Here is a 57671-nt window from a genome sequence, read left to right on the forward strand (position 1 = left end):
CCACTGCAAAGAAGCAGATGAAGAATACCACGATACCAACCATGTCATGCACAGTGTAGTAAGGGTGGAAAGGTACTCCGTCTAGAGGTACGCCATTTTTATCTTTTAGTTTCTTGATGTCGATGCCGTCTGGGTTGTTAGAACCAACGTGGTGCAGTGCAACCAAGTGCATGAATACCAAACCTACTAGGATCAATGGAATTGCAACAACGTGTAGAGCGAAGAAGCGGTTTAGTGTGATGCCGGAGATTAGGTAATCACCTTTAACCCATTCAGCAAGACCGTCACCAATCACAGGAATGGCAGCAGGTAGGTTAAGAATAACCTGAGCACCCCAGAATGACATGTTACCCCAAGGTAGCAAGTAACCAAAAAAGCCTTCAGCCATCAAGCATAGGTAGATCGCCATGCCGATCAGCCATACCAGCTCACGCGGTTTTTGATATGAACCATATAGCAGACCACGGAACATGTGCAGATAGACAACAATGAAGAACGCTGAAGCACCAGTTGAGTGCATGTAGCGGATTAACCAGCCGCCTTTAACATCACGCATGATGTATTCAAGCGAGGCAAATGCACCTTCAGCGCTAGGGTTAAACATCATGGTTAGCCAGATACCAGTAACTAACTGGTTAACCAACACAACCATTGACAACACGCCAAAGAAGTACCAAAAGTTAAAGTTTTTTGGTGCGTAGTACTTTGACATGTGGTATTCGTAAGTTTCGGTCGCAGGGTAGCGTGCATCTACCCAGCCCATAAATTTCTTAGCGATACTCATCATTACGCCTCCCCAACGGTCAAGATGCTGCCATCAATGCTGTATTCTGGAATAGGTAGGTTGGTAGGGGCAGGTACGCCACTATAAACACGTCCAGATAGGTCATACAAAGAACCGTGGCAAGGACAGAAGAAACCACCAAACCAATCAGCACCACCTAAGTCAGCCGCACCCACTTCAGGACGGAAGGTCGGTGCACAGCCAAGATGCGTACAAACACCCTCAACCACCAATATCTCAGGTTGAATTGAGCGAGTTTCGTTTCTGCAGTATTCAGGCTGAATTGAAGCTTCTGAATCAGGATCGCTTAGTTTTGGGGTAACTTTGCTAAGGTTTGCCACCATTTCTTCGGTGCGTTTAACGACAAAGATTGGTTTGCCACGATATTTTACAGTGATCATTTGACCATTTTCGATGCCGCTGATGTCGGTAATAACAGCAGCGCCCGCGGCTTCCGCTTTGGCGCTTGGATACCAAGAACGCACAAATGGGGTGGCTATCGCGCCCATACCAACTGCACCGATGGCAGCTGTGGTTGCGATTAAGACTCTACGGCGTTTAATATTCACGCCTTCGGCATGGCTCATTAAAACTTCCTCCAGAATAAAGAATGGGAATCTATCCCATACTGGGTGTGTGGACATGATAAAACAGTTTTATCACAAATCCACATTTGCTGTGCCTGTTTTACTAGTTTACTAAACATGACTATTTTAAGCTATTTTCGTCATAAAATAAATTGTTCTATTGCGCTAATGTGAAAAAAAGTCGCAAAATTTTTAATGAATTGACAAAAAAGTGCAGTTTTTTGTAAAAACCCTGCAATATCCAAGTAGAGCGGTGGGAATTGGTAAGGGTATTAAATTAATAAAAATTAACATTTAATTTATTTTTACTAAAAAATAAATTGGCCGTTTTTTATTAATTTAGATCAATATTTTGAGCAATTATTACCACTTGATAATTGTTAATTTATTAAGAATTTATCCTTTGGACAAATTATTTTAATCGTGATTAGCAGGTATAAAAAAACTCTCGCAAAACGAGAGTTTTTTGTAAATTCGCAATCGTAAGAATTAACGTTTTGAGAATTGTGGACGACGACGTGCTTTGCGTAGACCCAATTTTTTACGTTCAACTTCACGAGCATCACGAGTAACGAAGCCAGCTGCTTTTAGAGCAGGTTTTAGGCTTTCGTCAGATTCGATAAGCGCACGAGTGATACCGTGACGGATTGCACCTGCTTGACCGCTTGCGCCACCACCAGTAACGGTGATGTATAGGTCATAGCTGGTAGCTACGTCTAGTAGTTCTAGTGGCTGACGAACGACCATACGAGAAGTCTCACGACCAAAGTATTCGTCTAGTGATTTACCGTTGATTACGATGTTGCCAGTGCCTTTAGACAAGAAAACACGGGCAGTAGAAGTCTTACGGCGACCTGTACCATAATTGCGTTCCATGTTTATCTCCTTAGATGTCTAAAACTTGTGGCTGCTGTGCTGCGTGTGGGTGTTCAGTACCCGCATACAGTTTTAGCTTTTTGATCATCGCATAGCCCAAAGGACCTTTTGGTAGCATACCTTTAACGGCTTTGTGCAATACGTCTTCTGGCTTGTGAGCAAGAAGCTTAGTGAAGTTAGTCTCTTTGATACCGCCCGGGTAGCCAGTGTGACGATAATACTTCTTGTCTTCTGCTTTTTTGCCAGTAACGGCGATTTTGTCAGCATTAATAACAACGATATAATCGCCAGTATCAACGTGTGGAGTGTACGATGGCTTGTGCTTGCCACGTAGACGAGAAGCAATCTCAGAAGCTAGACGACCTAGCGTTTTGCCTTCAGCGTCCACGACATACCAGTCATGTACAACTTCAGCGGGTTTGGCACTGATAGTAGTAGTCATATAAAACCTATTTAGTTGAGTTTGAGAGTTTACAAATAAAAAAATCAGCCAAAAGGCTTAATTTTACTTGCTTTAAGAGTTGGGAAACGAAGGGCTCTCAAAAAACAGTTTCGGATTATACCAAATGATATCCAATCTGGCAAGTATTTTTGATAAAAACTGCTGTGATTGCTTTTGGAGTTTTGAAGGGGGAAATGCACTGTTAATCTGCTTTATATTATAAGGTATTTAATTGAAAAATTCCTGCAAAAACTTGCCCGACTTTGGCGGATTTTACCCAATGAACATCGAAGCTGTTTAATAACGGTTCCAGTGCCTGATCGCTTTCCACATAAAACAGTGTATCAACATGATATAACTTGTGTGTGATGATGGTATTAATAATATCATGCCATAGGTTCAGCGCGTACGGCGGATCGATAAATATGATGTCGTAAGATGAATCAAGGGTGGGTAGGGCGTTTTGGGCGGTGTTATTGATAATCTGAACATCGGACTTGGTGAGCTTTAGGGTGTCGGCTGAATATTTTAATTGGCTAGCCTGTGCGGCATTTGTCTCAATCAATGTCGCAAAAGACGCGCCACGAGACAGGCATTCAAATGCCAGCGCGCCCGAACCTGCGCAAACATCCAAGACTCGAGCATCCTGAAGCTCACCCATGAGCCAATTAAAAATCGTCTCGCGTAGGCGGTCAGGGGTAGGGCGAAGACCGTCAGCGTCGATAAAGCAGATGTTACGACGCTTGAACTGCCCGCCGATGATACGAACTTGATTGGTGGATGTATTGGATTTATTTGATTTGTTATTCTTTAGGGTTCTTGCGCTACGATTCATACTTGATATGATGGTGATTAAGATGATGCTTATTATAGCATTTATTCGATTGTGATGATGGAAAAATGGGCAAGTCTTTATATAAAATCCGTACAAGTCTGTAACGCTTGTGGGTTGGTTTATCTTATCAGAATGTGCTGATTTATCAATCAGGAAAATCTGACAGTTCGATGAAATTGTGATAAAATACCAAACGCTTTTATTTGGTTTTACTGATATGTTTACGTCCATTTGGCAAGCTCTCGCCGAACATCCTGAATTTATAGCAATGTTAACCATTCCTCCCGTCACGGCATTCGTGACTTGGGCGCATGTTTGGATGGCGCTAGAGATGCTGTTTCGCCCGATTAAGTTTTGGGGTATTCCCATTGATGGCATGCCTTTTGGCTTAAAGGGCTTGGGCTGGCAGGGCATCGTACCGGCTAAGGCTGGCAAAATCTCAGGTGTGATTGTCGATCAGACTTTGTCGAAGCTGGGCAAACTTGATGAATTTTTTCAGGCGATGGAGCCTGAAGAGATGGCGGATTTTATCACCAGTACGGTTGATAAAAATCTTGAGCAGCTGATTGATGAGATTATGCTAGAGCGCTATCAGGGAATCTGGAATAACATGCCGTATGCGATTCGCCGCCGCATCTATGCGCATGCACATAAAGAGCTTGCGACGGTGATGAAATCCTTAGTGCTGGATTTGACTTATAATGTCGAGAGACTGGTGGACATGCGTCAGATGATCGTCCGCAAGATGGAAAGCGATCGCAAGCTGATGGTTGATATGTTCTTAAGGGTGGGCAAAAAAGAAATTAACTTTATCTGGAAAATCAGTGCCTTGATTGGTTTTGGGTTTGGTATTATTCAGATGGGGATTTTTTATTTTGTACCGCAGCATTGGACAGTGCCATTTTTTGCGGCGATCTGGGGTGCGTTGACGAATTGGATTGCCATTTGGATGGTGTTTAATCCTGTTGAACCGCGCTATATTTCCTTTATTCGCATATTCCGCCGTGATGAAGAGGGTGTGCATCTGATGCTGCCGCACATTCATCGTTATTCTTGGCAGGGGGGCTTTATGAAGCGCCAAGATGAAGTATCCAGTGTGTTCGCTGAGATTGTGGTAAATGAGCTGGTCACGCTAGAAAATATCATGCATGAGATGATGTATGGCGCCAAGGCAGATGAAACTCGCACCCTGATGAAAAAGCACCTGTATGATCTGCTGGAATCACCTGTGGTTGCCACAACCCTAAAAATGGGCATGACAAGCCGTGAGCTTGATGAATTTAAAGATACAATCATTGATAAATCAATCGATGCGACCATGGTGCCAATTCGCAGTCCTGAATTGAACACATCGCGAGCAAGCAAGATATTTGGATTGTTTGAGAGTCGTATTCGTGCGCTGTCACCCCAAGAATTTCAGAATTTATTAAGACCTGCCTTTAAAGAAGACGAGATGACGCTTGTCGTACTGGGCGCGATCACGGGTCTGTTGGCAGGATGGCTGCATTTGGTGGCAGTGTTTTTCTAGAGCGCATTTTGATTTAAAGGTGTGCAACCGGGCTATGGCTTGGTTTTTATTTGATTTTATGAATAACTATAACAAGGCTGTTGGTGATGAGATTTCATTGGCTGATGGCTTTGTTTTTTGTGTTAATTTTGAAAAAAAGCCAGCATTTGCAAGCTCGTTGTTATTAATACCAAAAAGAAGGTATGTACTATGTTAATCACAGAATTGGGCTACTTTGCGCTGATTTTGGCGTTGGTGCTTGCGTTATTGCAAGCAATTTTGCCCACCGTTGGGGTCATAAAAAACCAAGTGCAGTGGCAGCGCCTTGCGCCAAGCCTCTCGGTGGCGCAGTTCTTGACTATGATGATTTCGTTTTGTGCGCTCGTAGCAGGTTTTATTTATAATGATTTTAGCCTGGTGTATGTGGCCAGTCATTCTAATAGCTTGCTGCCTTGGTATTATAAGATATCAGCGACTTGGGGTGGTCATGAGGGCTCACTGCTGCTGTGGCTGACTATTCTTGCGACTTGGTGCATGCTAGTGGCGGTATTTAGTCGTGCCTTACCTTTGGATATGCGTGCTCGCGTGCTGTCTGTATTGGCGATGGTACAGGTGATGATGCTGCTTATGCTGATTTTTACCTCAAATCCATTTGATCGTACATTACCAAATATTCCTGTGGACGGTACAGATTTAAATCCACTACTTCAAGACCTTGGGTTGATTTTCCATCCGCCGATGCTGTATATGGGCTATGTAGGTCTAGCGGTGCCATTTGCCTTCTGTATGGCGGCGCTGTGGGCAGGGCGACTAGATGCAGTATGGACGCGTTGGTCTCGCCCATGGACAGTGGCTGCTTGGGGCTTTTTGACATTGGGCATCGCGATCGGTTCTTGGTGGGCATATTATGAGCTTGGCTGGGGTGGCTGGTGGTTCTGGGACCCTGTGGAGAATGCTTCCTTTATGCCTTGGCTTGCGGTAACGGCTCTCATGCACTCCTTGGCAGTGACTGAGAAGCGTGGCGTGTTCAAGGCATGGACGATGATGTTGGCGATTTTCTCGTTTGCATTATCGCTTCTAGGTACTTTCTTGGTGCGTTCGGGTGCGATTACTTCAGTGCATTCCTTCGCGGCAGACCCTACACGTGGTCTTGCGATTCTGGCAATTTTGGGCATGGTGATCGGTGTGGGTCTGTTGATGTTTGCTTTACGCGGATGGCGATTGACGGTTGAGAGCACTTACCAGCTCAAATCTCGTGAGACGGTATTGGTGATTAATAACATCATCCTGCTCGTGGCGACGCTTGTGGTGCTGTTAGGTACGCTCTATCCGATGCTGGCAGATGTCTTTAAATGGGGTCAGGTGTCGGTGGGCCCTCCGTATTTTAATGCGTTATTTGTACCATTGACGTGGATTTTGCTTGCCTTTATGGGTGTTGGCTCAAACCTACGCTATAAATACGACAGCCGTCCACTATTAATGACCGTCATGACCTGCGCAGTGAGCGCACTTGTGCTTGGTGCTGTTGTGACCTATATGATGAGCATGCTAGAAGAATATGCGCATTTTGATTATGGTGCATATATCACAGCGGCGCTTTGTGTGTGGGTACTTGCCTTTATGGTGGTGGACATCAAGGATAAGATACGTCATGCTAAGAATCTTGGTGAAGGCTTAAGAAAGCTTACACCAAGCTACTATGGGATGCAGCTTGCTCACATCGGTGTGTTGGTCACTGCGCTTGGGGTGGCTGGCGTATCAGCGATGAGCCTAGAAAAGGACGTCGCCATGACCGTGGGCGATAGTGTGCATGTTCAGGGTTATGATTTTTATCTACAAGAATTTGATGAAGTTAAAGGGCCAAACTACGATGCCACACGAGCAACCGTACAAGTCAAAAAAGCCGACAAGCTCATCACCACGTTATACCCTGAGAAGCGCAATTATGTCGTATCAATGATGCCGATGACAGAAGTTGGCATCCGTCCAAGCTTATTGAACGAGCTGTACATCGCATTGGGCGAGCCGATTGTCGACGCTGCAGGTAATGCCAGCAATGACACTTGGGCTGTTCGTGTGTATGTTAAGCCAATGGTGCGCTGGCTATGGCTTGGGGCGATATTAATGGCACTCGGCGGACTGATCGCCATGTTCGATAGGCGTTATCGCATTAAGAAACTTGATAAATCTCTCATCCAATCTCGCTCGACCACAGGAGGCGATCATGGCAGCATCTAACAAACGCGCTTGGATTTTTATTTTGCCGCTTTTGATTTTTATTTTGGCAATGGTGATGTTTTATTTCCGCCTTGGTAAAGAGACGGATGTGAAGATCACTACCGCGATGAATAAGCCTTTGCCGCAATTTAGCCTGCCTTTATTGTCTGATACCACGCGCACGATGACGAATGCAGACCTACCAAAGACGCCATTTTTGCTGAATGCTTGGGGTTCATGGTGTCCGACTTGCTTTGTGGAGCATCCTTTTTTGATGCAGTTGCACGCTCAAGGTGTGCCCATGATTGGCATGAATTATAAAGACGAGCTGCCTGATGCGTTAGGCTATCTCAATGAGCACAAAGATCCGTTCATCTATTCGATACAAGACTTAGATGGTAGCTACGGTCTTGATTTGGGATTGACGGGTGCACCTGAGACTTTCGTTGTGGATGGGCGTGGCATCGTGTTCAAGCACGTCACAGGCGAGATTAATCAAGAGAATTGGAAAGCTCAGATTGAGCCGTGCATGATCGCACTTGCTGATGATAAGTTGACTGATGATGTTAAAATCAACGCGTGTAACTAGGAGGCTGATAATGAAAAAAATCATGATGGCGACTTTATTTATGGGCGTGATGATGCAAGCGTCGTCAGGTATTGAAGTGTATGAGTTTAAGACCTCCGAAGATGAGACGCGTTACCGAGCGCTTATCGAAGAGCTTAGATGTCCTAAGTGTCAAAACCAAAACTTGGCAGGCTCTGATGCGCCGATCGCTCTAGATTTAAAGCAAAAAACCTACGAGATGATTAATGACGGTCGCAGCGATACCGAGATTCGTGATTATATGTTTGAACGCTATGGTGACTTTATTAGTTATAAGCCGCCTGTGCGCCCATCGACGTGGATTTTATGGTTCTTTCCGCCGATTCTGCTTGTCTTATTGGTCATCGGCTGGCTTTATAAAGCCAAAAAAGGCCGCACGCCTGTTACTCAAGGCGTGCCCAATCAGCTAAGTAAAAGCGAAGAAGAGCAGCTTAATAAGCTTCTAAATAACCATCAACACAACAAAACGCCAGAGGATAAATCATGACGCCCAGTTTATTGTTATTTTTTACATTGTGCGCTCTGTTGTGTGTGCTGATTGCGCTTGTGGTGATCTACCCTTGGTTAAAAGGACGCGTGGTTAATGACAACCGCCTGATGTCAGTCAATGTCGAGGTGTTCAATAGTCGCATCGCTGAACTTGATGCCGATAAAGCCGCAGGGGCGATTGATGAAGTTTATTATGAAGCCCAGTCCACTGAGCTAAAGCGCCAACTATTGGCAGCACAAGCCCGATCACAAAGTTATGCGCCTGTTGGCTTTAAGTCACGTCTGATTGTGATGGTGTGGATTCCGTTGTTGGCAGCGTTGGCGTATTTGACCACGTCTGATCGCACTTCTGTGTATAAGCTATGGGGAGCCAAAGACTCGGTAGGGCAGGTGGCTGATGATCTATTGACGGGTAAGATTGACGTGCCACCAGAGTGGGCAACCAAGGACAGTGCTGCGCTGATCTCCGCCATGCAGACCAATGTTCATGCCAATGCCTTTGATGCCAATCGTTGGATGCGTCTGTTTGAGCTGTTTACGGCGCTAGAGGCGAAACCGCAGGCATTAGAAGCCTTGTCGCGTGCGCACCGCCTAGACCCTGATAATATTGAGATTGCCATGACTTACGCGCAGTCTAGTTTTTTTGCCAATAATGGCAAGCTTGATACGACAGCGCGCAATGTCTTGATTGACATTCTGCGTAAGAATCCCGATCATGAAGGCGCGCAGATGCTGATGGCGATGGGCGAGACACGTGCGGGTAATTTTACCAATGCTAAGGCGTGGATACATAAACTTCGCTCAAAAATCGCCGCCTCTTCGGGTAATAGAAGCGAGGCATTGGCAAGCTTGGATGAGCTATTGGCGAACATCGAATCCCAAGAAGCCAAAGCAACCCAAGGCGTTAATGTGACGGTATCGGTATCGGATCAGATGCTGCCACAGATTAAAGAATCAGATGCGTTATTCGTATCCATCTCTTCTGTTAATGGTGGCGCGCCTTATGCGGTGAAACGCTTGCCAGTAAGTAGCATTCGAGGCGGACGTGCGGTCGTGTCGCTAAGCGATCTGGATGCCATGATGCCAACCCGCACGCTAACACTAGGGCGAGAAAGCGACGAGCTGGTGGTGAATGCGCGCATCAGCCATTCTGGTGGTGCGGTCTCTGAGTCAGGCGACATGGCTGCCAACCCCGTGGTGCTTAATAAGACTCAAAATGCAGTTAATCTGACCATCTCGCAAATCGTACCATAACCCAAAAAACAGCGTTAAATGACGCTGTTTTTTTATTGTCTGTTTGCTATTGCCTAGCCTAAAGGCGAAAAATAGACAACTTATCAAAAAGCACTTGAACAATCTTAATGGGTGGTTTATAGTGTAACATTGTATTGGCGGTGAGCCGTTTTTTAATTATTTGGAGAAAGAGCATGCTTCGTATCATCTTATTAGGACCACCAGGCGCAGGTAAAGGCACACAGGCGCAACTGATTTCAAAAGAGTTCGGCATCCCACAAATTTCAACTGGTGACATGCTACGCGCTGCCATCAAAGAGGGTACTGAGCTTGGTAAACTTGCTAAAAGCGTCATGGATGCAGGTCAGCTGGTGTCTGATGAACTAATCATCAACTTGGTTAAAGAGCGTATCGCACAGCCTGACTGTGCTAATGGATGTATCTTTGATGGCTTCCCGCGCACCATCGCTCAGGCAGAGGCTCTGGCAGAAGCTGGCGTGGATATTAATCACGTGATTGAGATCAGTGTTCCTGATGATGAGATCGTAAGCCGTATGTCAGGTCGACGTGCGCACTTGGCATCAGGTCGTACTTATCACATTATTCACAATCCACCAAAGGTCGAGGGCAAGGATGATGTTACGGGCGAAGACTTGGTTCAGCGTGATGATGACAAAGAAGAAGTAGTGCGCGATCGCCTAGGTGTGTACCATGCTCAGACTGCTGCCTTGATCGGTCACTACCAATCGGTTGCAAAATCAGGCGAAAATGCCCCAGAATACCATGACTTTGACGGCACTAAAGACATTAACACCGTGCGTGATGAGATCTTCGCTGTACTAAAAGGCTAATCGCAAGCTGATACAAAGACCTTGTAAATGCAAGGTCTTTTTTTTGTGGGCGGTTATTTTAATTTACCAATGCATAGCCTAAGACTAAATTAAATGCCAAACTGATCATGATAATGCGACATGATTTTATATTGGATAGATTGTTGTAGATATGACAGGACTTGAGGGGAGTTGTCTTTTAGGGTGTTGAGTGTGTGCGTGGTGGATAGTGCGTGCGCATTGGGCAGGCGCGTGTAGCTATCACTGGGCTCGATGATGTATTCTTCTTCACCAAAATCTACGCTGATGAGTGTCTTGATGGTGCTCTTGTGCAGAACATTGACGTTACCAGCAAAGACAAAATTGCCCGCCTCGGCGTTTAGTGATTGATCGATGTCTAAATGGTAGGTTGCTTGTGATTCTTTGGCAGTATTGGTAAATGATAAATGCAGCGCCAATGGGAAGTCATCACAGACGATGACGGTCGTGCCACTGATTTTTATGTGGGTGGCGGCTTGGATCGTGCCTGCGGGCAACTCTAAAATCCGGCAGGCTTCTTGGGCGGTGACTTTCTCATTCATCATCTTTAATAAGGACAGATCAAGCGGTTTTTGCGTCTTGATGTCATCGGGTAGGCTGTCATAATGCGCCAAAAACATCATGGGAAGATCTTTTTGGATGATGAATTTATCAATTTTGACGTTGTGTGTGCGAAAGATAAAATCAGGCGTGGTTAGTATGTCTTGTAAGATAAAATCAGGCGTGTCGTTCATAAATAAATACTCAAAAATCTGTTTTTACTATATCATAAAACCAAAGAATTGGTGGTAAAAGTTCTCAAAAATTTCCCAAGTGAAATTTAAAATAATTATGCTACAATGCTAAAGCCAGCCCTATAGGAGAGACAAAATGAGCTACGATACCAATAATATTTTCGCCAAAATCCTGCGTGGCGAAATCCCTTGTCATAAGGTCTATGAAGACGACAATACCCTTGCCTTTATGGATGTCATGCCGCAGGCGACAGGTCATGTGTTGGTCATTCCAAAGTGTGAAGCGGTGGAGCTGTCTGATTTGCCGTGCGAATATGCCTGTGCGGTATTCAAAACCGCCCAAAAAGTCATCATTGCCCAACGCAAAGCCCTAGGCGTGGACGGCATTGTGCAGATGCAACTTAACCACGCCAAAGCAGGGCAAAGCGTGTTCCACTATCATATGCACCTAATCCCAACGCACATCCACGAGCTTGGCAAGCACGAGAGTGTCATGGCAGATCAAGACGAGCTGGCAGAACTGGCAAGTAAAATCCGTGCTGTGATTGACGGCAAATAGAGCATTTTGAATATTTTCTACCTTGACCCTGACCCGATACGCTGTGCTAGTTTTCATGGTAATAAGCACGTGGTCAAGATGATATTGGAATACGCGCAGCTCCTTTGTACTGCTCATCATCTGTGTGACAATGTCCTTTGCGATGATGAGCAGGCGGTGCTGTATAAATGCACGCACCAAAACCACCCATGTACGGTGTGGGTGCGTGGCTCAAAGTCGCATTATGACTGGCTTTATCGGCTGTTTATCGCCCTGTGCGATGAGTACACGCACCGCTATGGCAAGGTTCATCTGACCGACCAAAAGCTCCGCCACATTCTGCTAAACTGCCCCATCTCCACCAACACGCCTTTTATCGCACCCCCGCAGGTCATGCCCGATGAGTATCAAGGCGATGATACCGTTGGTGCCTATCGTACCTATTATCGCTGTGGCAAGGCGGATATTTTGGCGTACACCAACCGTCCAACTCCTGATTGGTTGTGAGTGCTTAAGTATTGGAATAAAATCTAATCACAATGCTGTGAATGAAAAGCAAAAAAAGACGCGCTCAACATGGCGCGTCTTTTTAATTGGCACTGCAAAGCGATGGGTTAACCCACAAATGCACGCTCTAGCACATAGTCAGCAGGTACGCCCATGCGTGGCGATACTGTTAGACCAAAATCATCTAGAATAGCAGCGGTGTCGGCATTCATCGCCATACTACCGCAAAGCATCGCGCGATCATCGTCTTTGTTGATCGGTGGTAGTCCGATGTCCTCGAACAGTTTGCCTGATTTTAATAGATCGGTCACACGACCTTGGTTTTTGAATTCGTCACGCGTTACAGCAGGGTAGTAGATGAACTTCTCGCGTACCCATTCGCCAAAGATTTCATCATTTGGCAGCTCATTTTCAAAGAAATCACGATAAGCAAGATCTTCGACATGGCGCACACCATGCACCAAGATCACTTTCTCAAAGCGCTCATAAACTTCTGGCTCACGCACCAACGACAAGAATGGGGCTAAGCCTGTGCCCGTGGCGAGCATGTATAAGTGCTTACCAGGTAGTAGATCATCCAATACTAAAGTGCCCGTGGGTTTTCTGCTGATTAGTAGCTCATCGCCAACTTTGATGTGCTGTAGGCGTGATGTCAAAGGACCATCTTGAACTTTAATGGAGTAAAATTCAAGCTCTTCTGCCCATGCAGGACTGGCGATGGAGTAGGCACGCACCAACGGCTTACCATCCACCATTAAGCCGATCATGGCAAATTCGCCGCTGCGAAAACGCAAACTGTCGCTGCGGGTGGTTTTGATGGTGAATAAGGTGTCTGTCCAGTGGTGAACATAAGTCACGGTTTCGCTGATGAATTTTGACATGAGGATTTCCAGACTGTATTAATGAAAATGAGTTTGATTTAAAGATAAAGTTTAGCACAAAATTGGGCTAATACAAAATTTGTGCTATGATAGCGATTTTTGCCATGGACTGTTATTAACTTTTTGGCATAAGGAACTTATATTTTATCATAAACCGCCCAAAAACACCATGAACGCACACCATACTCTCCCCGTCATCGGCCATCATCATTCGCCCTTAACTCAGAAATTTGGCATCCCGCGCCAGCCGAATTTGGTCGCCATAAAAAGCCATATTCGTTTTGTTGCACCTTTTAATAATCCAGATGCTTTTGTAGGCATTGAGAATTATAGCCATCTTTGGATTTTGTGGCAGTTCCACCATAATAAAGAGCAGGTGAATTTCCGCCCGCAAGTGCGTCCGCCAAGGCTAGGTGGTAATGATAAAATTGGCGTATTTGCCACGCGCAGCATGTATCGCCCAAGCCAAATCGGTCTGTCGGTGGTGCAGCTTGATAGGTTGGAGGTTGTCGACAATCAAGCGATTCTGCACATCATTGGGGCGGACATGGCGGATGGTACACCCATCTTTGATATTAAGCCATATCTGCCGTATGTGGATGGCGTGCACGAAGCGATGGGATTTGACAAGCCAAGTGTTCGCGATGTGAAGACAAGTGAGCGGGCGGAGGGTGATTTTGAGGTGTTAATATTAAATAACACCCTACAAAACGACGACAAAGACATTATCCTAAGCCTTATCGCTCAAGATCCACGGCCCGCCTATCGCCAAAATGAAACAGGCGTGATGTGTAGCATGAGATATAAGACCGTCGATGTTGATTTTGTAAGGGCTGAAGATGTGCTGGTGATCGAGCACATCAGGCGGGTCAAACCTTAAAAATACATTCTCAAAATCGCCAAGATTTGATATAATTTCTTGTTATTTATTAATTTTTTAAGCTTAAGGTAATCATCATGGAAATCGCCCCATATCAAGAACAAATTAAAGACCTGACCGAGCGCGGTCAAGACCTTCGGAGGTATCTTTGACTTCGAAAGCAAAAAAGAACGCCTAGAAGAAGTCAATCTAGAACTAGAAAACCCCGACATCTGGAACGACCCTGAGCTCGCCACTAAGATCAGCAAAGAAAAATCCGTCCTAGATGGCATCATCGGTGTTATCGAGGGGCTGGATGCTGCACTAGAAGATGCAGCCGCCATGCTTGAGCTTGGGGTCGAAGAAGATGACGAAAGCCTGCTTGCTGATGTACAAGCCGAGCTTGATGACGCGAATGCAAAAGTCGAAGACTTAGAATTTAAGCGTATGTTTAGCGGCGAGATGGATGCTAATAACTGCTACCTAGACATCCAAGCAGGCTCTGGCGGTACCGAAGCCCAAGACTGGTCAGAGATGCTGCTACGTATGTATCTGCGCTGGTGTGAGTCGCACGGTTTTAAGGCGGAAGTTTTGGAGGTGTCTGATGGTGGTGTGGCAGGCATTAAGTCAGCAACCATCTCGGTTAAGGGCGATTATGCCTTTGGCTGGCTTCGCACTGAGATTGGCGTTCATCGTCTGGTGCGTAAGTCGCCATTTGACAGTAATAACGGTCGTCACACGTCATTCTCAGCGGTGTTCGTCTCTCCTGAGATTGATGACAATGTAGAGATTGATATTAATCCAGCTGACCTGCGTATCGATACTTACCGTTCGAGCGGGGCGGGTGGTCAGCACGTTAACACCACCGACTCTGCCGTGCGTATCACGCACCAGCCTACAGGTGTGGTTGTGGCGTGCCAAAACGAGCGTTCACAGCACGCCAACAAAGACACCGCCATGAAAATGCTCCGTGCCAAGCTTTATGAGCTTGAAATGCAAAAGCGCATGGAAAAACAGCAAGCCCTAGAAGATAGCAAATCTGACATTGGCTGGGGATCGCAAATCCGCTCCTACGTGCTTGATGATTCACGCATTAAGGACTTGCGTACAGGTGTTGAGATATCTAATACAACGGCGGTGTTAAATGGCGATTTGGATAAATTTATCGTGGCAAGCCTGAAAGCGGGATTATAATTTATATGCATTTATACATTAGTTATCAATATTAATGATTGATTTTTCTGATTGAAAATCGGTACAAATGTTGTAGCGAGCTATTTATTTTATTGCCATCTAATGCTAAAATCATCATAATTTACAGTGTTTGTAAATTTATCGCCATTTTATTGGAAAATTATTATCAAGAGGACAATGATTATGTCAATCGATCGTATTCGCCACGCGGGTCTGCGTGAGAAAGTAATGAGCGCTGATCAAGCGGCTGAATTTGTTAAAGACGGTATGATGCTTGCCGTCACAGGCTTCACAGGGGCGGGCTACCCTAAGGCGCTACCAGCTGCCATCGCTAACAAAGCAAAAGCGGCACATGCCAAAGGCGACAAGTTCAGCATCGGCATGGTGACAGGTGCATCTACCGCGCCTGAATGCGATGGCGTATTGGCTGAAGCGAACGCAGTACATTTCCGCTCCCCATTCCAATCTGATCCAACGCTTCGTAATGGCATTAACGCTGGTAACGTTGTTTATCAAGACATGCATCTATCGCATGTTGAACAGCAAATGCGTCAAGGTTTCTATGGCGAATTTGACATCGCCATCATCGAGGCGGCAGGCATCACTGAAGATGGCAAAATTATCTTTGCCATGGGTATCGGTCACGGCGTAGAAGCAGTTAAGAACGCCAAGAAAGTCATCATCGAGATCAACGCTGCACTAAGCGAAGGCCTAGAAGGCATGCACGATATCTATGGCGATGTTGGTCTACCACCTCATCGCAAGCCAATCCCTATCGTGGGTGCGTTTGACCGTATCGGTACGCCAGCACTGGAGTGCGACGCTGATAAGATTCTTGGTATTGTATTGACCAATGCAGGCGACCGTAACTCTAAGTTTGCAGAGCCTGATGATGTATCTAAGCGCATCGCTGCCCAAGTAATCGACTTCTTAGATCATGAAGTGAAAGCAGGCCGTCTACCTAAGAGCCTACTACCACTTCAATCAGGCGTGGGTAACGTGGCAAACGCGGTAATGGCAGGTCTGCTAGATGCGCCATTTGAAGATTTGACCGGATATACAGAAGTACTACAAGACGGTATGCTTGATCTGATCTTGGCTAAGAAGATGAAAACCGCTTCGGCGACCGCTTTGTCATTTAGCCCAGATGCGCTAGCTCGCTTCAACGAGAACATCGAATTCCTAAAAGACAAAATCATCCTACGTCCAATGGAAATCAGCAATAACCCAGAGCTTATCCGCCGCTTAGGTGTGATCGGCATGAACTCAATGATCGAAGCTGACATCTATGGTAACGTGAACTCTACCCACGTCATGGGTACTCGTATGATGAATGGCATCGGTGGTTCGGGTGACTTTACTCGTAACGGTTTCTTTAGCTTCTATGTCAGCCCATCTACTGCTAAGGGCGGTGCAATCTCTGCGATCGTGCCAATGGTATCGCATCATGACCACACTGAGCATGACGTGATGTTCATCGTGACCGAACAAGGCATGGCTGACCTACGTGGTAAGTCTCCACGTCAGCGTGCGAAGCTAATCATCGAGAACTGCTCACATCCTGACTATCGCGACATGCTGCGTGATTACTATGATCGCGCTGAAGTGGCAAGCAAAAAGGCAGGCGGTATCCACACGCCACACCTACTGCTAGAAGCGCTATCATGGCATCAACGTTTCATCGAAACTGGTGACATGCGCATCAAATAAGCCATCTGCTTAACCAATAAAAACACCCAAGTTATCGCTCGGGTGTTTTTATTTGGTGTGCTGATAAGATAGGGGGTTAATTGTGCATCACTCGATAAACAGGCATGCCGATGTCGTCATGAAGTGCGGTTAAGTCCAATAGAACCAATGCGCCGAGCACTTCATGACCTGCTTTTTGGCACAGAGTCTTACTCGCCTTTAATGTACCGCCAGTAGCTAACACGTCATCAACCAGTAGCACTTTAGAGGCTGGTAAATCTGCCTTAATCTCTAGCGTATCATTGCCGTATTCTAGCCCGTAACTTTCGCTAAATAAAGGTGGTGGTAGTTTGCCTTGTTTGCGAATCAGTATGAGTGACTTACCTGTGCGCCCTGATAATAAGCTACCTATCACAAAACCACGAGCTTCTGTAGCAGCGAAGCATTCGACGCTGTTCATTAATTCGTTAGGCAAGGCCTTTAATAATTCGTCAATCAGTGCATCCACATGACCGTATAGCAGTGGTGTGATGTCATAAAAATCAATACCGTCCTTTGGGAAATTAGGAATCGTTTGAATAAACTGCCAAAATGGATGATTGTTTGTCATAAAAGTATCAAAGATAAAGCATTAAAACCGCTCATTATACCAAAATTCTGTCATGAATTTATAGAGTTATATGAGCAAGCAATAAAAAAATGCAGACCTTGAAATCTGCATTTTTATGAAAGGACTAACTAAGCTTTTGATGCGATCGGTTGATCATTTACCAGTGCATCAGGGTCGCCTGCGATGCTTTCGCGTTTCACGAACAAGAAGAACGCAGCCGTCGTCAGGACAGTCAAGCCAATACCGATATACAGTGACAGCGTGTAATCAAGACCGAAGCCGATTTTGTTGTAGGCGAGAAATGTGTAGCATGCAGCGCTCATGAAGATGGCTGGTAGCGTACACACCCAATGCAACTTGCGATAGCGATACAGATAGCCTGCCGCTGTCCATAGCATCACCACAGCAACGGTTTGGTTTGCCCAGCTAAAGTAGCGCCATAGGATTTGGAAGTCTACTTTAGAGATGACAAAGCCAATCACAAATAGCGGAATCGCGATCCAAAGACGCTTCATTAGCGTGCGTTGTTCCATGTTTAGGAATTCAGAGATGATCAGACGTGCCGCACGGAATGCTGTATCACCCGAGGTGATTGGTAGAATAACCACGCCAAGCACCGCAAATACACCACCAATCGCACCTAGGTAGCCAATAGAGCTGTCATAGACGACTTTAGAAGGTGAGCCTGCAGAGATGGCTTCTTGTAGTGATACTAGATCAGGGTAGAATGACAGACCAACTGCACACCAAATAAGGGCGATTACGCCTTCAGCAATCATCGCGCCATAGAAGATAAAGCGACCTTCGGATTCGTTCATTGCACAGCGTGCCATAAGTGGCGTCTGCGTAGCGTGGAAGCCTGACAGTGCACCACAAGTAATGGTTAGGAATAATAAAGGCCAGATTGGCAGATCGCCTTTAGGTTGGAAGTTTTGGAAGAAACTCTCTACCGTCAGACCGCCCATACTATTAAAGAAATAGCTCTCAGCGCTACCAAGCTCGTTAGCGACCAGACCGTAAGTCATGCCAAGTGACATGAACAGCAATAGACCGCCAAAGAATGGATAAACACGACCGATGATTTTGTCGATTGGTAGCAAAGTTGCGATGATGTAATATAAGAAGATGATTGCTGTCCAAGCTACGATGATACCGCCTTTGGTTAGGCCAAAGGCGGTATTGGCAACATCGCCTGCAGCCGCTGCCACACTTTCTGCATTATTGATAGATACCGTGCCTGTGGCTTGGGTGCCGAACACATCTAGCGTGATTGAGCTTAATAGCTGAGCTGGGCTGGCAACGAATACTACGCCAACCAGAACCAGCAGAACCACCGCAAGCAGGTTAATGAAATGCTTAACCGGTGCACCTAAGTATTTGCCCGTCAGATAAGGCATACTGGCGCCACCGTTACGCACAGATAACATGCCGCACATATAATCGTGTACCGCACCGGCAAAAATACAGCCGAGAACAATCCACAGCATCGCCACCGGCCCATAAAGCGCACCTAAAATTGGGCCGAAGATTGGACCTGTGCCAGCGATGTTTAATAATTGAATAAGCCAAATTTTGCCTTTTGACATCGGAATGTAATCCACGCCGTCAGCCATTGTGTAGGCGGGCGTGTTTTTGTTTGGGTTGATGACAAAGATTTTTTCGATGATTTTACCGTAAACAAAGTAACCGATGACCAGTACGGCAACACAAAAAAAGAACCATAACATGAGTGTTATTCCTAAAGATCTATGACGATTGTCAAAATAGATAACTGCTTTATCAGCGCAGTTTAATCATTGGCTAAAATAACTAAATTTTATACAATTGTAAAGCAAAAATTAACCAAAACATAACAATTTAATTAAATAATTTTTAGACTGTCTAAATTTTAGGCAAGCTCATGATATTTATCAAAATTCATGATTTAAACCGTTTGATACGAATTCGGTGATTGGAGTGTCAAAATAAAAACACGCACTATATTTAGTGCGTGTTTTTGGGTAAAGCGTATATCAGCGTTCTAAGATGCAAGTAACGCCTTGACCGCCTGCGGCACAGATGGATATTAGTGCGCGGCCTGAGCCTTTTTGGGCAAGTAGTTTGGCGGCGGTCGCAAGGATGCGTCCACCAGTGGCAGCAAAGGGATGTCCTGCTGCCAGACTTGAGCCATTAACGTTAAGCTTGCTGCGGTCGATCGAGCCAAGTGGCGCATCTAGACCTAGGCGGTTTTTGCAGAACTTTTCGTCCTCCCAGGCTGCTAGGGTTGATAACACCTGAGAGGCGAAAGCTTCATGAATCTCATAAAAATCAAAATCTTGGAGGGTTAGGCCAGCGCGCTCTAGCATCTTTGGCACGGCATAGGCAGGTGCCATGAGCAGACCTTCAGTGAGACCTTGCTTGCCCACAAAATCAACCGCTGCCGTCTGCTGGTGTGTGATATAGGCAAGTGGTTCAAAGTCATGCTCTGCTGCCCATTCTTCGCTAGATAGCAGTACGCAAGAGGCGCCGTCAGTCAGAGGCGTGGAGTTTGCGGCGGTCATGGTGGGGTTGGCATTCTTTTTGCCAAATACAGGTTTTAAGCTGGCAAGTTTATCAAGAGTGGTATCAGCTCGTAAGTTATTATCACGGCTTAGACCCTTGTAGGGGCTGATGAGATCATCAAAAAAACCTTCATCATAAGCACGAGCCAAATTCTGATGGCTGGCATAAGCCAAGGCGTCTTGGTCGGCGCGATTGATGTCCCACTCTAGCGCGGTGATGGCTTGGTGTTCACCCATGGATAGGCGTGTGCGCGGTTCGCCATTTTGAGGAAAGGTGAGTAGATTTTTTGGGTTGATGCTGCTGAGTGCAGACAGACGAGATTTGGCATCTTTGGCATTGTTAAGGCGCAGTAGGGGCTTTCTGATGCCATCGCCAAGCGCGATCGGTGCATCCGAAGTGGTGTCTGTACCGCCTGCGATGCCGCTGTCGATATGACCTAAGGCGATTTTGTTTGCAACGGCAAATGCTGCCTGCAATCCCGTTCCGCAAGCTTGCGAGATGTCGTAGGCAGGCGTGGTCGGTGCCAGAGTGGTATTTAATAGGGCTTCACGAGTAAGGTTAAGATCACGGCTGTGCTTTAGAACCGTGCCTGCTACCACTTCACCGATGTCCTTATCAGACAGTTCAAATCGGCTAACCAGCCCTTCAAGAGCAGCGCTTAGCATGTCGATGTTGCTTGCGTCAGCATAGGCGCCATTCGAACGGGCGAAAGGAATGCGATTGCCACCTAGGATAGCGACTTTCTTAATAGTGGTCATGAGTTTCTCCTTAAAATTATCATGTCGATTCTGTTCAAAATCTGCCTTAGATTAGCATTATTTTTTATAAAATGGCATATTTGACTTATTTTGTAACAATAATTTTAGCAATTTACGTTAAATGATAAATTTTAGTTTATAAAAATGTGATTCTATATGGGTGGCATTGGTGAATTTTTGTGTTAGAATGGGGTACTTTCAGGTTAAATAAAGACATTAAAAACAGATAAGGATTCATGTCATGAGTGATCGTTACGGTGAATTGGTACAATCGCCACTGGGTAAAAAAGTCGCTAAAAATCTGGGTTTGCCACTACCGACCAGACTGGACCGCTACGAGGTGGGACAGCCCATCATTCGTGGCGAGGTGGTGCTTGGCGTGGCGGCAGGCGAGGATGCTTCGGTTGGTGAGGCGATTCGTGAGACATTGACCGCCCTAGATGCTAAGATCACCACACAAGACAAGCTTGAAGCCAAGCTTAGCGATGAGAATGCACGATTTAAGGTGGCGATCTTTGATGCGAGTAACATCAAGGACGTGGATGGCCTAAAGCAAGTCTATGAGTTCTTTCATGTGATTGCACGTCGTATCAAGCCATCAGGGCGTATTATTATCGTTGCACGTCCTGATTGTTGTACTGGTGGTGATATTGGTTTTGCATTGGCTCAGCGTGCGCTGCTTGGCTTTGCCAAATCGGTTGCCAAAGAATTCAAAAAAGGCATCACAGCGAACGTCCTATACACACAGGTTGGTGCTGAAGCGCATTTAGATCACGCCTTAAAATTCTTCATGTCTGCCAAGTCCGCCTACGTGTCAGGTCAGCCAATCTATATCAAGACAGGCGGTGTCATTAATGTAGGTGAATCCAGCGATGCTAAGCCACTACTGGGTAGAAAAATCCTAGTGACGGGTGCATCTCGTGGCATCGGTGCTTCTGTGGCAGAAGTGTTGGCACGCGATGGGGCACAGTTGTACTGCCTAGACGTGCCACAGAGTCTGGCTGATCTTCAGGTCGTCGCAGGTAACTTAGGTGCGCGTGCGCTTCCATTAGACATCACCGCTGATAATGCCGCAAGTGAGATATTAAGTGAGTGCGGTGTGCTAGATGGCATCGTGCATAATGCAGGTGTGACGCGTGATAAGACCTTGGCGAACATGAGCGAAGATAAGTGGGATCTGGTGCTAAACATCAACCTAAAAGCAATCCATGACATCAATGAATATCTGATCGCTAATAATGGTCTTGGTGATGATGCGCGCGTGGTATGTGTGTCGTCCATCTCGGGCATCGCGGGCAACCTTGGGCAGACTAACTATGCCATGAGTAAGGCGGGTGTGATCGGACTGGTTGAAGCAACCGCCAAAACCTTTAAAGACACCAACAAAACAATCAATGCAGTCGCTCCTGGATTCATCGAGACGAAGATGACAAGCTTGATGCCATTTGCCATCAGAGAGGCAGGTCGCCGTATGAACTCAATGAGTCAAGGCGGTGAACCTATCGACGTGGCAGAGACCATTTCTTGGCTGTTATCTCCAAAGGCTGCAGGGCTTAATGGCAACATCGTACGCGTCTGTGGACAAAGCGTGCTTGGTGCGTAACGCTTACTAAATACTCTATAAATATTGGAAATTAAATAGGTAACCCATGGCAGAACAACATTTTAAAGAATTGCCAAAAATGCACACCACTTATGCTAATGTCATCAAAAGCCTGATCCCTATTGGCGATAATAAGGCGACGACATTACCAGAATCGGTGTATCAGGTGGATAGCCTTGCTATTGATGAGCATAACTTAAAGGAATATCGCAAGATCTGTGGCTTTATTAATGATGGACGTGTGCCGCCGACTTATTTTGCGGTGCTGTCTCAGACGTTGCAGATGAATATGATGGCTAAGCCCGATTTCCCTTTTGCGATGCTTGGTCTTGTGCATATCGAGAACAGTGTTACGCAGCATCGTATCATCTATGACAGCGAGACCGTCGCACTTACCGTTCGTCTTGACAACCTAAAGGCGCACGACAAAGGACAGCAGTTCGACTTCATCACGACGGTGACCATCGATGATGAGCTGGTCTGGGAAGGGGTATCGACTTATCTGTCACGCCAAAAAAAGACCGCCGAAGAGCGTGCCCGCGCCAAATCCATCGAAGAGCCGCAGCCACGATTAGAAGCTGATGAGAATCATTGGGCGGAGCTAATTAATATCCCAGAAGACATCGGGCGTCGCTATGCTTTCGTGTCAGGCGATTTTAATTTGATTCATCTTCATCCGTTGTCAGCGCGTGCGTTCGGCTTCCCTAGAGCGATTGCGCATGGCATGTGGTCGAAGGCGGCGAGCATTGCTCAGTTCCATGATCTGCCTAAGGCTTATCGTGTGGATGTGTCTTTTAAGACGCCAATTTTCTTGCCATCTAAGATTGACTTCGTGGCACGCGCTGAGACCGATGGCCGACAGTTTGCGCTGTATGCCGCTGGCACGGACAAGCCGCACTTATTAGGTCGCATTACATTCTTATGATGTTCTGCCACCACCTCAAAAACTGGAGCTACTCCAGTTTTTGTGTTTTTGATGATTTAATAATCGTCATTCATTATCCATAAAGATTCATAAAGAGTAAGCTATGACAAATTGGCAAGATTTTTCTGATGTTTTGAAGAGTTTGCAGTTCAATGATGCACCTGCGGGCGGTGCGCTTGTGATTTATCAAGATGGCGACGAAGTTGTAAACACCGCTGTTGGACAAGCGCTGCCAGGTCATTCATGGTCCGATACCACGTTGTCAGTGAACTTTTCGATTGGAAAAGGGGTCATGGCGACATTAGTGGCAATCTTGGTGTCTAAGGGTTTGCTTGATTATGATGTGCCGATCGCTCGTTATTGGGAGGAATTTGGCGCTAATGGTAAACAAAACATCACGCTGCGCCACATATTAACGCACACGTCAGGGCTGTTTAATATCACAACACTCACGCAATCGCTTGATGATTTACTTGATTGGCAAGCGATGGGCGAGCTTGTGGCAAGCATGACTATAGATACCCCGCGCGGTCAAGAGGTGCATGATTATTCCAGCGCCTACAGCGCTCTTGTCTCAGGGTGGGTGCTTGGTCATGTGGTGGAATGCGTGACGAATCTTAGCTTGCAAGAAGCGCTTGATGAATATCTGGCAGTACCGCTGGGCATTCAAGGGCAGTTGTATTATGGTGCGCCCAGCGATAAATTGGGGCAGGTCGCTAAGCCGGTACGTTATTTTGATGGCGCATCAACTGCCAAAAGAAAACCCACTTTAAAGCCTGACACGCCCTTGATACTAGAGACATTAGCAAATCTACCCGTTTCGCCATTGTGGCAAAATGCGCTGGGCGATACACCAGTCGGGACGACAAGTGTTAACAAGCTGTATTTTGATACTTCAAAAATGAACTTGGCAAATTACAAAAACGCACTCATGCCAAACGGGCGAGATGGTGTGGAATATCATCACCCTGATGTGTTGCAAGCCATCATTCCTGCAGCGAATGGCATCTCGACGGCGCGGGCATTGGCAACCATCTATGCCATGCATGCCAATGGCGGCAAGTGGCAGGGTGATACGTTGATCACGCCCGAGGTGATGAGAGACTTGCGCGTGATTCGAGTGGATGGATTGGATGCGGTAATGCCTGCTAACATGCTGTGGCGTACGGGCTTTCATCGGTTATTTAGCCTACAAAATGCACCGAACGCTTATGGGCACATGGGTTATAATGGCTCGGTGGCGTTCTGCGACCCTGATCGCAAGCTGGCTTTTGCATTCATTCATAATTTTGACACCACGATGCTAAATGACGTGCGCCAGTTTGCTCTATCAGAGATGGCGATAGGATTGGCTTGATTTGCCATTAAAATACTTGCCAATGTTTTTGGCATGGGTTAAAATATTCGTTTTTATCTTAAAAAAGAGTCCTTATGAGTAAACCTGTCATGAACGTGATGATTTCACAAGAAGAAATCGCAAACAAAGTCAAAGAACTGGGCGTGGCGATTGATGCGCACTATGCTAACAGCGACCGAGAGTTGGTGTTGGTTGGTTTGCTACGTGGCTCGGTGATTTTTATGGCGGATCTTTGTCGTGCCATCGATAAGCCGCATGAGCTTGACTTTATGACAGTGTCCAGCTACATCAATAAGACCACGGTGTCATCAGGTGATGTTAAAATCGTCAAGGATCTAGACAGTGAGATCAAGGGTAAGGACGTGCTGATCGTCGAAGACATCATAGATTCGGGTCGTACACTGTCTAAGGTGGTTGAGATTCTAAAGACTCGCGAGCCTAATTCTATTGAGCTGTGCACATTGGTGAGCAAGCCATCGCGCCGCGAGATTCAGATGGATGTTAGATTCTTAGGCTTTGAAGTGGAAGATAAATTTATCGTGGGCTACGGTCTAGATTACGATCAAAAATACCGCCACGTACCTTTTATTGGTGAGGTCGGTCTGTAATTATAAATAAAGAACCAGCCAGTGATTGAGGCTGGTTTTTTTGATGGCTTTATCATTAAAAACCCTGCTAATATACGATTAGCAGGGTTTTTGTTTGATGGGTTGATAATTATCAGCGTTCGACTTGGCTGACATCACGCACTGCACCTGTGTCAGCACTGGTTGCCATCGCAGCATAGGCGCGTAGGGCTTGAGAGACATGACGTTCACGATTGACAGGCTTCCACGCTTGACTGCCACGCTCATTCATGGCGGTACGACGACGCGCAAGCTCTTCATCCGATACATCTAGATGAATGCTGCGATTTGGAATGTCGATCTGAATGACGTCAAATTCTTCTACTAAGCCAATCGCACCGCCTTCGGCAGCTTCAGGGCTGGCGTGACCGATAGACAGACCAGATGTACCACCTGAGAAGCGACCATCTGTCAGCAGTGCACAGGCTTTACCAAGACCTTTTGACTTTAGGTAGCTGGTTGGGTAAAGCATCTCTTGCATGCCAGGCCCGCCTTTTGGACCTTCGTAGCGGATGATGACGATGTCGCCTGCGACGATTTGATCAGCAAGGATGGCCTCTACAGCAGAATCTTGACTTTCAAAGACTCGTGCACGCCCTGTGAATTTAAGGATGCTCTCATCCACGCCGGCGGTCTTAACCACACAGCCGCGTTCAGCGATATTGCCAAATAATACCGCCAGACCACCGTCCTGTGAATAAGCAAATTCTTTGGCGCGGATACAGCCGGATTCGCGGTTAAGGTCAAGATTGCCCCATTCTCTGTTTTGACTAAAGGCTTGAGTGGTGCGCACGCCACCAGGGGCAGCGATATAAAGATCGCGAGCGGTCTGATTGTCAGCATTCATGACATCCCATTTGCTAAGGGCGTCTGCCAATGTTGGGCTGTGTACGGTCGGAACATTGGTCTTGAGTAGTCCTGCGCGGTCAAGCTCCGCCAAAATACCAACCACGCCACCTGCGCGGTGTACGTCTTCCATGTGGTATTTTTGGGTGGCGGGAGCGACTTTAGATAGGCATGGTACTTGACGAGACAGACGATCAATATCCGCCATCTTAAAGTCAACGCCTGCTTCATTAGCTGCTGCCAAAAGGTGTAGAATCGTATTGGTGCTACCACCCATGGCAATGTCAAGGCTCATGGCATTTTCAAAGGCTTCTTTGGTGGCGATGCTTCTTGGTAGTACAAAATAGTCGTCTTGTTCGTAATGGCGCTTGGCAAGCTCAACGATCAGGCGGCTTGCTTCTAAGAATAGCTCTTTACGCTTGGCGTGCGTCGCTAGTAGTGAACCATTGCCAGGCAAAGATAGGCCAAGCGCTTCGGTTAGGCAGTTCATGGAGTTTGCGGTGAACATGCCAGAGCAAGAACCGCATGTCGGGCAAGCAGAACGCTCAACATTTGCCACGTCTTCGTCGCTGATCAGATCATCCGCCGCATCAATCATCGCATCGACCAGATCAAGCTTGCGGATTTTTTGACCGCTGTCGTCGGTAACAGTCTCATGTACCATGTGACCATCATGCGTCTCGTTTGCCAATACCTTACCAGCCTCCATCGGACCGCCTGACACGAACACCACAGGGATGTTTAGTCGCATGGCAGCCATCAGCATACCTGGGGTGATTTTATCACAGTTCGAGATACATACTAGGGCGTCTGCACAGTGTGCGTTCACCATGTATTCTACGCTGTCCGCGATCAAATCACGGCTAGGCAAGCTATACAGCATGCCGCCATGGCCCATCGCAATACCGTCATCGACCGCGATGGTGTTGAATTCTTTGGCGATGCCGCCGGCTTTTTCAATCTCGCGGGCGACAAGCTGACCCATATCTTTAAGGTGGACGTGACCAGGAACGAATTGAGTGAATGAGTTGGCGATGGCGATGATTGGCTTATTAAAATCGCCGTCTGTCATGCCTGTGGCGCGCCATAACGCGCGTGCGCCTGCCATGTTGCGACCTGATGTGGAGGTTTTTGAACGATAAACTGGCATAATACTTATCCTTTTAATTCAATAGCGATGGCTGTCTTAACGATCTAAAATTTTATCAATAAAATAAAAATTATTAAGAAAATAACCTATTTTACCACCAAACATCATATTGTTTTATAAAAATTTCTTACTTCCATAAAAACCAGTTATCCACTTATCTAAATATATTAAAAAATTTATAAATAGCCATGGTTGAATTTTTAGAATTAACTTTTGTTGAAGATTGTTACAGAATAATTAAATATTAAAAATATTATATTAGTCAATGATTTAAATAAAAATTTTGTCTAAATTATATTGGCAATGATGATATAAATTTGCAAAAGTTTGGCTATTTTGCTAAGGTTTTGTTGCTTATTTTTAACTTTTTGCGATGAGTATTGGATGGTTTTAATACAGATTTTAAGCGCAGTGGATTAACAAGGAGAAAAATAATGAGTGAAAAAGAGCATAAACTGCCCAAGCAGCAAGACAGGGCTCGGGCAGATAGACAGACGATGGCGGATGGATTGGATATTCAGCGGTTTTTGGTTTTTCCAAAGGTAAGCCGACCTGTATTTATTGTATCGATGCTATTGATTGTCTTATTTATTGTATTTGGTACGCTGTTTACTGAGCTTGCTGGGCAGATATTTGGTGATTTACAAGCATTTATTGCCGAGCGCTTTGGGTTCATGTTTATTATTTTGATGAACGCGGCGCTCGTTTTTTGTGTGTATGTGGCACTAAGTCGATATGGTGACATTCGACTTGGGCAGCAGACTGAAATGCCTGAGTATAGCTTTGGCTCATGGATTGGTATGCTGTTCTCCGCGGGCATCGGTATTGGACTTCTGTACTGGGGTACGGCTGAGCCCTTGTATCATTTCGTGCAGCCGCCGACCGCAGAGCCTAGCACGATTGAGAGCGCCAAAGAAGCGATGCAGTTGTCATTCTTGCATTGGGGGGTGCATGGGTGGGCAGTATATGCGGTGGTCGCGCTGTCGCTTGCGTATTTTCACTATCGCCGTGGATTGCCATTGTCGATACGCTCTGTGCTCTTTCCGATCATCGGTAAGAACATCTATGGCAAGTGGGGTCATGCGGTGGATATCTTGGCGGTGTTTGGTACGATGTTTGGAGTGGTGACGTCGCTGGGTCTTGGGGTGATGCAGCTTGAGACGGGACTTGGTTTGTTATTTGGTATTGAGCCAAGTTTGGTGTTTAAGATTGCGCTGATTGCAGCGATCACGGCTTGTGCTGCGTTCTCTGTGATGGCAGGTCTGGATAAAGGCGTAAAGCGTCTTAGTGACATCACCATCATCAGCACGATCATCATGCTTGTCTTTATGATGGTTGCAGGACCGACGCAGTTCATTTTGGATAGTTTTGTTGAGAATATCGGTAACTATGCTGGCAATCTGATTACGCTTGGACTTTGGAATGAAGCGTTCGTGGCTACCAATTGGCAGGCGTCATGGACGATTTTCTATTGGGCTTGGTGGGTGAGTTGGTCACCATTTGTGGGGATTTTTATCGCTCGCATCAGTCGTGGCCGTACGATTCGTGAGTTTGTCTTTGGGGTGCTGTTTGTGCCGATGCTGCTATTGTTCTTATGGTTTACGACCTTTGGCGGCGTAGCGATCAGCATGGAGCTCTCAGGTGACTACGGTCTATCAACAGCGGTGCTGGCCGATACAGGCAGCGCGATTTTTAAATTCATTGAATACTATCCATTCACCCAAGGTCTGGTGGTGGTGATATTGACGATGATCGTTCTGTGGTTCGTTACCAGTGCTGACAGTGCAAGCTTGGTCGTTGATATGCTGACGGCAGGCGGTAATACCAACCCGCCAAAGATTCAGCGATTATTCTGGGTGACTTCTGAAGGTATCATCGCGGCGATTTTGTTGGCGGCAGGGGGTTTATCTGCCCTACAAGCAGCTGCGATCGTTGCAGGCTTACCGTTTGCTTTGGTGATTTTTGTGATGATGTATTGTTTGATTCGCGGGCTTGGTCGTGACCGATTGACCTTGTATCGTAACACACAATGGTACATCACCGAGGAGTCAGCCGAGCATAACAGTGCCAATGAAATGGTGGATGAGCATCTATTGCCAACCCATCCGCCTTCAAAAGTAGATAATGACTGAACTGATAAAATGCCCACCTAAGTGTGGGCATTTTTTTATGATGAAAATTGATGAGTGATTGCTGGTTTTGTGTTATTCTTTGGGTTTGTGATTATGATTTAATAAATAGGAAATCGTTTGATTAAGGCGCATAGAATAAATATCTTCATGGTATTTGCGGTTATTTTTCTGGCGATGAGTCTGTATTTTTTGACTCGAGTGTGGCTCATGATGTTCGGTGCGATACTGGTGGCGGTGCTGCTGCTTGGACTGTCGGATTATCTTAAACGTGCGCCAAAGATAGGTAAATTCATGCGCAAACTTCCCCATGCCTTAGCGGTGGGGTTGGTGGCGTTGATGCTCTTGTTGGTCGTATCGGGATTCTTGGCGATGTTTGGCTCGGATCTGGTAAATCAGTTCGAAGATCTTAAAAACATGACCCCCAATGCCATACATAGTATCAACGACTACCTAAAAAGCTACCCTGTCATCTATTATTGGCTCGCCCAGAGTAAGTGGATGCAGGAGTTTATCGCTGATCCAGCGCAATTCTTGTCACAATACACCGGCGATGTGCTGGGCGTCGTGCCTATGATGGTGTCAAGCTTATTCGGTGGGATTGGCTCGTTTTTGATTATTTTGGTGGTGGGGCTGTTCTTGGCGCTAACGCCGGACATCTATACCAAGAGCTTCGTGACATTGGTGCCAAAACAGCACCGAGATAAAGCAAGATACCTCCTAAAAAGCAGCTATCAAGCACTGCGCCGCTGGTTAGTTGGTCAGTTTGCGGTGATGGCTTTTGTGGGCGTGTCGACAGGGATTGCGCTGTGGCTCATGGGTATTCCGTTTGCGCTGGCACTTGGGGTGATTGCCTTTGTGCTTGATTTTGTGCCGGTGCTTGGACCGTGGTTATCCGCGGTGCCGATTCTACTTGTGACCTTGATTGTTGCGCCTGATATGCTGCTTTGGGCGCTGTTGATGATTGTCGTGGTGCAGCAGCTTGAGAGCTATGTTGTTGCGCCTGTGGTGCAGCAGAGATTGATTGATTTACCGCCTGTGGCGCTGCTGCTGTCGCAGATCATCATGGGCTCGCTGACGGGCATTCTTGGGGTGGCGTTGGCGATGCCATTGATAGTTGGGCTGATCGTCTGGGTGCAGATTCTGTATGTCAAATTCACCCTAAAAGACTACACTATTAAAGTCATGGGACAAAATGAAGAAGATCTTGAGCATGATCCTTATTACACACCTAAGGATGATCAGCAGTTATCATTATTAAAAGATGAATGATAAGGCGGGCGGCGAATCGGGTGGTTGTTAACTGCTAATATGTTTCTGCCCAATTACCAACCAATAATAAAAAACGCAAGCGAATGTCTTGCGTTCCTTGTTTGACGTATTTAGCATGAACCAATCAAAGTCCCGCCCATTTTTCTTTGTCTTTGAACATGCATTCATCAAATACCACACACGCACCGCACTTGGGGCTGCGCGCCATGCAGGTATAGCGCCCGTGCAGGATGAGATAGTGGTGAGCATCGACTAGGAATTGGGTGGGGATGCGACTCATCAGTGCTTTTTCGACCGCTAGGACGGTTTTGCCAGTGGCAAGCCCTGTGCGGTTACCCACTCGAAAAATATGCGTATCCACCGCCATCACAGGCTCGCCAAAGGCGGTATTTAGCACGACATTGGCTGTTTTACGACCGACACCTGCTAAGGCTTCAAGCTCCGCTCTGGTGCGTGGCACTTGTCCGTTGTGTTTATCCAGTAGGTCTTGACAGGTCTTGATGATGTTGACCGCCTTGGAATTATAAAGCCCGATTGAGTTGATGTAGCTTTTTAGCCCATCGACGCCCAGATCTAAGATTGCCTTGGGTGTGTTGGCTACCTTGAACAGCTTGTCGGTTGCGATATTTACGCTCTTATCGGTGGCTTGGGCAGACAGCATGACCGCGATGAGTAGCTCAAAATCCGAGGAATAATTCAGCTCAGTCACAGGTTGTTTGATGTGTTCGGATAATTTTTTAAAAAAAGCTTCGCGTTTCGGTGCTGACATCGGGCGCGATGGCGGCGTATCGGCCGTCTTGGCGGTGGCGAGTTTATTGGTTTTGGGTTTTTTGGTGGTTTTGGTCTTTTGGATTTTAATGATGGAATCTGTAGAAGTCATGGCTATTTGGCGGTCGAATAAGTCGAATAATAAGAAAAACAATAAATGGCTAGACAATCAAAAGCTGATATTATAGCATGAAATCTCTATATGAATTAAGGCGGTGCTAATAGTGATTTATCTGCATCATGCGCCACTGACGCGCATCCTAAGCTTGGTCCCTAGACGCTTGTCTTTAGATGACAAAAAGGCCATCAGAAGCTATCGACATGAATTATTAAGTCAATTTTGCAAGCTTAATGACGCACCTGTGCCTGCATATGGCAGGGATGAATTGGGTAAGCCAATCTGCATCAACATCCCAAATCTGTCATTTAACCACAGTCAATGCCCCACCGATTATGCGCTGGCTTATAGCCTTGATTTGCCGAACGTTGGTGTGGACATTGAACATACCAGCAGGGTGCTGAACTTTGAATCTCTGGCCAGACGTTTTTATCACCCTGATGAGATGGCAAGATGGCTAAACAGTGGAGACATCACAGAGTGGTTTCGTATTTGGACGATTAAGGAAGCCGTGCTCAAGGCGTGCGGGCTTGGCGTGCGTATGACGCTGAGCGAATTAAACGCGCAATTCATCAATGATCATCAGGGTGTGGTTAGCCATGAGCGAATCGGTGCGTATCGTTTTGAGTGCGTACAGGTGGATGGTGCGATGATTACGGTGGCATACCCAAGCGAATATGGCACGCAGGATTGGCAATGGTACTAAAAGTTTTCTATTTCCTAATATTTATAAAAAATTATTATAAATAAAAATAACCGATGTGTTTTGTGGGCAAATATTGCTAAAATAATGCATTTTTATTAATTTAGATGTGCGTCATGAACAAAAATACCCTAATCATCGGCTTTATGCTCTTTGCCTTTTTCTTTGGCTCGGGCAATTTGATTTTTCCGCCCAAATTGGGCTTTGAGAGCGGGCAGTTTTTCATCCCTGCTATTTTGGGCTTTATCCTAACGGGTGTGGGCTTGCCGTTGGTGGGTTTGATGATTGGCTCAAAATATGAGGGTGGTTATCAATCCGCTCTTGCCAAGATTCATCCTTGGTTTTCAGTGGCGTTGCTATCGGCGATTTATTTGACCATTGCTCCGTTTTTTGCCATTCCACGCACAGGGGCGGTGGCGTACGAGATGGCGATTGTACCGTTTTTGGATGCGCCAAGCTGGACAAATCTACTCATCTTCACCGTGATCTATTATGGCATCTCGCTGTGGCTATCAATTAGCCCTAATAAGCTTGTTGACCGTATCGGCTCGTTGTTAACGCCTGTGCTACTCGTTACGGTGCTGGCTCTTATCGTGATGTCTTTTGTAAAATTAGGCGGTAATCCTGCCAGCATTGCCACAGACGGCTATCAAGGTAAGGCGTTCTTTGTTGGATTCTTGGAAGGGTATAATACCATGGACATGATTGCGTCTGTGGCGTTCTCGACGGTCGTGATGAGTGCCATTAGCCAAAAAGCAGGCAAGGGGGTAAATCTATTCGCCGAGACCACCAAGGCAGGTTTGATCGCCACGTCTGCGTTGGCACTCATCTATCTGTCGCTAGGCTGGGTTGGTAATCATTTGCTCATATCGGCAGATGAGCTGACGCAAGTTGCGGACAAAGGGCAGAACATCGGCACGTTTATTTTGAATAAATCGGCAGTACTAGGCTTTGGTTCGACAGGTGGCGTGGTGCTTGGATTGATTGCCTCTTTGGCGTGTCTGACCACGACTGTGGGGCTGACGGTGTCAGCGTCTGAATATTTCCATGAGACTTTCCCCAAGATTGGTGGTATCAGCCTGTCCTATAAGGCTTATGTTATTATCTTTACTCTGATTGGTTTTGTGCTTGCCAATCAAGGCTTGAGTGCGGTCATTAGCAAATCCATCCCTGTGCTATTGGTGCTGTATCCGATTACCATGACAGCGTTAATTCTATTGGGTCTAAACATCATCAAGCCCTTACCCATCATCGCCAAGCGAGTCAGCCTAGCGCTGGTTACGGTCGTGTCAGTATTGTCGGTGGCAGGCGTAAGTATTCCTTTAAAAGAATACTCTATGGAGTGGCTTCCTTTTGCCATTGCAGGTTTGATTGTTGGTTTGGTGTTTGATAAATTAATGAAAAGATAAGTCAAAATAAAAAACACCCAAAGTGATCTGGGTGTTTTTTTTATTGCTAAATTACTAACAGTACCACAAGAAAATACCGCCCAAAAGAGCGGTATTTTTGGTTCGATAATTAAAAATCAATCTTCATAATTATCAATACTCGGACAAGAACAAATCAGATTCTTATCTCCATACACATCATCCACACGCCCCACGCTCGGCCAGAATTTATGAGCCTTGATATAGGGTAAGGGGAATACTGCTTCTTCACGGCTGTATGGGTGCGTCCATTCGCCTTCCGTTACCACAAAGGCGGTGTGTGGGGCATTGACGAGCGGGTTGTCGTCCGCCGTCCAACCGCCTGTTCCTGCCTTGACTTTTAGGGCTTCTTGTTTGATTTGCTTCAATGCCGAGACAAAGCGGTCAAGCTCGTCCACGCTTTCGGACTCGGTTGGCTCAATCATGAGCGTACCTGCCACAGGGAATGACATGGTCGGAGCGTGAAAACCATAGTCCATCAAGCGTTTGGCAATGTCGGTTTCGCTAATGCCTGTCTCTTCTTTTAGTGGGCGAATGTCCACGATACATTCGTGAGCGACAAAGCCATTTTTGCCCGTGTACAAAATCGGATAGTCATTTTCTAGTGATTTGGCGACATAGTTGGCGTTCAATAAAGCACGTTTTGTCGCTGATAGCAGACCGTCTGCCCCCATCATCGTGATATACATCCACGAGATTGGCAAAATGCTTGCCGAACCATAAGCGGATGATGACACCGAGCCTTGACCGTCAGGGGCATTCATCACGCCTGTTACGCTGTGGCTTGGCATGAATGGGGCGAGGTGCGATTTTAGACCGATTGGACCCATACCAGGACCACCGCCACCATGTGGGATACAGAAGGTTTTGTGCAGGTTCATGTGTAGCACGTCCGCCCCCACGTCCGCAGGTTGCATAATCGCCACTTGGGCGTTCATGTTCGCCCCGTCCATGTACACCTGTCCGCCATGCCTGTGAATAAGCTCGCAAATATCACGAATGCCTTCTTCGTACACGCCATGCGTGGACGGATAGGTAATCATCAAGGCACCCAAACGCTCGCTGTACTCTTCACATTTGGCTTGTAAATCCGCCACGTCCACGTTGCCTTTGTCATCGGTTGCCACCACCACGACTTTCATGCCAAGCATTTGGGCGGTTGCAGGGTTGGTGCCATGTGCCGAGCGTGGGATTAGGCAGACATCACGTCCGCTCTCGCCACGGCTTTCATGATAACGGCGAATGAGCAACAGCCCTGCATACTCGCCAGACGCACCAGAGTTGGCTTGCATACTAATCTCATCAAAGCCTGTGATTGCTCGCAGTTGGGCTTGTAGGCTTTCAATCATCTCATGATAGCCTGTTACTTGCTCTTTTGGGGCAAATGGGTGAACATTTGCAAACTCATTCCAAGTAATCGGCAACATCTCGCTTGTGGCGTTTAATTTCATTGTACAGGAACCGAGTGAAATCATAGAACGGTTCATCGCCAAATCCTTATCTTCTAAGGATTTAAGATAGCGGAGCATTTCGTGTTCGGTGTGATAGCTGTTAAAAGTTGGGTGCGTGAGAATGTCATCTGTGCGAAGTAGTTCGCCCAAAATCACTTCTGCTTTGTCAAGCTCGCCTGTCGCCCCAAAAATTTCGCACAATTCATCAAATTCATCTCTTTCGGTCAATTCATGAAATGACACAGAAATGCCGTGATTGTCATGCTTCCATAGGTTATAGCCTTTTTCGCTGGCAAGGGCGTATAGCTTGTCGGCTTGTTCTTGATTATCAAAATCCACAAGCACAGTATCAAAAAACACGTCATGACGTACGTTTAGCCCTGCCGATTTTACCGCCTTGGCAAAAGCGACCGCTAGGGCGTGAATGCGTGTGGCAATGCGTTTTAGACCGCTCGCCCCGTGATACACCGCATACATACCTGCTAGGTTGGCAAGCAACACTTGGCTTGTACAAATGTTTGAGTTGGCTTTTTCACGGCGGATATGTTGCTCTCGGGTTTGCAGTGCCATGCGCAGGGCGGTGTTACCTTGTGCGTCTTTTGACACGCCGATGATACGACCAGGGGCAGAGCGTTTGTCTTTGTCTTTAAAGGCAAAATAGGCAGCGTGCGGGCCCCCAAAACCCATTGGCACGCCAAAACGCTGAGTACTACCAAGGGCAATGTCCGCCCCCATGTCGGCAGGGGATTTAAGCAGTACAAGGCTCATGATATCGCTTGCGACAATGGCATATGCCCCTTTTTCTTTGACGTTTGCGATAATGTTGGTCAAGTCCACCACGTCGCCGTCTTTACCAACGTATTGGAAAAACGCCCCAAAAAACTCACCATTTTTGGCAACGTCAAAATCGCCCACCACCACATCAAAACCAAAATATTTGGCACGGGTACGAATGACATCAAGGGTCTGCGGATAGGTACGCTCGTCCACAAAAAAGGCATTGGATTTTGATTTGCTCACACGTTTTGCCATTGCCATGGCTTCGGCACTTGCAGTTGCTTCATCAAGCAGACTTGCCCCAGCAAGCTCCATGCCTGTTAGGTCAACGCACACTTGTTGGAAATTTAGCAGGGCTTCTAGGCGACCTTGGGCAATCTCGGCTTGATAAGGGGTGTAGGCGGTGTACCAGCCGGGGTTTTCTAGCACATTTCGCTGAATCACCGCAGGCAGGCGAGTGGGCGAGTAGCCTTGCCCGATATAGCTTTTGGCAACCGTGATTTTGTCCGCCATACCACGCAGTTTGGCAAGGGCTTCATGCTCGGTTGTGGCACTTGGCAAATCAAGCGGACGGTTAATGCGTATCGACTGGGGAACGACCGCATCAATAAAGGCATCAAGATTTTCAAAACCAACGGTTTTTAGAAGTTTGGTTTCATCGTCTTTTTTGTTGCCCAAATGACGCTCCACAAAGGCGTTTTGGTTAAACAAATCATTAAAGGTGTTTAAGGTCATGATAAAATCCTTATAATTAAGGTTGGGAATTTAATAAAAAATAGCACTTTGCAATGAGATTTTTTATTAAATTGGGCTTGAAAAGAGTGCGTATCACACACCTGTTCTGAAAATTACCTCAAAACGGCGTGTTATGCGCATTCTACTTTTGCAAGCTGTTTTTAAATTTGTAAAATCCAAAAACAAATCCAAGCATAAATCATCATGACTTACACTTGGATTTTTTACTTATAGGCTGTTTTCGTACTCATCCGCAGCCATCAAGCCGTCATAATCGGCAGGATTGGTAGGTTTGATTTTAAAGAACCACGCTTTGCCATATGGGTCTTCGTTGGCAAGCTCTGGTGCATCTACAAGCTCTTCGTTGATTTCAACGATTTCGCCTGCGATTGGGGCATAGACATCGCTTGCTGCTTTAACAGACTCTACAACGGCAATCTCTTCATCGGCAGAGACGGTGCGACCGACTTCTGGCAATTCTACAAATACCACATCGCCAAGCAAATCTTGGGCGTGGTCTGTGATGCCAACGATGATGATACCGTCATCTTCTAGTTTTAGCCATTCATGGCTGGCAACGTATTTTAAATCGTTTGGGATATTGCTCATAAAAAACTCCTAGCTCTGAGGCTGTCAATCAAAATCAAGTCTTAAACCAAGTTTTTGGTAAATCAATCACTTCATAGATAAGTAACCGCTATCTAAGTTTAAATCAAATCCAGTAACAAATGATGATTCATCAGATGCCAAATAAATCAGGGCATTCGCCACATCATCTAGGCTGGCAATGCGTTTTAGTGGGAATATGTTTGCCAGGCTGTCGATTTGTTCTTTGGTGTAGACAGATTCTAACATCGGTGTGATGACATAGGCAGGGTTTAGGTTGTTCACGCGAATGTTGTAGCCTTTTTGGGCGTAATAACTGGCAGCTGATTTAGATAGCAGGCGTGTTGCTCCTTTTGATGTGCTATACGGCGTAGCATCGGCAAGTCCAACCATACCCGCCATAGAAGCGATATTAATAATAGAACCGCCACCATTTTTTGCCATTACTGGTGCGACAGCTTTCATACCCAAGAATGGTCCTTCGGTATTTAGTGCAAAGGACTTGCGTAAATCTTCGATGGTACTGTCTTCAATGTTTTTTGAGCAAGCCATACCCGCACTATTAATTAAAATATCAATCTTGCCAAATTGATCGGTTACAATTTTTACAGCTTCCGCCCAGCTTTGTTCATTGGTAACATCAAGGCGTGCAAAAATTGCTTGCCCGCCATCGGCATTAATAGTATTAGCTACTTGATTGCCAAGCTCTCCATTGATGTCAGTAATGATGATTTTTGCTCCTTGTTTGGCAAATGCTTTGGCACTGTATTCGCCAAGACCAGAACCTGCACCTGTAATTAGAGCAACTTTATCTAACAAACGCATAGTAAATTCCCTATATTAATAATAAGACAATTGGTGTCAAATTTGGTATGTTATAACCACACCAAATATGGGATAGGATTATAAACTACTCTCGTACTCATCCGCAGTCATCAAGCCGTCATAATCGGCAGGATTGGTAGGTTTGATTTTAAAGAACCACGCTTTGCCATAAGGGTCTTCATTGGCAAGCTCTGGCGCATCTACAAGCTCTTCGTTGATTTCAACGATTTCGCCTGCGATTGGGGCATAGACATCGCTCGCTGCTTTGACCGATTCCACCACCGCAATTTCTTGGTCGGCTTCTACTTCGCTACCTACCTCTGGTAATTCTACAAATACCACATCGCCAAGCAAATCTTGGGCGTGGTCTGTGATACCAACAGTAATTGTGCCATCAGATTCTAAGCGTAACCATTCGTGACTGGCTACATATTTCAATTCGCTAGGAATGTTACTCATAAAAAACTCCGTTAGGGTTAAAGTTAAAAATTAGATAAATTATTTTAAGAATTAGGAAATTTTTCAATTTGAAATATGGAATTTATATTCCTCTTTTCCCTAACTCTAAATATAGCAATATGGCTAAAAAAATAAGGCCTACTCCATATATTAATACACAACAAAAGGATACAATATATACAAGTATTGTTTGTCCTTTTGTTAGATTGATATACCATTCTGATAGTTTGTTCACCAAAATTCACTCCAAAGTAAAAAAGTCAATTAGAGGGAGTTCATAACTTGCTTATATTCATTAACAGCTTTTTGATCAGCCATGCATTTTTGGTAAATTTCCAAGTCGCAAATATAAGTATCAACTTCTGTTTGAGGGTTAAATTTATAAGGCTTTGTGCAATAATGTGTTGAAACACAAGCAATAATTTTTAATTTAAACAGCAAAAAATCACCAAAGTAACAATGCTGAATTTTAAAAATTTCCCATTCTTATTTGAAATTAATTGTAAGGTATGATATTTATTTCATACCTTCAATTGTAATCAAAATTTAATCAAACTGCTTTTTACCATTTCTAACAAATGGCAATTTAAGCACACGCACTTCCACTTCTTTACCACGCATAATCACCTTTGCACGCTCGCCTGTAAAGTCAGCAGGCACACGGGCAATGGCGATGGATTGATTCAGACTTGGGGAGAATACACCACTTGTGGTAATGCCATTGCCACTCTCGGTAACGACTTCCATGCCCGCACGCAGTACACCGCCTTTGGCAAGCAATAGACCGACTTGGCGGACTTTAACACCATCATTTTTTAGGGCGACAAGGGCGGATTTACCAACAAAATCACGGCTTTCATCTTTTAAATCCACCGTCCAGCCCATGCCTGCTTCAAGGGGGCTGGTATCATCGTCCATGTCGTTGCCGTATAGGTTCATGCCTGCTTCCATTCGTAGGGTGTCTCTTGCCCCAAGTCCGCATGGGGCGACACCTGCTTTGACAAGCTCATCAAAAAATCCAACCGCTTCATCTGCTGGCATGACCACTTCCACACCGTCTTCGCCTGTGTAGCCTGTGCGAGCGACAAACCAATCACCGCCCAAGTCCACACCGACAAAGGGTTTTAGAGTGTTTACTTTCTCCGCCCATTCAGGCTTAACGGTCAGTAGCTTGGCAATGGCGTTTCGCCCTTGTATGGCAAGCATGGCGACATCATAGCGGGGGGCGAGCGTTACGCCAAATTCTTCACCAATTTTGGCAAAGTGAACGGAGTCTTTTTCGCGAGTTGCCCCATTTGAGACGATACGATAAGCGGTCTCAGACTCGTTCATGCGATAGACGATTAGGTCATCGATGACACCGCCTTTGTCGTTTAGCATACCAGAATATAAAGCCTTGCCGACAAAGGACAATTTGGCAACATCGTTGGCGAGCAGTTTTTGTAAGAAGGCTTTAGCGTTGTCGCCCGTTACGTCTGTAACTAGCATGTGAGAGACGTCAAACATCCCTGCGTCTGTCCGCACGGCGTGGTGTTCGTCAATTTGTGAGCCATAATTGACAGGCAATTCCCAACCGCCAAAATCCACAAGTTTGCCATTATGGGCGGTGTGAGCGTTAAATAGGGGGGTGCGCTGAGTCATGAGTGTGTTTCCTTATTTATAAAATTAACCGATGTAAATTAACTTTTGGGATTAAGATGATAATCACAAAAGTTAATCTACCCAGCAACTTCAAAATTCTTGTAAAATTCATTCCATTCATGCGATAAAACGAATTTCAACACACCCCATCTGTCCTGATACCTGAGATTTTCGTAATTCAAAAATTACTTCTTCCCTTCGGTGTTGCCACTTAAAAAAAATGGCAAGCTCTCCAGAGTGGTTAGCTTGTCTTTAGATAGATAAACTAAGTTTTTCAGTCCTTTTACCTGAGCGATTATAGGGGTTTTAAGATTGCTTTTGCAATTTTCAACATTACGCCTTCGGTGATTATGCGCCGATGCTTGCGATAAGCTGCGATAATTCTCTCCTGAAAAACACCTTTATTATGAAAAATAATGCTACAATTTACAAGTAAAATTTTTGGCTTTTTTGTAAAATAATTCCGCAAAAGCCAAAATCGGTGAATTTTCTTTAATTATATCAAGACGTGAGTGACGTTATGCATTGTGATGTTTATAAGTTTGCAAAAAATGAAGACTGGTACGTTTATATTGCTCGCCCAGATTATCCTAATGACACCGATGAGATCAAGGATTGGTTAGGCGTGCTGCCCGCCGATATTCGTAAGAAATTAGGCTTGGGAACTTTTGTCATGCATTTGGATCTAAGCGGTCGCGATAAGTTAGCCCGAGCTGATATCAATGAAGTAAAGGCAAAGCTTGCCCAACAGGGTTATTATGTCCAAGCGCCACCTGCCGATATTTTGGCAGCGCAAGCCATGGCAAAAGCCAAAGCGCTACAAGATAAAAAATACGACTAATATCAATTGGTTGCAATAATTTTCCATGGCAGAATTATGGGCAGGTAAGTCATCTGTTTTGTGGTGATTTTGTTAGCCCTTGTTGTCGGAAGATAATTTTTTGGCAAAATTGTGGTAAAATAACAGTAATTTTTTAATAAGTTATTTGTATGGAATGGATTAAAAACCTGCCTTTAGAGTCAATCAGTGAGAGCTTGGCGACTTTTTTGATTTGGTGGGCGAAGCTCGTTGATGGTGTGCCTGATGCACAGCTTTCTGTATTGGTTTATGTTATCGCATCCTTGATTGTATTGTTGCTTTGGATGTTGTTTGCGCGTATTTTGCCGCGTGGCATTCGTGGTATTAGCCTAGCATTCGTGGCGGCGGTGTTGTTGGCACTTGGTAGTGCAGAAGGTGGTTCGGGTGCGCTTGCCCCTGCGATTGTGGGTGTGTTCCATGCTTTATTAATGAAAGACTTTGCGGGCATGGTGTCAGCCAGTTTGCCGATTCTTGCAACCTTTACGGCATTTTTGGTGATTGGTGCGATTTGGCAGATGCTACGCAGCGTCATCGAAAGTGACGCCGCCAAAAAAGAAGAATTAGTACGTATCGAATCCCAAAAGCAGCTTATGGCTGATTCTGAGCAGGTGAATTAATTCGTAAATACATAAAAAGCCGCAATGTCGGCTTTTTTATTTAGTGATGTATCTATAAATATTCGGCTGTAGCGCATATTTAGCTTGAAAATTTTAAATTTTTGTGTATAATATGCGCCTTGTGACTTTTATTCAAACTCACATCTCCTTGCTATCATCATAAGATGGTGGCTGTTTTAATCCGTAGGGAGTCCTTATGAGACATTATGAAGTGGTGCTACTGGTTCATCCAGATCAAAGCAACCAAGTTGCCGACATGGTAACTAAATACCGTACACTAGTAGAAGAAAATGGTGGTTCTAACCATCGTCTAGAAGACTGGGGTCGCCGTCAATTGGCTTACCCAATCAATAAAATCCACAAAGCACACTACGTGCTACTGAACATCGAATGTGATGAAGCAACTCTAGCACAGCTAGAAGAGCTATTCAAATACAACGATGCGATCATCCGTAGCCTAGTTATCCGCCGTGACAGCGCCATCACTGAACAATCGCCACTGGCGAAAGAAGCAGAAGACAAGCGCACTCGCAAAGCCAACCGTCGTAACGACGTTCGCACTACTGAAAGTGAGAACGGCGCTGCTGACAGCGAATAATTTAAGGAGATAACTCATGGCACGTTTCTATCGTCGTCGTAAATTCTGCCGTTTCACAGCTGAAGGCATCACTCACATCGATTTCAAAGATGTAGAACTTCTAAAGCAATACATCAGCGAAAATGGTAAAATCGTTCCTAGCCGTATCACTGGCACTTCTAACAAATACCAACGTCAGCTAGCCGTTGCTATCAAACAAGCTCGTTACTTGGCACTATTGCCATACACCGACAATCACAAGTAATTAACGGAGAAAAATCATGCAAGTTATTCTATTACAGCGTGTCGTTAATCTTGGCAAACTTGGCGAGACTGTTGAAGTAAAAGCGGGTTATGGTCGTAACTACCTAATCCCACAAGGCAAAGCGCTACCTGCAAACGAAGCGAACATCGCTAAATTCGAAGCACGTCGTGCAGAGCTAGAAGCTCAAGAAGCTAAAGAGCTACAAGAAGCTCAAAAACGTGCTGATGCTCTAGCAGATGTTAACGTTATCATGCGCGCTAAGTCTGGCGACGAAGGTAAGCTATTCGGCTCTATCGGTACTCGCGACATCGCAGACGCATTGACTAAGTCTGGTCTAGAAGTTGACCGCGTTGAAGTTAAACTACCTGAAGGTCCATTCCGTCAAGTAGGTGAGTACAAAGTTACCATCCAACTTCACCACGACATCTCTGCAGAGATCTTGGTTACCATCCTATCTGAAGATGCGCCAGCTGCTGAAGAAGATGATGAATAATCATTGATTAATAAAAAACCCCGAGAATCTCGGGGTTTTTTATTCTATCGTAAGCGAATCTTGTAAAGGCTCTGTAACTTCCTCTGAAATTTCCAAATCTTCCAAATCTTCCAAATCTTCCAAATTTTCTAAACCATTTAGGCTTTCTGATTCATTTAAAATATCTAATCTTCCTGATTCTTTTGTAATTTCCAATTCTTCTAGATCATCCATATTCTGCTCGTCAGGTGCTAAGCTGTCTTTTGGTGATTCAGGCTTATTTGCATTAGGTCTGGGTGTATCAATCTCTTCGTGTAGAATTTTGCGCAGCTAAAGGGATGGTTTTTGGGTTTTCGTGAATATTGTGTCTGCCTGTGATGATGTTCTCGCTATTGGCATTCTCAAGATGCGAGCTGGTATAAGGCACGATACCATCCGACAGATCTCCTGTGCGCACAGTACGATGGTGTGATAACGAATACCATCTTTGATGTTGATGTCGGCGGTTAATTTAACAAAAGCAGAGCAATCAGAAAGCTGATCGGCGCCGTTTGTAGGTATAGCGATCCTAATAGGTTGTTTTCGATATTGCCTTCTACACCGATGTTTGCGATGGTTTCGGTGATGCTTTTGGTCAGATTAAGCGGCAGGCGAATGACACGACGTGCTGCACGGGTAAACCATCGGTCGGCATAATCCGTTCCGCGAAATGGCGCTGAGATAAATACAGCAGTGCCGACCTGTGGCAGAGATCTTAGTGTGAATCTCTCGCTTAACTCATCGTTATAGACCTTGGTGAGTAGTTTGGAGACGGCGAGATTTTGTTCGTGGCTCATCGCTAATTCATCGGTGTCGGTTGCAGCTTTGACGGTGTCTTCGATGATTTTGCTGCCAGACGATTCTGTATTTTCTAATGTGCTAAGTTTTGGCAAAAGCTCATCATCGGACAGCAGCATCCTTGAGATAACACCGCCCATGCTTTGTCCAATCAATATCGAGTTCTGGCTGACAGGATTGGTGCCCGTTGGATCAGTGTTAGTGAAACTTTGATTAATGAGCTTATGGATTTGATAGCGGTTTTTGAGGATGGGTAAGTTCTTCGCATAAAAGACCTGCCACACTTGATAATTGTCACGCAGAATAGGATCTGCAAACAGATTATTGGTTAGATTCACCCAAGTGGTAGGACTGGAGGCGAGCTCATGAATCATGATGATAACTTTTTGATTTAGGTTGTATGGTGATAACATGAACAGCTTAGGCGTCGTCGCGCTATCTTTTTTTTGGCGATCATGTTTAATAGACTGGCACGTTGTAGGTTATTCTCTGACAGCCATGTCGCATAGGTGGATGAGAAGCTGGCAGAAAGTGGATAGCTCTTACCCAGAATGTTCACTTCCTTGGTGGCACAAGGGTCAAAAAAATACGCATCAAATTCATCAGCGAGCAAGACATCTTAATGTATTGCCCTTTGGGGTGATGATGGCAGTCAGTAGCAGATGACCCATCGGGTGAATTCGTGATTTGATGTCGTCATTGTCCGCGTCCGCATTGGCGGTTAGACTGCTTAGTGCCGGTGCGCGGTATCGATCTTGTAGTTAACCAACAAAGCCAACACCAATACCTAAGCGCGTACTATTCACCTGTAAATCTGCCAAGCGATAATCATAAATTGAAATAAGATCTGACAGTGCACCGACTTTGAAATTTTGTAGGTCGTGCAGCTCTTAGTGTTCCTTGGCGATATTTAGGTTGAGTGTTTGAGTGTCGCCATCTTTACTCTGAGTGGTAAGCGTAGAGATGTTGATTTGATTGAATGTTGGATTGAGCTGGTTTTTGTTTTGTTGATCGGCGTCGCCAAAAGCACCATCTTGCTGCTTATAGACCTCTTGGATGAGTGCGTTTAGTGAGACGTGGTAGAGGTCTTGGACGCGTATGTCGCTGTCAGTGATGATGGGTTTTTGGGTGTTTTGGTTGGTGAGGCTATCAAAGAATAGATAGCCATAGCTAAAAGCGATGGTTTTGTACAATGTATCGCGATGGCCTTCAAGGCAGTCTTTGCGTGCTTTGGCTTGAGCCTGCTTGGCCTCTTCGTCAATGGGTGCATTGGCGTAATAGTCATCGATGGCCGGTCGATTTAAGGCAGGTTCTCACTCCATTTTTTCGGCCAAATGCAATGCTTGCGTGTAGTGTAATCCTGCCAATAGTACCAAGCCTTTACGGTCAAATTGATCGCCAAAGAAAGCTGAACCTAAATCGTCCAAACAAGCATCAAAGTCCGCCATGTAGCTGTCTTGGGTCAGACCCGAAGCTAATAATATTGAATTGGATAAGCTACTAACCCTGGGTGTGGTCGTGATGTTATTATGCGTGGTCTTAATGATGCGCGCTTGCATCTGCTTGGGTGAGGTAAGGCTTGCACATCCTGTCATGATAAGGGCGCCCAAGCTAAGTGTTAATGCTGATTTGGTGAGTTGTTTTTCATAAATTTTAATAAAAACCGATTGGCCGGTTTGTATGTTTTGTAAAATAAAAAATCCGTCTTCGGCATGATACCCAAAGACGGATTGGTGTGTAGAGTATTATTTACTGCTACACGTTTATTCTTGGCTGACTGGCTTGATGTTCAACGGCGTTTTGTCGTTAGAGCGCCAGATATAATAGCCGCCTTCTTCGATGATGCGGAGTTGCTCAGCGATTTGGGTGTTATTAGGGTGCTGTGCTTGTAGTTGTCTTAGGCGGTTTAGCGCGCCTTGTTTATTGTCGGTCAGCAGGTCAGACTGAGCAAGGCTTTGCTCTGCTTCGATGTAACCTAATGAGGCTGCTTTTTTTAGGTATTTTTTACCCTCATTAAAGCCGCCTGCTTCACTGATCATCATGCCAAGTAGGAAGTTGGCTTCAGGGTGCTCTGGGTTTAAGCGCAGGGCTTTTTGCATGTGATTAGATGCGCGAACCGAGTATTCTGTGCCGACGTTTAGGTTGCGAGCGATGCCGTTAAGTTTGGCTGCACGCAGTACCACATCAAACGAAGCGTCAGGCGCGCTGGCATAGGGCTCGATCCAATCAGCCAAGTGCTTCACGTTCTGAGTAGATAGATATTCAGCGGTTGCATTTGGGAAGCTTGGCGGATAGTGGCGTGCATTCGGCGATACCACAGTAATGAATTCATCCATGAGTGTGGTGTCCAGCAGAATCGTGCCTGCTTCGTTGGCAGGGATGTGAACGGTTGGAACGTTCTCAACGTCGCTTACCGATACGGCAGGTGTTGGCAGACCTTTGACAGGTGATGTCAGTAGGTCAGCAGCGTTATTATTAATGATCGTGGTTGTGATCTCGCTGCGCATCTTTGGGCTTTGAGGGGTGCTGACACCTGCGGTCAATTGCCCAACAGTTAGCGCATCTTCTGATACAGTTGGTGCTTTGGCTTTGGGCGCTGCTTTTTTTGCCGGTGTCTTAGCGGTTTTGGTGGTTTTTGCCTTGGTGTTTTTGGCTTGGGCGTGAGCCTGTGCACTGCCAAAGCCTAATAAAGTCAGACTTAGAGCCAGAACGGTAAGTTTTTTCATGTTGATGTCCTTAATAAACGCTAAATAAGAAATTTTGCCAATCATAACAGATTTATCTTAATAAGTTCATAAATTTTTCACAGTTTTTGGTGGCAAAATATTGCTTAGTTGTAACTTTAAAATATGATCCACTAAGCAGATCGATACTCATAATGGCAAATCGTTATTACTTGGGGTCATGGTGTTTTGGTATTTTTTAAGTTTCTTGTATAAGAAAATTCCAAAGATGGCATTTAGAACGCCTGTGATCAAAAATAGCTGCGGCAAGCTTAATTTTAACATTGTCAAAATGATGATCGAAAATACCGCTGAGCCTACCATAAAGATGGCGTTAAAGATGTTATTCGCACCAACGACACGCGAACGGTGGCTGATCGGTGCGTAAGCTTGCATGAACGCATACATGGGGACGATGTACACGCCACCGGCAAAGCCCAAAAAGAACAAATCAGCAAACACACGCCAAGTGCCATGCATGTCCATTAGCGCACTGATGCCGTAAGGGGTTCTTGTTGCTTGAATGGCGATGCTTGATAATGACAGATATAGATCGATGGCAAATACGCTAAGACCTAGAATGCCGATGGGTAGCAGTTTTAGGCTGACTTGGTTTTTGGTTAGGGTCTTGCATAGCAGTGAACCCAATGCCGTGCCCACCGAGAACAGCGTGAGCAATAAGATAACCACTGACTCATCGCCATGAAGTATGACTTTGCTAAATTCAGGCGTCTGGGTTAAGAAAGTCGCACCATAAAACCAAAACCAGCTATTACCAATAATCACAAAGAACAGCAAGGGCAAGCTGTACAAATATTTAATAATATCAAAGCTGGTGCTAAAGATGTTCCAATTAATCGCCAAGTCTTTGGCTTGCGGGGTAGTCTTGGGTAGATGTCGTGAGGCGATGTAACCAAGGGTTGCCACAAAGAGTGTCGATACGATGAGCCATAAGGTTGAATGATCAAGCTGCGTTAGCACGCCGGCCGCCATCATACCGGTTAAGATGGCAAGGCTGGTACCGGTTTGGAATAAGCCATTGGCGCCGACCAGCTCATCTTTATGCATGGCTTCTGGCAGATAGCCGTATTTGATGGGCCCAAAAAAAGTCGATTGTGTTCCCATCAGGAATAACGCCACGAACAACAACCAATAAATCTCAAACCAAAACCCAATCGCCGCCAACGCCATGATGCAGATTTCTAGTAGTTTGATGCCTTGGGTGAGTTTGGATTTTTCATATTTGTCCGCAATTTGTCCCGCCAACGCCGAGAATAGGAAGTATGGCAAAATAAACAGCAATGCCGCCAAATTATTCAGCAGGCTAATCTCCATGCCCATCTTGGCAGCCGCGACATAAGTCAAAATTAAAATCAATGCCTGCTTAAAAACGTTATCGTTAAATGCGCCCAAAAACTGCGTAAAAAACATGGCGCTAAAACGGCGATGCTTAAATAGAGAAAATTGCGAAGCCATAGAATAAATGGTTGTTAATATTGATTGGTTTGTTATAATAGCAAGTATTTTTATTTTAAGCTTTAATTTTTAAGAAATTTTTACATCTTTTTGATGTTTATGGCGACAATAAAAAACCACGATTTCAAAATCAAAAGGGCTACATAATGGCGATGGCAAACATCGGACGACCGAGCGTGAACCACATAAAATCTGTGCGTACGGCAGTATCTGTGTCAGTACTGATGGCATTGTCGTCTTATGCGTCGGCACAAGTTGCTGTCCTTGAACAACCAGCCAATCCAAATCAGGGTGCGAATATTAATGGTGTAGCAGTTAGTGCATCAGATGAGCAATTTGGCAGTCAATCCAATGACAAGTCTGTCGCACCGACTCTCATCGATCAAAAAACCATCGAATCTGCACAGCTTGTCGCAGAAGTGCCGCTCTATACACCTGCGCAAATCGAGGCAAGACTACAAGAGGCCAACCAGCAAAACACCCTGATGGCGCGGTCGTCAAATGCCGATCTGATCTCAAGAATTGATCAAGAAAGTACGCCAATGGGGCTTGATGTCACTGCCATCACTAAGATTCCAACGCCTGATACGCTGCAGACGCTAGGCATTAACGAGGAGGGTGATCGCACCGAAGGCATCGACCCAACGGCATACATCCCAGAATATGAATATGTCGAGAGCGATGGCGCTACCGAGGTGGTGGTTGAAGAGGAAGAAATCAAGCGCCCGAATGTCGCCAAACGTCTGTATAATCGACTGTTTAATGACGGCGTAGAAGCAGTAGCGCGAGTGGAGGCTGAGTTTTATCAAAATAATACGCCTATCATCAGCAATACTGAATCGCGTGCCAAAGTCACCAAAATTAACAAGTCTACTTTAAAGCAAGAGCCCTTTGCCAACATCAAGGCTGCACTAGAGGACATCACTGCTGAGAGTATTACAGACTTTAATAGCGCATTGCCGCGACTTCGTCAGACGGCGGATTCGGCAGCGCGTGCGGTAGGTTATTATGATGTAGACATGCAGATTACCAAGGTTGGTGCTGGCAGAGTTAATGTGATTATTAACGACATTGGCGAGCCTGTACGTGTCGCAACTCAAGTGTTTGAAGTGCGCGGAGAGGGTGCTGATAACCCATCTTACCAAAAGGCGATGAACGATGCCAAGCTCAACCAAGATGAGATATTCCATCATGGTAATTACGAAGCGGCGAAATCGAGCGTCCTTGATGTGAGTGCTGAAGAGGGTTATTTTGATGGCAAATGGCTGAATAATTCAGTCGATGTCATCTTGCCTGACGGCGTTGCCGATGTCAGCTTGGTTTATGACAGCGGTAAGCAATATGAATTTGACGAGGTGGTGTTTTTTACCCTTGATGATGAGACGGGTAAGCTGACCACCGATCCTGCCAAATTGCCCGTTAAATCAGAGCTACTAAAAAAACTCGTCACCTTTAATATGGGTGATGCCTATAACCGCACCGCTGCCCGCAATTTAAGTAATAATCTGCTCGCGACGGGATATTTTAATGCGGTGAATACTGAGCTGGTGCTGCCAAGCCCTGTACCTGCTAGTAACGAGGTCGCTTTTGAGAGTGCAGCGAGCAATTCTGACGATGCTGGTGAGATTATCGATCTGGGCGATGGTGTAAGCATGGAAGTGACGCCGATTGAATTTACCACTTCTGAGGTCATTCAAGATAAGCTTGCGCGCGTCACCCAAAAGGCCCAAAGGCTATACAGCATGCCCGATGATCGCCTGTTGGTGACTGACACCCGCAAAAAATCGCGCAGCATTCTAGGGCGCATCAGTGATGCGGTGAGTAGTGTGGCGAGGATGATTTTGCCTGATGAATCGGCGGATGAATTAAACATTCCTGAAGATGTAGAATTGCCAGTGTTGGAAGGACGTAAGTCTCGGCAGGATGTCTATGCTGATAAGAAAGTGCCACTGTATATATTCGTGATGTCAGATAAACCAAGAGATGCGCAGATCGGTATGGGTTGGGGTTCTGACAGCGGTGTGCGACTCATTACCAAATTTGAGCATAATCTCATCAATAAAAGTGGCTACCAAGCAGGTGCAGACGTCCGTTACTCAGAAAATAAAAAAGGTCTAAGCCTATACGCCACGAAGCCAATGAGCCATCCTTTAAATGATAAATTGCGGGCTTTTTTGAGTTATGACGAAGAGAAGATTGGCGGCGCCTTGGGAACCTTTGATCTAAGCACAAGAACGCTGCAACATGGCATCAGCCGCAATATCGTCAGAGAATCGGGCTGGAACAGAAGCTATTCATTGCGTTATCGCTTGGATAAGCTTGGGACGGGCGCACCTGTTGAATCTTGGGAAGATTTGCCGGTACGATTCATTGATGGTAAGCCAACCCAAGAAGCGCTGCTGGCGGGATTTGCGATCAATAAAACAGTTGTGGATAATCCGGTAAATCCGATGCGAGGTTATCGTCAGAATTATTCGCTTGAGGTCGGTGCCAAAGGCGTAATCAGCGATACGAACATGGCGATCTTGCGCGCAGGCGTGGGCGGTGTCTATAGCTTTGGTGATAATGCTTATGGTAAGGATCGCGCCCATCAAGTGATTGGTAGTCTCAATGCTGGCTATCTGTGGTCGGATAATTTTGATGATGTGCCATATAAGCTGCGTTTCTTCGCTGGCGGCGATCAGAGCATTCGCGGCTATAACTATGACAGTTTGTCCCCCATCTCAGATAAAGGCTATTTGACAGGCGGGCAGGCGCTGGCTGTGGCAAGTGGTGAATATAACTACGAGGTACTCAAGGGACTGCGTGTGGCAGCGTTCGCGGATGTGGGTAACGCCTACGATAAAAACTTCAAGAACGACACCAAAATCGGCGCAGGTCTTGGCATTCGATGGGCGTCACCGGTTGGGCAAGTGCGGGTTGATGTGGCGACAGGCGTCAAGGAAGAAGGGCATCCGATTAAGCTGCATTTCTTTATCGGAACGCCATTTTGATGCATGATTGAAAAACCAGGCGTCTTATGGTTTAATGGCGCGTTATTTTGATATTTTTGATGATTTTGATATGACTGACAAATCCAATCACAGCCCTGATGATCATAATGCCCAGCGCGCGCATGGGGCAGATTTGTCCACACCTAAAGAACCCGTCAGCGTGCTAGCACCAAAATCGCCCAAGCCACCAAAAAAACGCAGCTGGCTGGCGTATCTGTTTTATCTTGTTTTAACGCTTCTTGTCGTGCTTGCGTTATTGCTGGTATTGCTATTTTATGCGATGGGCACGCAAGGCGGCACCAAGTTTTTATTAGAAAAAATCGCCTTAGAAACCGGCACACAGCTCAAATACTCAGAAGGGAATCTAAGAGACGGCGTGTGGGTATCAGATGTCAAAATCGCCCAAGGCGAGAACATTGAGATCCAAGTCGATAAGGCGTATGTGCAACTTGGTTGGCGTGCGGTGTTGGCGCGCCAAGTGCATTTAGTCAACAGCCAAATTGATACTTTAAACATCATCAATAAAAAACCACCCACTGGCGAGCCTTTTGATTATGCGACGATCGATTTGCCAGTGACGCTAAAGTTTGATAACACCAGCGCTAAACAGATCATCTATAGCCAAGTCACCAAAAGCCCCATCTATCTGCACGACATCCATGTGCAAGATGGCACTTGGGCTGGCACGAAGATTAAGCTAAATGACGCCAAAATTCGATATGATGATGACGTTGCTGTCAGTCGCATCCATGGCGAAATCAATCTGACAGGCGACTATCCGCTCAATGCGACCGCCGATGTGGAAGTAACCGCTCTCAACAAAGCCTATTTCGGCGTGCTGCATGTCCAAGCATCAGGCACGCTAAAGCGCACATTCGGTACATTAACTTCAAAGTATAACGAACGCGACATTCAGGGCGAATTTATCGCACAAGGATTGGATGAAAATTCACCGTTTAGCGCAAGGCTCAATTTCGATGAAGTGGTGCTACCCTATGCCGCCGAGCAGAACATCACCCTAAAAGACGGTACCATTACCGCTGATGGCGTGGTGAGTAATATCGAACTTCGTATTAACACAGACCTTATCGCCAAAGACATCCCTTCTGGCAGATATCGCGGTCGTGGGGTGGTACGCGATGGCGGCATGGACATTCCGTATTTGCGTGCGGACACGCCAAGCGGTGCCTTGACCGCCAAAGGCCGCATGGAGTGGTCGGATGAATTTGAGCTGCATGCGACATTAAGCGGTAATGGCTATAAAGTTCGTGAAGTCTTGCCGATTGAGTATCAAGATTACCAAGCATACTTGCCTAAGACATTAACGGGCGATCTGGGCGTCAATTATTATTATCTAGACGATGACAATCACACGCGCTTTGAATTTGACCTGAACCAAAAAGACGGCGAAGAGATCCGCGCAACGCTGTCGCAATCACAGGATAATCCTAACTCGCCTTGGCTGATTCATGCTGATTGGCGCAATATTATTCGTGCTAATGTTCCGAATATAGATAATATTCATTCCACTCACGGCACGGCTGACATTCGCCTAGAAGAGGGGCGCACCTACATCGATGCACGCGGTCACATTAAGCAGCTGTCTGTTGCACCGCAAGGTGATTATGTCGTGCAAGCGAACATCGAAAAAGGCGAGCGCATTCATCTAACTGACTTTAAATATGATGGCTTACTGGGCGATCTGTCGGGTGTGGGGCGCATTGATTTGGCAACTGCTCAAAAACCTTTGGCGTGGCAATTTGACCTGACGACCAATAGGTTCATTCCCAATGCGTATTTTGACACACCTGACAAAACCCCATTTCAGGCGATCTCAGGGCATGTTACTGCCATGGGTAGAATGCGCAGCGATCGTTCAAATCGCAAGCTAAACATTCACGACATCGACCTAAAACACACCGACCTGACAGCGACATTAGCGAATAACGAGACAGTATCTATCAAAGGCTTGGGCAATGCGCAAGTGCGCTTGATGGGTAGTGATGTGAAATATTTTGATGCCAAATTCGACGGTGATGTCAATCAGAGCATGCTGCCACAAGTAGGGCTCGCCAAGGTGGATATCGAAGCGTCAGGTAATCTGAACCTGATGACGATCAGTCGCTTGAATGTGGACACGACTTCTGGCAAGGCATCGGCGACTGGCAAGATTGATTTGACCCAAGGCATTGGATGGGATGTGCGCGCTCGTCTTGATGAGATTGATACGAAGAATTTCGTCGGGGATAACGCCAACCTCATTGCTGTGATTACGGGCGACTTGGTCACCAAAGGTCGCTATGACAATCAAAAACTATCAGATGTGACGGCGCAATTTGATGGCGAAGTTATCCATGATAAGCTGCCAAAAGGCGCATTGTCTTTTGATGTGGCAGGTCAAGGTGAGCGGTATGATGTGCGTTCATTTGACTACAAGGGCGATGCTGGAGGACTTCACGCAAACGGCTTTATAGACATCTCACAAGGCTATACATGGGATGCGTCTACCACCATGAACCGCTTTAATGTCGGTGCTTTTGTGCAGGATGTGCCAAGCGACTTGACGGGCGGTTTTAGAGTGCGCGGGGATTGGCGCAAGCAGTCTCAGGCGGTAAATATAGATCAGCTGGATCTTAAAGGCACGCTTCGTGGTCAGTCATTTAGTGCAGAAGGTTCGCTGATTGCAGATTTGGCATTACCAAGCGATTTGAAAGCCTACATGAGTCAAATCACTACTCAAGCCCCGACCAATGTCGATGAATTGCTGGCTCTGCGTGGACAAATTGACAATAGCGCCCGCCAAACTCAAAGCATCATCAAAAAGCTTAGTGCTGATAATTTAAACATCCGCTTAGGCGATAATGCCTTAGCGATTAATGGCGATAAATCAGAGCTGACCACCAGTGTGTCCATCACAGACCTAAGTCAAATCCTGCCAAATGCGCAAGGCGCGATTAAAGGCGGCGTGATCTTGATGGATGATGGTAATTCGCTGCCGACATTGTATGTGGATGTGGCAGCCGGTGGTGTTCGTACGGCTGATTTTGTCGCTCAGGAGGCGCGCGCCCTTGGTAAGATTGTCAATCTTGGCAATTCAGACAGTCAGCTGCTTGTTGATGTCAAAGACATCATCGCTCTGGGTCGTGTGATCCGTTCAGCGCGTTTGGACTTCCGTGGTACAGAACAAAGCCATATCATGACCATCAACACGCAATCGCCTGATAATGGGGTGAATGCCAAGGTCGAGGGTGGTCTTGATCGGGCCAATGGTCGCTATCGTGGCATCCTTAGTGATGGCGCACTGCAGAGCAAGTTCGGCCTGCTTGCCCAGCGTCAGCCGACAGAGTTTAGTTACGGCATTGGTGATAATAGCATTGCTTTGGCGGCGCATTGTTGGACAGCGACAGGGGTGGATAATGCTGAACAAGGGTCGCTTTGTCTACAAGACACCTTGCGCTATTCGGCTAATGGCGGTAACGTTAATTTGGGCGTTCAGAACCTAGACACGTCGGTATTCTCGGCGGTGTTACCTGATGACATTCATTGGCAATCTACCTTAAATGGCAGGGTGCAGGCGAATTGGCAGCAGGGCACGAACCCTACTGTTAATGCGGTGCTGTATTCGGATAATGGTCGCGTGGGATTGGATCAAGACGGCGCCTATGTTGAGATGCCTTATGAGCGTGTCTCTGTCATCGCCCAAAGCGTTACCGAGGGGCTAAAACTACGCGCAGACATCGCAGGTTCAGCAGCGCGTGGTTATGCTGATGTGGTAATCGATGCATTTCAGGAGAATCAAAAGCCAATCTCAGGCGCATTGTTAATTAATGACATTAATCTTGCGGTATTAAGACCGTTTTTCCCGAATTTCCAAACCCTAACAGGTACGGCTAATATCGCAGGTGGTCTGGGCGGCACATTAAGCCAACCGCTGTTTTATGGTAATGCCAACCTAAGTAATGGCGTTCTTGCGGTGGCAGGCGTGCCGATTAACCTAAGTAACATTAATGCTAACGCTCAGATTCGTGGCACAAATGCTGTCTTGACGGGTGATTTTACCGCAGGTCAGGGCGATGGCGAGCTGTCGGGCGAGCTTGATTGGTCTCAGACGTTGCAGGCGCGCCTTCGCATCTTTGGTGAGGATTTGGACGTGAGTCAGCCGCCACTAGTAACGGCCAAGATGACGCCTGATATTGAAGTGATTGTTCGTCCTTTCGAAAAATATATTGACATCCAAGGCGTCATCTCTGTACCAAGCGCCATTATTCGCCCACCTGAAGCGACGGCAGACATCGTGAGTGAGTCTGAAGATGTTGCGGTGTTGGATCGCCGTGCTGCAGGCAACATCGAGCAAGTATTGGCGGTAACCGCGCCTTGGAGTATTAATGCAGACATCGGTCTTGACTTGGGTGATGACGTGACTTTCCGCGGATTGGGTGCACGCTTACCATTGGCTGGCGCTCTTCATATCACGCAGGCCGATCAAGGAGTGATGCGAGGATTGGGCGTGGTACAGGTATCAGAGCGTACTACCATTGATGGCATTGGGCAGAATCTTGAGCTGAATTATGCGCAGGTTCGCTTTAATGGCGATATTATGAATCCTAGATTGTCCATCGAAGCAGAAAAAGAAATCGAGGGTCGGACGGTCGGTGTGCGCATCAAGGGCACAGCCAATAATCCTGACATTACTGTATTTAATGATGCAGGCTTAACAGAGCAGCAGGCGATGAACGCCATTGTGACAGGGCGTATCACCGAGTCGGCTGATAGTCAGATTTCAGAACAAAGATTCCGCTCGCAGGTCACCAATAACCTCGCTGCTGCAGGCTTGAATCTAGGCTTATCGGGCACTCGTAATATCACCAATCAGATCGGTCAGGCATTTGGTTTGGAGGGGCTTACCATCGATGCATCGGGCAATTCTGATGATACGAGCGTGATTGTGACGGGATATATCAGCCCTGATCTATACATCCGCTATGGCGTTGGTCTGTTCAATGCCGAATCTGAGCTGTCCATGCGCTACCAGCTGACGCGACGGATTTATATTGAAGCGGCTAGCGCGGCAGAGAATACTGTCGATATGATTTATCGATGGAAGTTTTAATACAAGATAATCACACGGATTGACTTAAGCCGAAAACCAATAACACCGCGGATTTTGCGGTGTTATTGGTTTGGAGAAATGCTTTTACTGTTCTTTGGATCCATTGCAACAAATGACTGTGCAGCGGATCATTATCTATCATTAAGTGTTAAACGATCACTGTATTATTTGGTTAAAATCAGGCGATTGTTACGTGTCAAGCGCAGACGATATTCCTCACCTTGATGCTCAATGCGCACTTCCTTGGTCAGCGCGAACAGATTCTGAGAGTGCAGGGTTGGAAGTCGAGTGGTTTCGCGGTTACTGAAGTAGCGAGCGATTGTCGTAGTCATGGCGATTTTCCTTTTGGTTGGTGGGTTGCGGGTTTTTTCCCGAGCCACTTTTGGCTTAAACTGTGGACATAAAGCGCTTGATTAATTAAAATTAAATACTTAAACAGCGCAAAATGATAATTCATATAAGTTGTTTTAAACTTGCATCTGTTATTTATTTTTAAATAACAACAATTATCATTTGTGCTCATAATAGCAAATTTTTCGAAGATTGCAAATACTAATTGCAAAATTTGAGAATTTTCATCATATTTCTGACAAACGGTATAAAAATAATGACAAACGGTAATTTTAAAGTTAATCTGGATCTAGATTCAAAAAAAACCACTCATGTTGCAGTGGCTGTATTTAGGTATGGTGATGAATTTTTGCTTGCTAGGCGACATACACATCAGCATCAGGGCGGGAAATTGGAATTCGTCGGGGGAAAAATAGAGCAATCCGAATCACCGATATCTGCTCTGATTCGAGAAGTTGATGAAGAGTTGGGCTTGGATATTCATGGGAATGTCATCACAAAGATGGGTCGCATTTGGCATGATTATGGTGATAAGGTGGTATGTCTGCACGTATATCAAGTGTTATTAACAGATGATCAATACATAGACTTTCGTGATCGGAAGTTGGGCTGCGATGGGCAGGAGATTGGATTCTTCAAAAGAGAGGATATTCTTAGCCAAGAGCAGAATTTCCCTGCGGCGAATGCTGCTATTTTAGCTTGGCTGACGTTGCCAGATACCATCACCATCAGTCATGAGTTGAGATATTTTAATAATAAAACCGGCTGGTTGGATTGTTACAAGAATCTGCCAAAAAATAGTACGCTTCTTGTACGAACTAAAGACTCTGATAACGAGGATTTGCTAAGGCTGTTGATAGCGGCGCGTACGGATTTAAGATTGGTTTTGTCGTTAGAAGATTGGCGGAAGGTCAAGGATGGTCAGAATCTTAGCCTCAATCAAATAATAGCCATTCGATTGACTCATCATGAACTGATGAATATTAATTTATCTGAATTGAATTTGCCGCATCCGCCCATCATTGCCAGCTGCCATGACATAAACAGCCTGATAAAGGCTAACGAATTGGCGAAACTACACCCTGTTATGGCGTTGCTATTATCGCCAGTCAAGCCAACTGCCACGCATCCTGATGCATCTGCATTAGGCTGGAAGGTTTTTGAGGAGCTGGCTGAAGTGTCGGACGTGCCTGTGATTGGTCTTGGCGGGTTAAGC

General features: G+C 45.9%; 53 protein-coding genes and 2 riboswitches (2 of these 55 only partly in view). Of the genes, 27 read left to right on the forward strand and 26 right to left on the reverse strand.

The features are described 5' to 3' along the window. The 5 genes from AAX10_RS03175 to rsmD all read right to left on the reverse strand — a co-directional run. A protein-coding gene (locus AAX10_RS03175) for a cytochrome b (RefSeq protein WP_173944188.1) crosses the window boundary here: on the reverse strand, positions 1-763 show its 5' portion. The gene continues 443 nt to the left of window position 1, outside the view; only the first 763 of its 1206 coding nucleotides appear in the window; it begins with the start codon at positions 761-763; its stop codon lies off the left edge, out of view. A gap of 23 nt (positions 764-786) precedes the next feature. Then, complete coding sequence (gene petA / locus AAX10_RS03180; protein WP_046699808.1) at positions 787-1371, reverse strand: ubiquinol-cytochrome c reductase iron-sulfur subunit; 585 nt, start codon at positions 1369-1371, stop codon at positions 787-789. 489 nt (positions 1372-1860) lie between these two features. Further along, entirely contained in the window at positions 1861-2247 is a 387-nt protein-coding gene (rpsI, locus tag AAX10_RS03185; RefSeq protein ID WP_036361945.1) for a 30S ribosomal protein S9, read from the reverse strand. 10 nt (positions 2248-2257) lie between these two features. After that, positions 2258-2689, reverse strand: a complete 432-nt coding sequence (gene rplM, locus AAX10_RS03190) for a 50S ribosomal protein L13 (protein WP_036361947.1) — start codon at positions 2687-2689, stop codon at positions 2258-2260. Between the two features lie 217 nt (positions 2690-2906). Next, positions 2907-3524, reverse strand: coding sequence for a 16S rRNA (guanine(966)-N(2))-methyltransferase RsmD (rsmD, locus tag AAX10_RS03195; protein WP_046699809.1), 618 nt, complete (start codon positions 3522-3524; stop codon positions 2907-2909). 217 nt (positions 3525-3741) lie between these two features. Between rsmD and AAX10_RS03200 the strand changes: the two genes are divergently transcribed. The 6 genes from AAX10_RS03200 to adk all read left to right on the forward strand — a co-directional run bounded on the left by AAX10_RS03200 (position 3742) and on the right by adk (position 10428). After that, entirely contained in the window at positions 3742-5052 is a 1311-nt protein-coding gene (locus AAX10_RS03200) for a DUF445 domain-containing protein (RefSeq protein ID WP_046699810.1), read from the forward strand. Positions 5053-5241: 189 nt separating this feature from the next. Then, entirely contained in the window at positions 5242-7269 is a 2028-nt protein-coding gene (locus AAX10_RS03205) for a heme lyase CcmF/NrfE family subunit (RefSeq protein WP_046699811.1), read from the forward strand. Next, positions 7256-7837 carry a DsbE family thiol:disulfide interchange protein gene (locus AAX10_RS03210; protein WP_046697990.1) on the forward strand — a complete coding sequence of 194 codons (582 nt, stop codon included), beginning with the start codon at positions 7256-7258 and terminating at the stop codon, positions 7835-7837. Before AAX10_RS03205 ends, AAX10_RS03210 begins: the two co-directional genes overlap by 14 nt. A gap of 10 nt (positions 7838-7847) precedes the next feature. Next, positions 7848-8342, forward strand: a complete 495-nt coding sequence (locus AAX10_RS03215) for a cytochrome c-type biogenesis protein (protein WP_046699812.1) — start codon at positions 7848-7850, stop codon at positions 8340-8342. Further along, on the forward strand, positions 8339-9598 hold the full coding sequence (ccmI, locus tag AAX10_RS03220) for a c-type cytochrome biogenesis protein CcmI (RefSeq protein ID WP_046699813.1): 1260 nt from the start codon (positions 8339-8341) through the stop codon (positions 9596-9598). Before AAX10_RS03215 ends, ccmI begins: the two co-directional genes overlap by 4 nt. Positions 9599-9771: 173 nt before the next feature. Continuing rightward, on the forward strand, positions 9772-10428 hold the full coding sequence (gene adk, locus AAX10_RS03225; RefSeq protein ID WP_046699814.1) for an adenylate kinase: 657 nt from the start codon (positions 9772-9774) through the stop codon (positions 10426-10428). 89 nt (positions 10429-10517) lie between these two features. Here adk and AAX10_RS03230 read toward each other — a convergent pair whose 3' ends face one another. Beyond that, positions 10518-11180, reverse strand: a complete 663-nt coding sequence (locus AAX10_RS03230; RefSeq protein ID WP_046699815.1) for a hypothetical protein — start codon at positions 11178-11180, stop codon at positions 10518-10520. Positions 11181-11316: 136 nt separating this feature from the next. Between AAX10_RS03230 and AAX10_RS03235 the strand changes: the two genes are divergently transcribed. Both AAX10_RS03235 and AAX10_RS03240 read left to right on the forward strand, forming a co-directional pair. Further along, positions 11317-11739, forward strand: coding sequence for an HIT family protein (locus AAX10_RS03235; protein ID WP_046699816.1), 423 nt, complete (start codon positions 11317-11319; stop codon positions 11737-11739). 6 nt (positions 11740-11745) lie between these two features. Then, positions 11746-12225, forward strand: coding sequence for a pyrimidine dimer DNA glycosylase/endonuclease V (locus tag AAX10_RS03240; RefSeq protein ID WP_046699817.1), 480 nt, complete (start codon positions 11746-11748; stop codon positions 12223-12225). A 107-nt stretch (positions 12226-12332) separates the two neighbouring features. Here AAX10_RS03240 and AAX10_RS03245 read toward each other — a convergent pair whose 3' ends face one another. Further along, positions 12333-13106, reverse strand: coding sequence for a ferredoxin--NADP reductase (locus AAX10_RS03245; protein ID WP_036361967.1), 774 nt, complete (start codon positions 13104-13106; stop codon positions 12333-12335). A 169-nt stretch (positions 13107-13275) separates the two neighbouring features. Between AAX10_RS03245 and tsaA the strand changes: the two genes are divergently transcribed. The 3 genes from tsaA to AAX10_RS03260 all read left to right on the forward strand — a co-directional run bounded on the left by tsaA (position 13276) and on the right by AAX10_RS03260 (position 16869). Further along, a complete protein-coding gene (gene tsaA / locus AAX10_RS03250) occupies positions 13276-13986 on the forward strand; it encodes a tRNA (N6-threonylcarbamoyladenosine(37)-N6)-methyltransferase TrmO (RefSeq protein WP_046699818.1) in 711 nt (236 codons plus the stop codon). Positions 13987-14063: 77 nt separating this feature from the next. Then, positions 14064-15159, forward strand: a protein-coding gene (gene prfB, locus AAX10_RS03255; RefSeq protein ID WP_149038843.1) for a peptide chain release factor 2 whose coding sequence is annotated in 2 segments (ribosomal slippage) — positions 14064-14135 and positions 14137-15159 — 1095 coding nt in all. Because the reading frame shifts where the segments join, the coding sequence is not laid out codon by codon here. Positions 15160-15342: 183 nt separating this feature from the next. After that, on the forward strand, positions 15343-16869 hold the full coding sequence (locus AAX10_RS03260; RefSeq protein WP_080947182.1) for an acetyl-CoA hydrolase/transferase family protein: 1527 nt from the start codon (positions 15343-15345) through the stop codon (positions 16867-16869). Between the two features lie 76 nt (positions 16870-16945). Here the strand turns inward: AAX10_RS03260 and AAX10_RS03265 are convergent, their stop codons facing one another. From AAX10_RS03265 to AAX10_RS03275, 3 genes are all read right to left on the reverse strand, one after another. Next, on the reverse strand, positions 16946-17458 hold the full coding sequence (locus AAX10_RS03265; RefSeq protein WP_046699821.1) for an adenine phosphoribosyltransferase: 513 nt from the start codon (positions 17456-17458) through the stop codon (positions 16946-16948). A gap of 128 nt (positions 17459-17586) precedes the next feature. Continuing rightward, positions 17587-19185, reverse strand: a complete 1599-nt coding sequence (locus AAX10_RS03270) for a carbon starvation CstA family protein (protein ID WP_046699822.1) — start codon at positions 19183-19185, stop codon at positions 17587-17589. Between the two features lie 285 nt (positions 19186-19470). Further along, on the reverse strand, positions 19471-20757 hold the full coding sequence (locus AAX10_RS03275) for an acetyl-CoA C-acetyltransferase (RefSeq protein WP_046699823.1): 1287 nt from the start codon (positions 20755-20757) through the stop codon (positions 19471-19473). Positions 20758-20998: 241 nt separating this feature from the next. Between AAX10_RS03275 and AAX10_RS03280 the strand changes: the two genes are divergently transcribed. The 4 genes from AAX10_RS03280 to hpt all read left to right on the forward strand — a co-directional run bounded on the left by AAX10_RS03280 (position 20999) and on the right by hpt (position 25250). Then, positions 20999-22360 carry a 3-oxoacyl-ACP reductase gene (locus AAX10_RS03280; RefSeq protein WP_036361989.1) on the forward strand — a complete coding sequence of 454 codons (1362 nt, stop codon included), beginning with the start codon at positions 20999-21001 and terminating at the stop codon, positions 22358-22360. Between the two features lie 46 nt (positions 22361-22406). Then, complete coding sequence (locus AAX10_RS03285) at positions 22407-23285, forward strand: MaoC/PaaZ C-terminal domain-containing protein (RefSeq protein ID WP_046699824.1); 879 nt, start codon at positions 22407-22409, stop codon at positions 23283-23285. Positions 23286-23388: 103 nt separating this feature from the next. Further along, a complete protein-coding gene (locus AAX10_RS03290; RefSeq protein ID WP_046699825.1) occupies positions 23389-24642 on the forward strand; it encodes a serine hydrolase domain-containing protein in 1254 nt (417 codons plus the stop codon). Between the two features lie 89 nt (positions 24643-24731). Next, positions 24732-25250: a hypoxanthine phosphoribosyltransferase gene (gene hpt, locus AAX10_RS03295; RefSeq protein ID WP_406564567.1), complete on the forward strand. Its 519-nt coding sequence runs from the start codon at positions 24732-24734 to the stop codon at positions 25248-25250. A gap of 112 nt (positions 25251-25362) precedes the next feature. On the opposite strand, the gene ilvD is transcribed toward hpt, so the two are convergent. Beyond that, on the reverse strand, positions 25363-27264 hold the full coding sequence (ilvD, locus tag AAX10_RS03300; protein WP_046699826.1) for a dihydroxy-acid dehydratase: 1902 nt from the start codon (positions 27262-27264) through the stop codon (positions 25363-25365). A gap of 497 nt (positions 27265-27761) precedes the next feature. Here ilvD and AAX10_RS03305 point away from each other — a divergent pair, with 497 nt between their 5' ends. Beyond that, positions 27762-29396, forward strand: coding sequence for a BCCT family transporter (locus AAX10_RS03305; RefSeq protein ID WP_036363015.1), 1635 nt, complete (start codon positions 27762-27764; stop codon positions 29394-29396). Between the two features lie 117 nt (positions 29397-29513). Next, on the forward strand, positions 29514-30665 hold the full coding sequence (locus tag AAX10_RS03310; RefSeq protein WP_226997807.1) for an AI-2E family transporter: 1152 nt from the start codon (positions 29514-29516) through the stop codon (positions 30663-30665). Between the two features lie 124 nt (positions 30666-30789). Here the strand turns inward: AAX10_RS03310 and nth are convergent, their stop codons facing one another. Then, positions 30790-31434: an endonuclease III gene (gene nth / locus AAX10_RS03315; RefSeq protein WP_046700583.1), complete on the reverse strand. Its 645-nt coding sequence runs from the start codon at positions 31432-31434 to the stop codon at positions 30790-30792. Between the two features lie 214 nt (positions 31435-31648). Here nth and AAX10_RS03320 point away from each other — a divergent pair, with 214 nt between their 5' ends. Continuing rightward, entirely contained in the window at positions 31649-32257 is a 609-nt protein-coding gene (locus tag AAX10_RS03320) for a 4'-phosphopantetheinyl transferase family protein (RefSeq protein ID WP_158580300.1), read from the forward strand. A gap of 113 nt (positions 32258-32370) precedes the next feature. Next, positions 32371-33663 (forward strand): branched-chain amino acid transport system II carrier protein, encoded by a 1293-nt coding sequence (gene brnQ, locus AAX10_RS03325; protein ID WP_036362007.1) that lies wholly within the window; start codon positions 32371-32373, stop codon positions 33661-33663. A gap of 116 nt (positions 33664-33779) precedes the next feature. Here brnQ and gcvP read toward each other — a convergent pair whose 3' ends face one another. The 5 genes from gcvP to gcvT form a co-directional block, all read right to left on the reverse strand. Continuing rightward, the gene (gcvP, locus tag AAX10_RS03330) at positions 33780-36644 is read right to left on the reverse strand and encodes an aminomethyl-transferring glycine dehydrogenase (RefSeq protein ID WP_046699828.1); all 2865 of its coding nucleotides are present in this window, start codon (positions 36642-36644) and stop codon (positions 33780-33782) included. A 228-nt stretch (positions 36645-36872) separates the two neighbouring features. Beyond that, positions 36873-37253, reverse strand: a complete 381-nt coding sequence (gcvH, locus tag AAX10_RS03335; RefSeq protein WP_046699829.1) for a glycine cleavage system protein GcvH — start codon at positions 37251-37253, stop codon at positions 36873-36875. Between the two features lie 66 nt (positions 37254-37319). Further along, the gene (locus AAX10_RS03340; protein ID WP_046699830.1) at positions 37320-38075 is read right to left on the reverse strand and encodes an SDR family NAD(P)-dependent oxidoreductase; all 756 of its coding nucleotides are present in this window, start codon (positions 38073-38075) and stop codon (positions 37320-37322) included. A gap of 78 nt (positions 38076-38153) precedes the next feature. Beyond that, positions 38154-38534 (reverse strand): glycine cleavage system protein GcvH, encoded by a 381-nt coding sequence (gcvH, locus tag AAX10_RS03345; protein WP_046699831.1) that lies wholly within the window; start codon positions 38532-38534, stop codon positions 38154-38156. A gap of 546 nt (positions 38535-39080) precedes the next feature. After that, on the reverse strand, positions 39081-40175 hold the full coding sequence (gene gcvT / locus AAX10_RS03350) for a glycine cleavage system aminomethyltransferase GcvT (RefSeq protein ID WP_046699832.1): 1095 nt from the start codon (positions 40173-40175) through the stop codon (positions 39081-39083). Between the two features lie 140 nt (positions 40176-40315). Further along, positions 40316-40421: riboswitch (glycine riboswitch) on the reverse strand. 19 nt (positions 40422-40440) lie between these two features. Further along, a riboswitch (glycine riboswitch) is annotated at positions 40441-40576 on the reverse strand. A gap of 119 nt (positions 40577-40695) precedes the next feature. Between gcvT and AAX10_RS03355 the strand changes: the two genes are divergently transcribed. The 5 genes from AAX10_RS03355 to rplI all read left to right on the forward strand — a co-directional run bounded on the left by AAX10_RS03355 (position 40696) and on the right by rplI (position 42986). Further along, complete coding sequence (locus tag AAX10_RS03355; protein WP_046699833.1) at positions 40696-41016, forward strand: YcgL domain-containing protein; 321 nt, start codon at positions 40696-40698, stop codon at positions 41014-41016. 149 nt (positions 41017-41165) lie between these two features. Then, on the forward strand, positions 41166-41651 hold the full coding sequence (locus AAX10_RS03360) for a hypothetical protein (RefSeq protein WP_046699834.1): 486 nt from the start codon (positions 41166-41168) through the stop codon (positions 41649-41651). 196 nt (positions 41652-41847) lie between these two features. Beyond that, positions 41848-42249, forward strand: coding sequence for a 30S ribosomal protein S6 (gene rpsF / locus AAX10_RS03365; protein ID WP_036362029.1), 402 nt, complete (start codon positions 41848-41850; stop codon positions 42247-42249). Between the two features lie 16 nt (positions 42250-42265). Further along, complete coding sequence (gene rpsR / locus AAX10_RS03370) at positions 42266-42493, forward strand: 30S ribosomal protein S18 (protein WP_036362032.1); 228 nt, start codon at positions 42266-42268, stop codon at positions 42491-42493. 16 nt (positions 42494-42509) lie between these two features. Further along, positions 42510-42986, forward strand: coding sequence for a 50S ribosomal protein L9 (rplI, locus tag AAX10_RS03375; protein ID WP_046698015.1), 477 nt, complete (start codon positions 42510-42512; stop codon positions 42984-42986). A 39-nt stretch (positions 42987-43025) separates the two neighbouring features. Here the strand turns inward: rplI and AAX10_RS10060 are convergent, their stop codons facing one another. The 8 genes from AAX10_RS10060 to AAX10_RS03405 form a co-directional block, all read right to left on the reverse strand. Beyond that, positions 43026-43199: a hypothetical protein gene (locus tag AAX10_RS10060; protein WP_158580302.1), complete on the reverse strand. Its 174-nt coding sequence runs from the start codon at positions 43197-43199 to the stop codon at positions 43026-43028. A 67-nt stretch (positions 43200-43266) separates the two neighbouring features. Then, positions 43267-43392, reverse strand: a complete 126-nt coding sequence (locus AAX10_RS10480) for a hypothetical protein (RefSeq protein ID WP_267284331.1) — start codon at positions 43390-43392, stop codon at positions 43267-43269. A gap of 79 nt (positions 43393-43471) precedes the next feature. Continuing rightward, positions 43472-44215 (reverse strand): esterase/lipase family protein, encoded by a 744-nt coding sequence (locus AAX10_RS03380; RefSeq protein WP_080947009.1) that lies wholly within the window; start codon positions 44213-44215, stop codon positions 43472-43474. Beyond that, complete coding sequence (locus AAX10_RS03385; protein ID WP_080947010.1) at positions 44194-44415, reverse strand: hypothetical protein; 222 nt, start codon at positions 44413-44415, stop codon at positions 44194-44196. The genes AAX10_RS03380 and AAX10_RS03385 overlap by 22 nt, the downstream gene beginning before the upstream one ends. A 277-nt stretch (positions 44416-44692) precedes the next feature. Then, positions 44693-44995 (reverse strand): hypothetical protein, encoded by a 303-nt coding sequence (locus AAX10_RS03390; protein WP_080947011.1) that lies wholly within the window; start codon positions 44993-44995, stop codon positions 44693-44695. Positions 44996-45115: 120 nt separating this feature from the next. Then, the gene (locus AAX10_RS03395; protein WP_149038845.1) at positions 45116-45397 is read right to left on the reverse strand and encodes a hypothetical protein; all 282 of its coding nucleotides are present in this window, start codon (positions 45395-45397) and stop codon (positions 45116-45118) included. A gap of 168 nt (positions 45398-45565) precedes the next feature. After that, on the reverse strand, positions 45566-46528 hold the full coding sequence (locus AAX10_RS03400; RefSeq protein WP_149038846.1) for a tetratricopeptide repeat protein: 963 nt from the start codon (positions 46526-46528) through the stop codon (positions 45566-45568). Positions 46529-46675: 147 nt separating this feature from the next. Beyond that, a complete protein-coding gene (locus tag AAX10_RS03405) occupies positions 46676-48001 on the reverse strand; it encodes an MFS transporter (protein WP_046699835.1) in 1326 nt (441 codons plus the stop codon). A 146-nt stretch (positions 48002-48147) separates the two neighbouring features. On the opposite strand from AAX10_RS03405, the gene AAX10_RS03410 reads away from it, so the two are divergent. Together AAX10_RS03410 and AAX10_RS03415 are read left to right on the forward strand one after the other, a co-directional pair. Continuing rightward, positions 48148-50994 (forward strand): autotransporter assembly complex protein TamA, encoded by a 2847-nt coding sequence (locus tag AAX10_RS03410; protein ID WP_226997808.1) that lies wholly within the window; start codon positions 48148-48150, stop codon positions 50992-50994. 70 nt (positions 50995-51064) lie between these two features. Then, the gene (locus AAX10_RS03415; RefSeq protein ID WP_046700587.1) at positions 51065-56104 is read left to right on the forward strand and encodes a translocation/assembly module TamB domain-containing protein; all 5040 of its coding nucleotides are present in this window, start codon (positions 51065-51067) and stop codon (positions 56102-56104) included. Positions 56105-56268: 164 nt separating this feature from the next. Here AAX10_RS03415 and hemP read toward each other — a convergent pair whose 3' ends face one another. Continuing rightward, positions 56269-56436: a hemin uptake protein HemP gene (gene hemP, locus AAX10_RS03420; protein ID WP_080702126.1), complete on the reverse strand. Its 168-nt coding sequence runs from the start codon at positions 56434-56436 to the stop codon at positions 56269-56271. Between the two features lie 275 nt (positions 56437-56711). Between hemP and AAX10_RS03425 the strand changes: the two genes are divergently transcribed. Next, positions 56712-57671, forward strand: the 5' portion of a protein-coding gene (locus AAX10_RS03425) for an NUDIX domain-containing protein (protein WP_046700588.1). The gene runs 69 nt beyond the window's last position; only the first 960 of its 1029 coding nucleotides appear in the window; its start codon is at positions 56712-56714; the stop codon falls past the right edge of the window.

The organism is Moraxella bovoculi, from assembly GCF_000988745.2.
Lineage (GTDB): Bacteria > Pseudomonadota > Gammaproteobacteria > Pseudomonadales > Moraxellaceae > Moraxella > Moraxella bovoculi.

Excerpts from the sequence above, each read along its gene's own strand:
- AAX10_RS03395 (WP_149038845.1), bottom strand. The coding sequence starts at position 45,397 with ATGACAGGATGTGCAAGCCTTACCTCACCCAAGCAGATGCAAGCGCGC.
- hpt (WP_406564567.1), top strand. The coding sequence starts at position 24,732 with ATGAACGTGATGATTTCACAAGAAGAAATCGCAAACAAAGTCAAAGAA.
- gcvH (WP_046699829.1), bottom strand. The coding sequence starts at position 37,253 with ATGAGCAATATCCCAAACGATTTAAAATACGTTGCCAGCCATGAATGG.
- rplM (WP_036361947.1), bottom strand. The coding sequence starts at position 2,689 with ATGACTACTACTATCAGTGCCAAACCCGCTGAAGTTGTACATGACTGG.
- tsaA (WP_046699818.1), top strand. The coding sequence starts at position 13,276 with ATGAACGCACACCATACTCTCCCCGTCATCGGCCATCATCATTCGCCC.
- AAX10_RS03260 (WP_080947182.1), top strand. The coding sequence starts at position 15,343 with ATGTCAATCGATCGTATTCGCCACGCGGGTCTGCGTGAGAAAGTAATG.
- gcvT (WP_046699832.1), bottom strand. The coding sequence starts at position 40,175 with ATGACTCAGCGCACCCCCCTATTTAACGCTCACACCGCCCATAATGGC.
- AAX10_RS03380 (WP_080947009.1), bottom strand. The coding sequence starts at position 44,215 with ATGTTATCACCATACAACCTAAATCAAAAAGTTATCATCATGATTCAT.
- AAX10_RS03245 (WP_036361967.1), bottom strand. The coding sequence starts at position 13,106 with ATGTCAAAATTCATCAGCGAAACCGTGACTTATGTTCACCACTGGACA.
- AAX10_RS03340 (WP_046699830.1), bottom strand. The coding sequence starts at position 38,075 with ATGCGTTTGTTAGATAAAGTTGCTCTAATTACAGGTGCAGGTTCTGGT.
- petA (WP_046699808.1), bottom strand. The coding sequence starts at position 1,371 with ATGAGCCATGCCGAAGGCGTGAATATTAAACGCCGTAGAGTCTTAATC.
- AAX10_RS03290 (WP_046699825.1), top strand. The coding sequence starts at position 23,389 with ATGACAAATTGGCAAGATTTTTCTGATGTTTTGAAGAGTTTGCAGTTC.
- gcvH (WP_046699831.1), bottom strand. The coding sequence starts at position 38,534 with ATGAGTAACATTCCTAGCGAATTGAAATATGTAGCCAGTCACGAATGG.
- AAX10_RS03410 (WP_226997808.1), top strand. The coding sequence starts at position 48,148 with ATGGCGATGGCAAACATCGGACGACCGAGCGTGAACCACATAAAATCT.
- AAX10_RS03355 (WP_046699833.1), top strand. The coding sequence starts at position 40,696 with ATGCATTGTGATGTTTATAAGTTTGCAAAAAATGAAGACTGGTACGTT.
- AAX10_RS03415 (WP_046700587.1), top strand. The coding sequence starts at position 51,065 with ATGACTGACAAATCCAATCACAGCCCTGATGATCATAATGCCCAGCGC.
- ccmI (WP_046699813.1), top strand. The coding sequence starts at position 8,339 with ATGACGCCCAGTTTATTGTTATTTTTTACATTGTGCGCTCTGTTGTGT.
- AAX10_RS03235 (WP_046699816.1), top strand. The coding sequence starts at position 11,317 with ATGAGCTACGATACCAATAATATTTTCGCCAAAATCCTGCGTGGCGAA.
- AAX10_RS03400 (WP_149038846.1), bottom strand. The coding sequence starts at position 46,528 with ATGAAAAAACTTACCGTTCTGGCTCTAAGTCTGACTTTATTAGGCTTT.
- brnQ (WP_036362007.1), top strand. The coding sequence starts at position 32,371 with ATGAACAAAAATACCCTAATCATCGGCTTTATGCTCTTTGCCTTTTTC.
- rpsR (WP_036362032.1), top strand. The coding sequence starts at position 42,266 with ATGGCACGTTTCTATCGTCGTCGTAAATTCTGCCGTTTCACAGCTGAA.
- AAX10_RS03305 (WP_036363015.1), top strand. The coding sequence starts at position 27,762 with ATGGCGGATGGATTGGATATTCAGCGGTTTTTGGTTTTTCCAAAGGTA.
- adk (WP_046699814.1), top strand. The coding sequence starts at position 9,772 with ATGCTTCGTATCATCTTATTAGGACCACCAGGCGCAGGTAAAGGCACA.
- AAX10_RS03280 (WP_036361989.1), top strand. The coding sequence starts at position 20,999 with ATGAGTGATCGTTACGGTGAATTGGTACAATCGCCACTGGGTAAAAAA.
- rsmD (WP_046699809.1), bottom strand. The coding sequence starts at position 3,524 with ATGAATCGTAGCGCAAGAACCCTAAAGAATAACAAATCAAATAAATCC.
- rpsF (WP_036362029.1), top strand. The coding sequence starts at position 41,848 with ATGAGACATTATGAAGTGGTGCTACTGGTTCATCCAGATCAAAGCAAC.
- AAX10_RS03270 (WP_046699822.1), bottom strand. The coding sequence starts at position 19,185 with ATGTTATGGTTCTTTTTTTGTGTTGCCGTACTGGTCATCGGTTACTTT.
- rplI (WP_046698015.1), top strand. The coding sequence starts at position 42,510 with ATGCAAGTTATTCTATTACAGCGTGTCGTTAATCTTGGCAAACTTGGC.
- nth (WP_046700583.1), bottom strand. The coding sequence starts at position 31,434 with ATGTCAGCACCGAAACGCGAAGCTTTTTTTAAAAAATTATCCGAACAC.
- AAX10_RS03275 (WP_046699823.1), bottom strand. The coding sequence starts at position 20,757 with ATGACCACTATTAAGAAAGTCGCTATCCTAGGTGGCAATCGCATTCCT.
- AAX10_RS03360 (WP_046699834.1), top strand. The coding sequence starts at position 41,166 with ATGGAATGGATTAAAAACCTGCCTTTAGAGTCAATCAGTGAGAGCTTG.
- rpsI (WP_036361945.1), bottom strand. The coding sequence starts at position 2,247 with ATGGAACGCAATTATGGTACAGGTCGCCGTAAGACTTCTACTGCCCGT.
- gcvP (WP_046699828.1), bottom strand. The coding sequence starts at position 36,644 with ATGACCTTAAACACCTTTAATGATTTGTTTAACCAAAACGCCTTTGTG.
- AAX10_RS03200 (WP_046699810.1), top strand. The coding sequence starts at position 3,742 with ATGTTTACGTCCATTTGGCAAGCTCTCGCCGAACATCCTGAATTTATA.
- AAX10_RS03285 (WP_046699824.1), top strand. The coding sequence starts at position 22,407 with ATGGCAGAACAACATTTTAAAGAATTGCCAAAAATGCACACCACTTAT.
- AAX10_RS03265 (WP_046699821.1), bottom strand. The coding sequence starts at position 17,458 with ATGACAAACAATCATCCATTTTGGCAGTTTATTCAAACGATTCCTAAT.
- AAX10_RS10060 (WP_158580302.1), bottom strand. The coding sequence starts at position 43,199 with ATGGATGATCTAGAAGAATTGGAAATTACAAAAGAATCAGGAAGATTA.
- AAX10_RS03405 (WP_046699835.1), bottom strand. The coding sequence starts at position 48,001 with ATGGCTTCGCAATTTTCTCTATTTAAGCATCGCCGTTTTAGCGCCATG.
- AAX10_RS03215 (WP_046699812.1), top strand. The coding sequence starts at position 7,848 with ATGAAAAAAATCATGATGGCGACTTTATTTATGGGCGTGATGATGCAA.
- AAX10_RS03230 (WP_046699815.1), bottom strand. The coding sequence starts at position 11,180 with ATGAACGACACGCCTGATTTTATCTTACAAGACATACTAACCACGCCT.
- ilvD (WP_046699826.1), bottom strand. The coding sequence starts at position 27,264 with ATGCCAGTTTATCGTTCAAAAACCTCCACATCAGGTCGCAACATGGCA.
- hemP (WP_080702126.1), bottom strand. The coding sequence starts at position 56,436 with ATGACTACGACAATCGCTCGCTACTTCAGTAACCGCGAAACCACTCGA.
- AAX10_RS03210 (WP_046697990.1), top strand. The coding sequence starts at position 7,256 with ATGGCAGCATCTAACAAACGCGCTTGGATTTTTATTTTGCCGCTTTTG.
- AAX10_RS03205 (WP_046699811.1), top strand. The coding sequence starts at position 5,242 with ATGTTAATCACAGAATTGGGCTACTTTGCGCTGATTTTGGCGTTGGTG.